Below are 57,671 nucleotides of genomic sequence, written 5' to 3'. Positions count from 1 at the left end.
ATGAAAAAGATTTTGATTGCTGTTATGGTCCTTGCGGTTATGGCGGGATGTAGCAAGAGTGACGGTGAGTTAGGAGCGGGCAATGAGGGAGAGTGCGCATTAACTGTAGCCATTTTGCCTTCTTCAGGCTCTCCGGCGGGAATAGCCAGCGGCGGTGTTGGCGGTGGAACTAAAGCAACCGGAACGGGTTATGATTCACAAAGCGATGATAATAAAATTCAAACGCTGGAATTATTTGTGTTTAAGAATGATAGCGCTGCATCAGATGACGGCGTACTGGAAGCTTATAAAAAATTTTCAAGTTCAGAATTAACAACTCTAACGGGCTTGCAGATGTCCGCAAAGACCGGACCTAAAAATATTATTGCTATAGCTAATTCTCATAAAGCTGACTGGACCGGCATAGATACCTATGCAAAATTTAAGGCGGTTGTGTCATCACTTAAAACAGAGAATCTTACAACATTTACAATGACCGGCTCTGCAACAGCTACGCTTACCGCGGCTACATCTGTAAGTATCCCTGTTGCCAGACTTGTCGGGAGGGTAATACTTAAAAGCATTAAAACAAATTTTGCCGGAACTCCTTATGCGGGAAGCACCCTGTCCGCAGTGAAAATTTTCCTTACAAATGTAAGCGGCAGCAAAATATTCGCAACCGGCGAGGACCCGACGGCTCCTGTAATTTTAAATGCAAAGCAGTATTCTTCAGCAGATTGCAGCGGATGCGCTATGAGCGGAATGTTGTATGATGAGGTTGCCGGAACTATTGGAGAAACAGCCGTTACGACTCCACATTATTTTTATTGTTATGAGAACGTGTTAGCTGCCGAGACCGTAACAGCAAGATTTACAAGGCTTGTTATTCAGGCAACTCTTGGCGGTAAGGTCTATTATTATCCTGTTGACATAAACAGAAGCGGATATGGTTGGGTAAGTGCTAATAATCATGTTGGAGTGAAAAGGAATACTTCATACTCTATAAGCGTGGTGGTAAACGGTCCGGGTTCAACTTCCCCTGATGTCCCTATTACAAGAGGAACAATAACTGCGTCAATTACTGTTGCAAGCTGGGCAACCGTTCCGGATAGTTCCGTTAATTTTTAACAAACATAAAATGAGGTCTTTGCATTGCTTTTATCATATTGTTGAGGTTCTGTCCGCCGTGACTTTTTGCGCGGCGGCGCAGAGCTGCAATACAATTATGGAGAGCAGGGAGGAGTGTCCGTGCGTGCTCACGATAGATTATAGCAAGATAAGCGGCAATGTAAAAAGCGTTCAGGTGTGGGTATTTGATGCCGGAGGCAAATTGTTGCTTAAAGATACGGCAGATAGAAAATCTTTTGGAATTCCTTATGTTTCAAATATTAAGAAAGGGGAAATATTTTGCTATGCATGGTGCAATATTGGAAAAGCTACAATCTGCTCTGAACATTTTTCAACTTCCACCACCATAGAAAAGGCAGGCGCCTTATGCGCCGATTCCCTTTTCTTTTTTAAGTATGAAGGAGCTGCGAATGGCGAGGAGCATAGGCTATATGTCTCTCCAAATAAGGAATTTGCGACTATAAATATAAAATTTGAAGGATTGGAAAATGGGGCTTGGGCGGAAGCGGAACTTGTGTGTAATTCCGGAGGTTTTTTTGTTGGAGGTGCCTGTATAGATAAGGTTTCTCTTACAAATGTTAGTACGTTGTCAGGCTCTCCTGCAAAGGTCCCTTTGGGCGATAGTCGTTCTTTCCCAATCCCTTCTAAAACAGATGCATCCTATGACGGCACATCATTAAGAATGCTGAGGCAAAAATCGGCTGACGGAATCTATATGAACATATATATCCTGTCGGGAGAAAAAGAGATAAATAAAAAGGAGGCCGGCACATTTGAATTGGGTAAATATTTAAAGGCGCTCAATTATGACATGAATGCTGCAAATCTTAAAGATATTGATTTGCTGATAGATGTGGGGGTGATGACAGTTAATGTAAATGTTGAAGGTTGGAATATCACGGCACCGGTGACGGTAGAATTTTAAAATATATACTATGAAAAACAGTTTTTTTAATATCTCAATTGCAATCCTTTTGGCGGTCACAATTGCTATTGTTTTGGTTGTGTCCGCCATTACGGGTTGTACAAAAGATACTGTGCCTGGCGCTCTTAAGGAAAATGAAGGGAAAGCAAATATTAATATTTCATTTTTCCTTCCTCAAAAGGCTTGGACTAAATTGTTGACAGTTAGTCCAATACAAGTATCAAATGTTAATATTTATGTTTGCGCGGAGAGTGGAATTGTTGTAAAATGCCAGTATTTAAGCGGCACTTTTAGCATGAATGTTCCTATACAGAAAGGAGAAAAATACTATTTGTATGCGATAGCAAATGCCGGAAAGCAAATTATACTTAAAGATACCGCAGCAATTGAAAATTATTCCTGGGGAGTTTCCGCAGCCTCTGCACTTGCTGATGCTTCAGGAGGCGTTGTAATGTCCGGCAAGACAGGGTTAATAGCCTTATCTGACGGAGCTTCCGTTCCAATTACTCTTACAAGGTGTGTTGCAAAAATTACGCTGCGCGGAGATAAATCATCTTTGAACAATGGGGTTCAGATTACTATAAACAGCGCTGCAATAAAAAATATTCCAAAGTCGGTTCGACTTTTTAAAATCAATAAAGTTGCTGATGCAGTGAGTGTTATGGATGGGGATATTATATCAGGCTCTGACCTGAATAATTTTTTTACATCCGGCGTTACCTTCTATATGTTTGAAAATATGCAGGGTACGCTGATGCCTGCAAATACTGACCAGACAAAGAAGGTTTGGCCGGATAATAATTTGTATTCCAAAATTTGCAGCTACATAGAACTTAATGCGTCATATATGTCTCTCTTAAAGAAGGGTACGTTGTTGTATAGATTCTATCTTGGAAAAGATATGGTAGGAAATTTTGATGTAGAAAGAAATTCCCAACACACAATAACTGTTTTTTTTGCAGGTGACGGATCTTTAAATGAAAATACGTGGAGGGTTGATATAGAGTCAATTACTGATTTGGTTACTGACGTTGTGTTGCCATCGCGCATTGGAATTGCAGGTTTGGGAAATGTACGCCATGTGGGTTCTTTGATTGTTCCACCTACGGCCGCAGACAAAACTCTGCTTTGGAAATCTTCAGATGTATCTATCGCGACAGTTGACCAAAGCGGCAATGTGACTTCTGCTGGTTTTGGATATTGTAGTATTTCTGCAACTAGTTGTGATGGCGGCAATATTACAGGAGTTTGTATTGTAACAGTGGGGGCGGGTGAAGTGTCATTTCCTGCCGGTCCCCGCACTATGTTTGATGGCGAGAGCGCAGAGATTAAGTGGGCCAAGATTTCTCCTGCTGACAGCGAGCCTGAGGTGAAGTGCAGCGATGCTTCTGTTGTTAAAGTTAACTATGTAAATTCCAGTGTGTTGAACGTAACCGCGCTTAAGCCCGGGAGTGCTACGCTTACTGCAACTTTGGGCAGTTCTTCCTCTTCCTATGTTATAAATGTTGAGGCCCTCAAGGTTAATTTTACCAAAACGGCGCCGGTCTCTATTTTTGAAGGTTTTGATTCGCCAATAGAATATACAATAACACCTTCTCACGCAAGTAGTCTTAAGCTTAAATGGGAATACGTAAGCAAAGCTAATGATGAATCTTATTTCTCCTTTATCAATGGAAATTCTTCTAATGTTGTGAGGGGACTTAAGGCGTCAAATTTGTCATATCCTGCTCATTCCATTAAAGTGAGTTTTGTTGATTATCCTTCTAAAGTGTTTACCACCAGCGTTAAAGTGATGCCGGCTATTACGATTAATGACGGCGATATAAATTTGCTGGCAAATGCTTTTGTCACGGCGGCAACTGGCAAAACTTACTCTAATATTTCCAGAGAGCATTATTTGTCTTATACCGCTCACCCAGGCGCAAGCATATCATGGACTACAAGCCAATCTGATTATCTGAGAATTAACTCCTCAGGCAAGGTTTATACGGATGAGTCTACTACTGCGAATGGCGTGTATGTTATTTATGCTGAGACCCGTGGAAATGATGGAGTTCTGTATAGGAAAACTGTGAATTGTACAGTTTGGGAGGAGATAAATGTTTTGGGCATAACGGAGTATACGCAAGATGGTGAGGAGGATGGATATCCTTATTTTACAATTCAAGGTTATACGGGAGTTAAGTCTTTAAGAGAAGGAGGGTATGCTAAAACGCTTGGGGATGGGTTTACTTATTCATCACATTTTGATGAATTTACACGTACTCATGTTGAGGGGGCGGTAGGAGATCCTTCATATTTAGTTGAATATACGGTACTGGAGTTTAACAATCCTTTTGATTCAGTCAATTATGTGAATGGTTACAAATACCGGTACTATGTCAGCGATTCTTCTTGGATACATTAAAAATAGAGCCGGTGATTTGCCGGCTCTTATTTTATAGTAATCACGATAGCTCCTCCAACTCCATATTTATAGTAGGGGGCATCTTCATAAGTGCATGATGGATAATGAGTTCTAAGTTCTTTTATTATAGAATCTTTTAGGGTGTGACCGCTGGTTCCGTGGATGAAGGTGATTTTTAACCCCTTGTGACTTTTGTTTGTGGTGCAATCATTTTTAAACGGAATCTTTTTCTACTGTGCAAGTTACACTTTTTGAATCAATTGATATCTTATGGCTTATACGCAGACTGCTGTGCAGTCTGCTAGTTGCCTTGCCACAAAGCGGCAAGGCAATTTGTGGTTTACGTGGCTTCGCCACGGAGATGCACGCTCCCTGCGGTCGCGGACAAAAAAACAGCAAGCATTTAGCTTGCTGTTTTTTGTCTTGTGATTAACACAAGATTATCTATCGTGAGGATAATTAAGCCTTTTTAGGCATTACCCAGAAGATTATCAATACAATCCAACCGATGAACGGAACCAGGGCTATTAGCCACCACCAGCCGCTTTTGCCGCTATCGTGAAGTCTCCTTGCGCCTATGCCAAGGAATGGAAGAAGTATTGCAAGTTGGAAAATAAAACATAATATGCCTTCATTTAAAAAGTCCCAGCCAATACCCCAGTCTATTAGACCTAGCGCGATATTTAATAGAAATGAAAAGCCAAAAAACATCCAGAAGCTTTTTGCATCTGTGGTTCCTTCAAAATCAAAGTAATGATTTCTGATAACATCAATAAAATACTTTTTCATGATTTTATGTTTTTAATTGTTAAAATTTTAGTCTCCTCCCTGCATGCTTACTGATACCTTGTACATGTGCTTGCCTTTGTAGACGCGCATGGAGTCCGCAGGGGCGGTGGTGATGTTGTATCTGCTTGAGCTTATGTTCATTCTGGTCATATAATTGCTCAAATTCTCATTGCGTTTCTGAGCAAATTCCAGAATTCTCTGTTCGCAGTTTGCACCGTATAATTTAAGAGCTTTTTCCTCCGCGTCATACATCTTGCCCTCCTGTATGGAAGGGATAAGTCCTCTGGTTAGCATCAGAGAATCTGCAAATTGTCCAACCTCTTTGGATTCAATATCTATATCGGCAAATCTGTCTGTTGCAAATAATGTCTGAGGTGTAAGAGTATCTTTATGTGCTGAGTGGCGGGAATTGTAGAAATCTCTCTTTAACATAAATACCGTGTAAAGTCCTTTTTTACCTCGCTCATATTTACCTCCTGGTCAAACTTTACGCTCATTTGAGGTTTGTGCCCGGCAACTTCTACAATTTGTTTAAAGGTTGTATATTCCTTTGTGTTAAAATCACTTAGCCCGGCATCAAATTCTACGTGGTCAAAGTTCTCTTTGCCTGCGCCAAACAAACTTCCTATTGCTGAGAATGGAGCAACCGCAACTTTAACCAATACATTTCCTATAGCTTTGAAAATTATTTTTCTATAAGAGAACTTAGGATTGTCCAAATCTCCCGTTACAGGTAAATCCATGGCCATAAGCCCTTTGCGGTCTGTCAAAACATAAACTCCAAGACGAACCGGCAATTTGTAAACGGGGTTTTGGTTAATTCTCTTGCTGACTTTTGGCTTAAAAATTTCCAATTTGTTGTCACCGACAAGTTTGTTATTCTTAATGACGTTGCGGCTGATAAACTGCAGCACGCCGCCTTCCAGCTTGTTGCCTACAAAGTGCATAGAGTATGGAGTGAAGTCAGTAAAGTCTATGTTCTTAAGTGTCAGGCGCAAATCCATGTTGCGCATGTTATCAAAGTTACCTGCCCAGTCAAAATTAACTTTTCCTGCTTTGCCTAAAACTGCATTACCCTTTATATGGTTGTCCGTATCTGGATTAAGATTATCTGCCATTACATTAATCTCGCTTAGCGCGTAATCAAATCCTCCGGGAAGCGCTTCATCTTTATATGTGACATTGCCGTCATAAAGACGCATCTCTTTTATGCTGATTCTCATTGGCTTGGAAGAGGATGCGCTCTTAGAGGAAGAACTCTTGGATGATTTCTTCATCAGGTATGTGAAGTTATTGGTGCTGTCCCTGTGCATAACGTACTGGGTCTTTGGATTGTATAGGCGGATGTAGTCAAAGCTGCCTACGTTCTTTCTTAAATCCAAGTCCGCAATATTTGTGGATGCGCTATCCAAAGATATTATAAGTCCTTCTTTTTCAGATGATAAAGAGAAATTGTGTATAGATGCGCGCCCTTTTACGTCCGCCTCCAGAATGTGTTCCTGATTTCCTTTCACGTGCATGTTTAGTGAAAGCAAACCTCCCATTTTGTCTGCATTCAAAGATTGCTGTACATAAGGCAGAACACCTTCCAGGGTAAATTTGCGGATTATTACGCTGAGGTCATACATGCTGCTCTCCATATTGTAGGCAAGTTTTGCCGAGAGCGAACCGCCTTCTGCAAAGTTCAGATTTATACCTGCATCAGTATTCTTTCCGGCAAAGTAAACACGCGGAATTTTGATGTTGATTTTATTGAATCCCCACTTGCTGCCCACCTGCAAATCTTTATAATTTAAGTGGCTTTTTAAAATAGCGATGTTATTAATATCTATTATCCAAGGCTTTGCAGCGGTATCCTTTTTTGATGGATCTGACTTGAATTTTGCAAGAATATCATCAAAGTTGAACTTCTTTCCGTTCTGAAGAATATTTATGTCCAGGGAATCAAATTCTATCCTGTTGATATTAAACTTCTTAGATATCAATTTTACAACGCTCATTTTTGCATTCAAGTTTCTAAATGCAAGAAAATGAGCCTTGTCATCTTTTTCAAACACGTTAAGGTTGCGCGCCTTTACCGTACCGAAAACGGGGTTAATAACTAATTTTTCTATGCGCACCTTCCTGCCAACCAGCTCTTTATCATGGTGCTCAATGTAGTACTTTGCAATGGGGCCGCTGAATATGCCTAGCAGTATAACTATAGCAAGAACAATTGCTACTACTAAAATTATAACCTTTGGAATTTTTCCAAGTTTGCTCCAAACTGACATATTTATATTGTATTATTTTATTTTAAATTTTTCCTTGTTTTTATCTAGCTCTTTATAGATGCCGCTTTTAAAAGTAGTGATTTTATTCTCTTTGCACAAACGTGTTTCTCCTCTTTCATCACAATTTATTGCGTTTATTATTGCTTTGGCTCCCCTGGCCGGACTCTTGATGAATGGGCGAAAAAGCTTGTCAGCCAGCGCATCATACCATTTATGCATGGTAATCATTTTAGTGTTTACTACACCCGGATCAGCTGCAATTGCTCTAATTTTTGAGTGTTGTTTGAGCATTTTGCGGTTCAATGCAATGGTAAACAGCGCAAGGCAAAGCTTTGAACGGCCGTAATTCTTTAATCTGTAGAATCTTCTGTCATCGTCATCCAGCGGCCACCAATTCATTGTTACTGAAACCGTATTTATTATTTTGCCGTCTTCCTGATTCATGTATGGCAGGAGTGACGTGGTTATTCTTCTGGGCGCCAGATAGTTAACTTGAAGCATTGTCTCATGCAAATCCTTTGTTATCTTCATTGCCGGTGCAATGACGCCTGCATTATTTATCAGCAAATCTATTGAGGTCTCTTCCCACTCTTTTTTCTCCAGGACTGTAACAATGTGTTTCACAGCATTATCAACGCTTTCAAAATCCTCCATGTCTGCCGGTATTATGTGGAAGTTAGGAGCAGGATTAATATTTTTCTCCCGGCAGATTTTGGCGCACTCTTCTTTTAGCGCTTCTGCTTTTTGCATATTGCGGCAAAGTGCATAAACTTTATATCTATTGGTCATCAGGTATTTGCATACTTCTGTTCCAATTCCTCCTGTTGCTCCTGTTATTACTGCTATACGTTCCATATTATACTTTCTTAAACTCTCCCAGATGCAATTTGCGTCTCATATAAAATTTAAAACTATCGGGAACCAAGGCATAAAAGGGGCGATATGCGTAGTCCAGCATTGTTGGAATGCATTCCTTGCGCCCTTTATAAGATGCTGCAAGCGCCCGTCTTACAATCTTTTGCGGACGCGCAATTATTCCAAGATGTACGCCAAGATTCATAAGATTGCTCTTCAAATTGTAAAGCGGAGTTGCTACCGCACCGGGGCAAATTACCGTAACATGTATTCCCGCCTTCTTCATCTCCAGATAAAATGCGCGGCTGAAAGTCCTTATGTATGACTTTGTTGCAGTATACAGAGTTATGCCGCAATAGGGGGTGAAAGTTGAGATGGAGGACATGTTGATAATGTAACCATTGGGCTGTTCTACACCCGCCGTACCTCCTCCGTTTGTTTTCCTTTGCTTCATCTTCTCTCCAAAAAGTCTGCAGAGCATTGTAAGCGTGTGAATATGAAGATTTAATATTGTATCAATTTTTGCCGGAGATACATCTGTAACTTCTTCAAAGAAGAACATTCCGGCGTTATTTACCAGCACTTCTATATCAAAATTGTGCAGCTGGCAATAATCAAACAGCTCCTGCGCGGCATCCGGCAATGCAAGATTTCTGTATAGCGCTATAACACATTGTCCTGTGCCTGTATATTTAACTTCTGTCTCTTTGTACAAAGACTCCGTGCAGTTTGCACAATGCTGCCGCTCAGATATTTGTGCAGCCATATCTATCCCCGCTTTTTCTTGATTGCTGACAAGCAGAATGTTGTATCCAAGGGCTGCAAGCTGTTTGGAATACTCCGCACCCATGCCGCTGCTTCCGCCCGTTACAAGTGCGAAAGGACGCAGAGGTATTTCTGAAAATCTCCTTTGATTATTTATTTTCCAATCTTGCAATTTCATTTTCCAAACTCTTTGGAAGTTTCTCCGTAAGGTGTTTGTGGCAAGCCATTTCCAGAGAATACATCCTTGCTATGCAATAGTTGGAGTGGCCGCAATCGCAGCTCTCCTCTCCCTCTTTCATTTTATTTACAAAGTCAGGCTGTGTCACAAAAGCGCGGGCCATCTGAACAAATTCAAATCCGTCGCCGAGCACCTCTTCTATTTTTTTGCGGCACACAAGACCTCCTACATATATCAGCGGAACATTAGAAATTTCTTTTCTAAAGCGCAGCGCATCCTCCAGAAAATAAGCCTCTTGGAAAGGTACGGGCGGAACAATCATTGGCCCGAAAATCTTTGCAAAAAACTTTATCCACAGCGGATGCATGTAGTAAGTCATGCTCTTCATTGGGAGAGTGCCGCGCATAACATACATTGGTGCTTTACTTACAAATCCTCCCGACAGGACCATTCCTTGTATTCCGATTCTTTTTAATTCTTTTGCAATTTCCAGTCCATCTTCTATGTCATTGCCTCCCTTGAAACCATCTCTCATATTTGTTTTTGCAATGACGGCGCACTTCCCTTCAGATGCTTCAAGCGCCTCATTTATACACATATCCATGAATTTCATTCTGTTGGAAAGGGGACCTCCGTATTGGTCCTTGCGTCGGTTTGTATATTTTGAAAGGAACTGACTTATCAAGTATCCGTGGCCTGCATGGACTTCTACGCAATCAAATCCCGCCTCTCTGGCAAGTTTTACGGCGGTGCCGTAACTCTTTGCCATCTCTATCATCTCATGCTCTTTAAGGCCTCTGTAAAGCGTATAGGCGTACATGTTAAAACCGCTTGATGCTGAGAGAGGAGTACACTTTGTCAAATTTCTGTGGCTCATGTTTCCGCAATGTCCAATCTGTATGGAAGCAGCGGCGCCGGCGGCATGAATGGCATCAGTCATTTTGCGCAGACCCGGAATAATTTCCGGCCTCAGCCAGAGCTGATTTTTGAATGACAGACCGCTTTGAGTAACAGATGCATACGCAACAGTTGTCATCCCGGCTCCACCTTCCGCTACGCTTTTGTGATAATTGAAAAGCATCTCTGAAGGCGAATTGTTTGTTGCCATATTCTCAAAGGCTGCAGAACGTATTGCTCTGTTTCTTAATGTAATAGGCCCCAATTTACCCGGCGTGAAAAGACGTCCGCCATTTGTTTTTGACTCATCAATATCTGCCATATCAAATAACCATATTATATAACCATCTAGTTTGCAGCAGCTTGCGCTGTTACCAAATAAACGGGAAAATCCTTTTTAATTTTTTCTCCTCTACCTGTCCCGGAAAATCAGTGCAGTATTTTTTATAAATCTCTGCGGAGCGGGGGACAAGATTGGCAAATGTCCACCATGCAAATACCGCACCCGCTGCGCTCCATGTCAAAATTGCAAAGCCGGTCCACTCCAATATTTCTCCAAAATAATTTGCGCTGGTTACGTAATTGTAAATGCCTCCGTGAGGAAGATAATGGGCTGTATCACCAGGCTTGCGCAAATTACGTATTATTTTGTCTGACTGCATGTTAATGAACATTCCAAATATAAATATAATTGTTCCTGCAATGAACTGCGGGGAGCAAAGCCATGAGGAAGGATATCTGTCGGGAGCTGAAAAATAGAAGAGCCAGCCACCTTGCATTATTGCATTTAAAAGATTGAAAGTTACCCCCATTGATATGATTGAGACCGGCATTCTGCTCTTGCCCTTTAGAAGCGCTGGAAATATGAAAGAGCGGTGAAAGTAGTGAGTCTCAAATAAAAGGAACATTATCAGAGGTGCAATCATAAAGCGGCGCGGAGAGCAAACCCACAGAATCAGCATTGTAAAAAAAACGGGAGATTCCATTAACACCCAACCTGCTTTGTTGTTGAGAGTTGCGCCCCATTTTTCAGTTGTAAATTTCCCGTATCCGGCCGTAACAAAAAACAGCGCTATAAAGACTATAAGCGCTGTTATGCTCATGGCTATGAGAAATATTTTGTATGCTTCATAGATATTCTGCATTGCCATTTATTTTTTTATAAGCTGCTGTACGGTGTCTTTGTAACTCTCTCCTATATGGATAGTTATACCATCTCCAACATCTGTCTTCTTAAGAACTATCCTCCCTTTTTCAAAGGATTGAATATAATTAAGCCCCACTATAAATGAGCGGTGAACTCGCATGAACTTAAGGTTAGGCAGCTTCTCGTCAACCTCCTTCATTCCCATCAGAGTCAGGATAGGGTACTTCTCCTGTTTTGTATAAATCTTGATATAATCTTTTAACCCCTCTATGTAAACAATGTCTGCAAGGTTGATTTTGATTACTTTGTATTCGCTCTTAACAAACAGAAACTCAGCCTGTTCTTGCGCCGCTGCAGCAGGGGCCAAAAGCGTATTGATAATTTTGTGCGCCTTTTCAGCCGCATCCAGAAATTCTTTGTATGAGATAGGTTTTAGCAAATAGCCAACGGCATTTACTTTATATCCCCTTACCGCATATTGCTCAAAGGCAGTAGTAAAAATAATCAGGGGCAAGGTCAGCTTTTGCGGATCATTGTTTTGCTCTCTAATTATTTTGCTGAGTTCCAGGCCGTTAAGCTCAGGCATTTGAACATCCAGAAAAATCAGGTCAATGTTGCCTTTTTTTATCTCTGCCAGCGCATCAATAGCATTTGTAAAAGCTCCCGACAGTTTTAAGAAATCTGTCTTTTTAATGTAGCTCTTAAGCAGTTCGACTGCAAGAGGCTCATCATCTACAACTGCACACTTTATCTGCGTCATATTTCTGTTAATGAATGATTTGAATTGACTGCACAAATGTAACTAAAAAAGAGGCATTTTGCCATGTCAGCCACATTTAAAATGGCCGGCTAAAATTTGTCCAGCTCAAGAACGGAACGGTACATCTTACCCTTTCCCTCAACGTCAACAACTCCTCTGTCCCATGTATAATGCCCTTTGTAAAGCAAGTCCAGTCTTGTCTGCACTTGTTTTAAACCTACTCCGGAACCGCTCTTATCATTCTCATCTTTAGGATAGTATGAATTTTCTATAAGACATGACAATTTGTGTTTCTTTTCAGAAACTATCTCTGTAATATTGATGAATATGTAACTATCTTCTGTTGGGGAAACTCCATGTTTAAAAGAATTCTCTACAAGAGAAATTAGCAGAAGCGGCGCAATTTTCAAATTGCTGTTAGATTGAATGTCCGCATTGAAAACAACTTTGCAATTGCTTGACAATCTTATCTTCATCAATTCTATGTAATTCTTTAAAAATTCAATTTCACTCTGTATGGGTACAAATTGCTCTTGATTCTCATACAGGACATGGCGCAGCAATTTGCTAAGCTGATGAACCGCTTCCTGTGCCTTATCCTGGTCTATGGAAATAAGTGCATAAATGTTGTTCAGCGTGTTTAGAAGGAAATGCGGATTGAGCTGATTTTTAAGATTATCCAGCTCCGCCTTTGCTTTCTCTTCTTCTGCTTCCTGCAAAGATTTTTCAGTTTTGTCATATCTCTCCGTAAGTTTAATTGTACATGCAAGTCCAATGATAAAAAGCAGGGACATTACGTCTCTAATCCAGAACATTTTTTCCGGCCTTCTTTGATGCCTTCTGCCCGGCTGTCCCTGAGTGCCCCGCATGACTCGCTGACCTTGTTGGTAATCCATAGGGGGCTGCGGACTGAATTCAGGCCTTCCATCGGGAGCTTGTACTCCTTGATTTGCAACTATCTCTGTATTAGGGTTTTTCTGCTGCGGACCTCTTAGGTATTTTTTGTTCCACTTTGCAATTCCAAAACTTATAATGGCAACCAGTACAACGTTCAGCAGAATAAAAGAAATTGTTTTTTTTCTGAACAGAACTTTTGGAATGAGCCAAAGAGTGTTAACATAAAATGCTATAACAAAGGATACCGGTATGCTTGAGTGCTTAAGATATTCTTTCCAGCTAAAAGCTATAGTTGAATTCCTCTCCACAAAGAGCAATGGAAAGGCAAATACTATAAGCCATGCAAGTACCTGGATAAGAATAGATATCCATTTTCTTTTTTTATGTTCCGGAGTTATTGCCGGTTTGTCAGAATTTATCATTACGCAAATATATTTCAAATTTATTCATATCTGATGGCCTCTATAGGGTCAAGATTTGCAGCCTTCTTTGCGGGGTACCAGCCAAAGAAGATACCGGTAATGGTACATACTGCAAAACTAAGGATAACGCTGAGAGGTTGTATAGCTATTGGCCAGTTTGCAAACATCTTGACGGCGAATGAAGAACATACGCCAAGCAGCACTCCAATTACTCCGCCCGTGATGCTTATCATGATAGCTTCAATCAAAAATTGAGTTAGAATGTCAACACCTCTTGCGCCAACGCTCATTCTAAGTCCTATCTCTTTTGTGCGCTCGGTTACGCTTACAAACATAATATTCATAATTCCTATACCGCCTACTACAAGAGAAATACCTGCTACACAGGCCAATAGAATGGTCATTAAATTGGTTGTAGATGTCATCATGGAGCTTAGCTCCTCCTGGCTTCTGACGGTAAAATCATCATCATCATTGCTTTGCAGCTTGTGGTCATCTCTCAAAATATTTTTTACTTCAGAGATAGCTGGGTCCGTAAGGTCCTCTGATACGGCAGATGCAAATATCATCTGAAGGTATGTCACGGAGAGCATCCTCTTCATTACAGTAGTGTAAGGTGACAGAACCACATCATCCTGGTCTTGTCCCATTGAGTTATAACCCTTTGATTTTAAGACTCCAATTACGGTCATTGGAATGTTGCCGAATCTTATAACTTTCCCAATTGGGTCTTCTCCGTTTGTGAACAGATTATCTATGACTGTTTTTCCTATTACGCAAACTTTTGCGCTTGTCTTGATATCGGTATCATCAAACATCTCTCCGTCCTGTACTTCCAATTGCCTGATTGTAAGGTAATCCTGTGCTACTCCGCTCACGGTTGTATGGTAGTTGTTGCCTCCAAAAATTGCCTGGCAGCTGGAGGAGACATTAGGACTAATTGCGGAAAGGTATTCGCTCTCATCCTTAAGATTTTCATAATCAGCAAGTTTAAGAGTCTGCATAGAGGAGGCTTCCTGTCTTACGCCGCCTCTTACGTCTGTGCCGGGCATAATCATAATCATGTTGCTGCCCATCTTAGAGATTTGACTCTGAATGCTCTTTTTGGAACCTTGTCCTATCGCGAGCATCGTAATTACAGAACCAACGCCAATCACAATTCCAAGCATTGTAAGAAACGTACGCAACTTGTTGCTGGCTATGGATTTAAGCGCTATTTTAAATAAATTTCCCCAGTTCATAATTTATCCTCCCCGTTTTATTCATCTTCATTTTTTGGAAGAGCCTCCAGCGCAGCCTTGGCCGACTGAATGTTATTGTTCTCTGTCTCTTCTTTAATCTTTCCGTCCCTGAGCGTAATATTGCGTCCGCTGTACATTGCAATATCGGGATTGTGTGTTACAAATATTATTGTTTTCCCCTCTGCATGAAGCTTTTGGAACAGTACCAAAATTTCATAAGAGGTTCTTGTATCCAAATTTCCAGTTGCCTCGTCGGCCAAAATAACGGCCGGATTATTTACAAGGGCGCGCGCAATTGCAACTCTTTGCATTTGTCCGCCGGACATCTGATTGCTTTTGTGGTACATCCTGTCCGCCAGCCCCACAGCTGTAAGTGCATCAATGGCAGCCTGTTTGCGCTGTGCAGATGAATATGCAGAGTTGTACATCAGCGGCAGTTCCACATTCTCCAGGGCAGTAGTTTTTGCAAGCAGATTGTATGATTGAAATACAAATCCAATCTTCCTGTTTCTCAGCATCGCTCTCTCCGGCTTGCTCATTGTTCTTACGGAGACACCATCCAGATAATACTCTCCGCTGGAAGGTGTGTCCAGGCATCCGAGCGTGTTCAAAAGAGTGGATTTCCCGCTGCCTGACTTTCCCATAATTGTCACAAACTCACCCTCATACACCTTAAAGCTAACTCCTCTTAAAGCATGCACAATCTCATCTCCCACCAGGAAATTTCTCTTGATGTCCTGCAGGTCAATTACAACCTTCTTCTCTCCGGTACTTGCTATATTGTTGCTATCCATGATATTATCTAATTATTATTTTTTTATCCCGACAGTTTTTACCTAGGGCCTGCGCCACTGCCGCCGCCGTTGCTGCCGCTCTTTTTATTGTTCTCTCCCGGATGCTTAGGCATGAAAGGAGAACTTTGGTCACTAGAACTGCCTGAATCTGAATCGCTTAATGAGGCATCTCCGGTAGATGACATGCTCATTTCCAAAACAACTTTTGTCCCTTCCTGTACTCCTCCGGTAATTTCTACGGCCGTCTTGCTCTTTGTTCCAATCTCTACAGGAATAGCTGTAAAGGTCTTATTATTAAGCGTCCAAAGGATTCCTTTTCCCTCTTCGCCTGCAGTAGGATTGCCAAGATATTGTTGAGATTCTTTGCTGATGGAGTATCCTCCCTTCTTTGCATATAGCTGAGGGTCAAACTTTAACGCTTTAGGTTTTATTGTAAGCACATTGTTCTTCTCAGCAGTGTAGATTGTTATGTTTGCAGTCAGACCAGGTTTCAATTTTAAATCCGGATTTGGCGCAGAAACTACAACTTCATAAGTTACTACGTTGTTGGTAGTTGTAGCATTCTGTCTTACTTGCGTAACAGTTCCGCTGAAAGTCTCTCCTACATAAGCATCTACGGTAAATTCAACTCTCTGTCCCTCTTTTACATTGCCTATGTCGGCCTCATCTACGTCTGCAATTACTCTCATCTGAGTAAGGTCTTTTGCAATGTAGAAAAGTGTTGGCGTACTGAAGCTTGCAGCAACAGTCTGGCCCTCCTCAACACTCTTGCTCAATACAACTCCGTCAATAGGGGAGGTAATTGTTGCGTAGGAAAGATTTGTCTTTGCCTTCTCCATGCTTTGCCTGGACATTGCCAAAGTATTCTTTGAACTTTGATAGCTGTCCAAAGCAGATTCATATTCGCTATCTGCTACAAGACCTTTGTCATGCAGCATTTTCTCTCTGTTGTAATTTTTAAGCTGATAAGAATAATCGCTCTGCGCTTTTGCATAACTGCTCTTTTGACTCTCATAATCAGCCATTAGCGTGGTCTTATCCAGCTCCGCAATTACCTGCCCCTTTTTAACAACGCTGTTGTAATCCACATAAAGTTTCTTTACAATACCTGAAACCTGAGTACCAACTTCTACTTTTACAACTGGTTCTATTGTGCCGGTTGCGGTAACGGTATTATTTACATTCCCGCGTTTAACCGTCTCCATTTTAAAAGACATAACGCTTTTAGAACTCTTCTTTCCAAAAATAAGCACGCATGCAACTATCACTGCAACAGCCGCTACGCTCCACCAAATTATTTTTTTCTTGTTGTTCATATTATTATTTTTTTATTCTCTTATCCCGACAGATATTGTGAATTTTAGAATGTTTGCGCAATATCTTGTTTCAATTATTATATGTCAATCTCTTCACCTGTATAAAATTTAAGCACCTGCAGATTATAAAGCGCCATGTATTTTGTCTGTGCAACTTCTTGCTCTGCAGCAAGATAAGTGCTCTTCTCCTGCTCCAGCTCCACAATATTTTTCATTCCAAGATTGAACTGCTCGCACACAAGGTCATAACTTTCTTTTGCGCTCCTGTATGATTCTTTAGCGCTAATATATTGCTGCTGAGTATTTTTAGCGTTTAAGTATAAATTATCTATTGTTTTGTACATATCATTCTCTGTCTGCTCGGCGGCCAGCTTGTAGTAGCTTATATCATTTTTTGCCTTCTCAGTTGCGCTTTTGTAAGTGCGATTGCTGTAGATTGGAATAGAAAGAGTTACGCCAACGGTATTGGTCCAATTTGTCTTAAGCTGCTTGCCGTAATTAGTGCCGGTACCGCTGATATTGTTTGTTCCGCTGCTTGCGTTAAGTGAGATAGTAGGGGTATATTTTGCCTTTGCCAGTTCAAGCTCGCTGTTCTTAATATACAGCTGGCTGATTTCAATTTCAGGCCTCAGGTTCATTGCCTTTGCAAAAACGCCGTTGCGGTCGGGAATGGTTTCAAGTACCTTGCTCTCAGATATTTCCGGAGTTATAATGCTCATCTCCTCTCTCTCCAGCTTAAGTGCGTTCTTAAGATTTACCATATCGCTGTCATAAGTGCTCTGTGCCGTAACCAGCTGATAATTATCTGCATTGTACTGTGCCTCCAGTTTTGCGCAGTCAGCTTTTGACATGTTGCCCGCCTTTAGAAATTCTTTGCCTCTGTCCCACTGGACCTTAGAAGATGCGGCCGCCTCCTGTCTGATTTTTATGTTTTCAATATCATAAAGGACTTGCACATAATATTGAGCAACAGTGACTTTAAGGTCCAGCCTGTTCTTTGTGTATGTTAAATCCTGTATTTGCTGAGTTACAGTTGTTTGCTTTACGTTATCATTAAGATACCCTCCTTTGTACAACGTCCAGTTGGCTGATACTCCGTAACTTCCTGAGTAAGTATTCTTTTCAGAAGCGCCGTTGTTAAAGTAATTTCCGCTGTAATTCTGTCCAACGGAGGCTGATAAGGATGGATATTTTGCAGCCTTTGCCGTCTTAACATCAATGGCCGCATTATCCGCGTCCAGCTTGCTTTGCTGCAGCGCAACATTGTTTTCCAGCGCATAGTCCGTACACTGCTTAAGCGTCCAGACTTTTTGTGGAGATAGCGTATCGGTATTTTTCCTTGCGGAATTTTCCGCGGCCTCAGCATTAGACGCGGCACCTGCCGTGATGCATATTGAGGCAATTACTAAAAATGCCCTAAAAATTTTTCTCATGATATTTTGACTAACCCTCATAAACGGTTTATTTTTCTTCCCGTTGCAGAGGCAAATTTGGTGCAAAATTCAGTGAAATCCCTTGAATATAGACTAATAGGGGGAGAGCATCCACCAATGCGGGATATTTATCTATGAATCTACATACGGGCAAATTTTGTACATTTGATGTGCGTTTTGAGAGGCATTTTTTGCCTCAAAAATGCAACCAAATTATGTTAATTTTTTATCTCTGAAATCCTATGAAAACAACAGCTGTCGGGAGTCAAAAAACAATGCGGGACGTCTATGATTTCTTTAAACATTTGTACCGCAATAACAACAAAGAGTGGTTTACCGCCCACAAGCAAGAGTACCTTGACTGCCAGGCAAAATTTAATGAATTTGCGCAGCAGCTGATTATAGAGATTGGCAAGTTTGACCCTTATATAGATCCCGACAGATTAACTGTCAAAGAGTGTACTTACCGCATTTACAGGGATATGCGCTTTAGCAAGGACAAGACTCCTTACAAGAATCATATTGGACTTTACATCACCAAGGGGGGGAAGAAAGGACCTTATGCGGGATATTATTTTCACATGCAACCTCCGGAGGTGAAAGATTATTTTGAGGGAAGCATGCTTTATATAGGGCTCTATATGCCTGAACCTGAAGTAATAGCAAGCATCAGAGATGAAATATCGGTTAACGGAGGGGAGCTTGTAAAGGCAATAAAGGAGGCAAAACATTTTACCCTTTTTGACGGAGATTCTTATAAAAAGCTACCGCGCGGATTTGAAGATGTTAAGAATCCTGAGTGGCAGAAATTGCTGAAACTCAAAGAGATATCCCTGGGTTATCAAATGAGCGAGAATTTTCTGTTTAAGGATGATAAGCTTGCAAAAAGAGTGGCTGCCCTTTTGAAGGAGACTGCACGCTTTACTGCGTTCATCAACAAGTGCGTAGACTACGCTTTGGAAAAATAAAATGAATAATTGATTGCTTTTTTTTCATATAATCCGTAATTTTGAGAAATTATAAAAGAGCTCTTTCTGAATTATAATGGACGAGGATAAAGAATCTCAAAAATTTATGCGGTCAAATTTGGACCGTTATCTGGAAGTATCTCAAGATTCACAAATTGGATGGTGGGAGGCCGACATGGCCCGCCAGAGATATCTGTTTTCTGATAATATCTCCAAACTTCTTGATTTAAAAGAGAATGCGATAGCGTTTGATAAAGTTGACTACTATATTCCTGAGGATTACCAGGATATAGTGAAGCGGGATTTTTATGAGTACTCGTCAATTAAGCGGAATTTTAATGACCATGTAATTCCTTTTAAATTGGCGCATGGAATTATGTGGGTTAAGACCCATTTTATCTCTTATGTACAGGGCCCCGGGGGAGAGGGAACTTTTGGTTCCATGCAGATAGTGCCTCCGCCGGCAGAGGCAAAATTGAATGATTCCGGAGAGATAAAATCCTCAAAGGCGGCAAGCCGCGGATTGGATATGCTTACTGAGCTTGGTACTATAGGTGTCTCTTTATCAGACTTTATGAGAGGAGGCAAAGAGGAAACCATCGTGACCAATATACTTAAAAGCGTAAGGGACATCTTTAATGCCAGCAATGCTTATATGTTTGAGTTCAGCCCTGATGGTTTGTCTCAGGAATGTGTTTATGAGGTTGTTTCCAAGGATGCGCAATCATCTATTATTAAGCGCAATAAGCGTATTAGTAATGCTCTGGTGCCTTATGTGAGCAGGAAAATTTTGTCCGGGCAGCCTGTGATTGTAAGCTCTCTTTCTACGTTGCCGGAAGAGGCCAAAATTGATATAGATCTAATGCACAGCTATGGGTTAAAATCTTTTATGTCCATTCCATTAATTAACGTCGGTAAAATCTGGGGCTATATGGGTGTGGCCACGGATAAAAATGTGATATGGAGCAAGGAAGACTATAGCTGGCTTGCAACACTCAGCAACACAATTGGATTATGCATAGAACTTCACAGATCCAGGGAGGAGCATCGTAGGGTATTGCAGCAAAAAGAGAGAGAGGAGGAGAGGTTTACTTACATTTATAAGAACATTCCCATTGGAGAGGGACTGTATGATCTTAGCGGTAAGATAGTAGATGCTAATCAGGCATTTATGAAAATATTTGGATTCTCTGGTTTAGGAGATATCTCAAAATATTCCCTTCTGGATGATGCAAATGTATCTGAAGATTTTAAGAAAAAGCTCTTTGGCAAGGGGGATATTTTTGATTTCTCTGCGGAGTACAAATTTGGAACTAATCCCAAGGTTTATTGTTCTACCAGAAAGGGAAAAGCTCTTATCAACTTTAGACTGATGAAGTTGTATGAAGATGGGAAGATGAGCGGCTATTTGCTGATTGCAATTGAGGAGACGGACCATCTTATGGCAATGAACAAACTTAAGGATTTTGAAGATTTGTTCTCCATGATTGCAGACTATGCAAAGGTGGGTTATGCAAAGATGGATTTGCTTAATTATGAGGGGTATGCAATAAAGCAGTGGTATAAGAACATGGGAGAGGATGAGAACACTCCTCTTAAATCTATAATTGGCGTTTACCGGAATATGCATCCGGATGACAGAAGCCGGCTGCTTGCCTTTTTTGATGATGTGAAGAAGGGCAAGGCAAAATCATTTACTGGCGAAATAAGAATAAGACGTGCAGGCACGGATAAGTGGAACTGGATTTATAAGAATCTGATGGTCAACCGTTATGACCCCAAGCACGGCCATATAGATGTTGTTGGCGTCAATTATGATATAACCCGTTTTAAAGAGGCTCAGGCGGAATTGATTGAAGCTCGCGACAGGGCAGAAGCGATGGATAAATTAAAGAGCGCCTTTCTTGCAAACATGAGCCATGAAATCAGAACCCCGCTAAATGCAATTGTGGGTTTTTCAGATTTGATAATGGAGACAGATGATGCAGATGAGAAGGGCCAGTATATGGCTCTGGTTAAGGAGAATAACGAGCTTCTGCTGCAGCTTATAAGTGACATCCTGGATTTATCCAAGATGGAGGCGGGGATGGTTGAACTCTCTTATTCCAACGTTGATATAAACAGTTTGTGCCGCGATATAGAGAGCACGATGAGGCTGAAAATTAAGAATAACGTACTGCTTGTCTTTGAGTCAGAAGGCTCCAAGTGTGTCATAAGTACTGACAAGATAAGGCTTACGCAAGTCATTACAAATTTCATAGGGAACGCTATAAAATTCACTCCTGTCGGGAGTATTAAATTTGGCTATGAGTGGGTTGATAATAAGCACATTAGATTCTATGTTGCTGATACCGGAAGGGGAATAGAGGAGGAGAATCTGTCTAAAGTTTTTGACAGATTTGTAAAGCTTAACAGGTTTGTTCAGGGGACCGGGCTTGGACTTCCAATCTGCCGCACAATTGTTGAGCAGATGGGAGGAAAAATAGGATTGAATTCCAAGTTTGGCGAGGGGTCAACTTTTTGGTTTATTATTCCGGCAACAAATCTCGCACAGTAAAACGGCCGTTTAGCAGACTATCTTATCAAGATGCAAACCGGCTCTAAATTATTTAATTTTAGGGTCTTATCCGTGTTGGTCAGAAATCCGGTCTTCTTGTTTATTCTAAAGATTTGAATCTCTTGGTCTTGCTGGCAGGCAACAAGCATAAAATCTCCGTCAGGAGTTATTGCAAAATTTCTGGGTCCTGAGCCTGTCATCTGGTATCCTATTTTTGAGAGAGTTCCATCTGAATGAATTTGGAAAATTGAGATGCCGTCTCTTACTTTTCTGCAAGATGCATATAGGAATTTTCCGTTAGGGTGAATGTGTATGTCTGCGCTTGCGGCGGCATGCATGCGGTCGGAGAGCGTGTCTTGTATTTGATTAAGTATTAGATTGTTACCCTTCTCGTTAATATTGAATACCAGTATCCTTCCGCTAAGTTCGCACAAAAGATACATATACTGTCCGTCCTTGCTGAACTCAACGTGTCTTGGGCCGTAACCCTTTGGTACGGAGTATGATGCAGTATCACACCAAAGCAATTTCAGACTCTCTTTTTTTAAAGAATCATTCCCGAATCTGAAGAAATAGAGTTTGTCGCATCCAAGGTCCGTAGCCATAACATAGTCATTTCCAGTATCTTTTCCTTTTATAATTCTTACGGTATGAATATGGGATGTTGCCTGTCTGGCTTTGTTTGGGCCGCTGCCTATAAATTTTATTATCTGAGAACACTGTCTGATTCTTCCGTCAGTATCTGTCGGGAATAAAGAAATGCTTCCTCCGCCATAATTTGCGGTAAGAACATAATTCTTGTAAAACGTTATATAGCAAGGGTCTATGCCAATATCTCTTCTGCGGTTTATCTTTGCAGGGGTGAATGAGTTGCTAAAGGCGCTTATCCCGGATTTTGCCGCATTCTCGCTGACCGCATAAAGGAATTTTCCGTCGGGAGTAAGAGTTATGAAAGATGGGTTAGCCTCCTCATAATCTGCAAGTTTAGACATCTCAAGCGTCCTGCAGTTAAAACTGTATTTAACAGCCTTGTCTCCGTAAGCTCCTATGTAGACGGAATATACATGGTTGTTCTCTCTTTTTTTTGCAATGAAGATGATGATTGTTGCTGCTATAAGAGCAAGGATGCATATTGCCGCAAGGGCAATCATTCCTTTTGTTTTCTTTGTCATGATTTTATTCTTTGAGCAGTTATTGGCTTATTTTTAAGTAGTTACAAACTTATTCCTTAAATTTAATTATGGCAGCTTTTAAAGCTTCCCAATATCCCGGAGTTTTAATTGCGCTTCCAAGGTCATAAATACTGATGCCATCAGAACCTGCTCCGCGGACGTAATCAAAGATGGTGCTCAGGTATGGAGCTGACTCTTCATCTGCATAAATGCCGCTGCAAAGATATGCATTTGAGCCGCTCTTTTTCAGCCCTTTAACGCCCTCCTTTGTCTCAGTTATAATCCATTCCGCCTGTTCATTGTAGAATTGGTAATAAATCATTGGAAATACGATATCCAAATGAGTAAATTTTGTCCAGTCCTGTCTTACGAGTTTGCGCGCAACATCAGGAGAGGGAAATACATCTGCGCTTGCAATTTTGTCGTGCTTGTGGATTACATCGGCAAGTGCATTTGCAATTTTTACAACGGCTTTATAACGGAATTCCATCCAATGCTTATCCTCCGTAGGATTCTGAATATCAATAGGGTCTATGCCTCTCTCTTTCTTGTATTGTTCTCTGCAGTATGGACAGTAGCAATGGTCCCACCGGGGATAAACTTTGTCCTGATGCACTTTCCTAAGTTCCCACAGACCGGCCGGAAGAATTGCATCCGGGTATCTGATAAAATCCAAATTTATGCCTGCAACTCCGTCAATCTCTGCAATTTCACTTACTCTAGCTTTAAGGTATTCAAGCACTTGCGGCTGGGATGGGCAAAGCCATCTGTAATGGTCAACTCCATACATATTGTAGTCCAGACAGGACTTTCCTTCAGCGTTTACTTGGTACCAATCTCTGTGGGCAGCCTGCAAATTTTTCTCGCAGCGGTTCATAATCCACATCCAAATGTGCAGTTCTATGCCGTATTTTTTAGCTAGCGCGGCAGCTTTCTTTGTGGCTGCAATTGCCGCATAATCAGTAAAATCCGTAGTGTCAGCCATTCCAACCGGATTGCCTCCGTGTACCTCCATTATCAGTGCGTCAATACCTGCCTCTTTTGCCTTTGCAAACACAGAATCGGCGGCGGCATCACTCATTGGACCAACGGAACCCATCCATGCCCAAACTTTCTTATCTCTGTTAATCTTTATATCTCTGTTAATCTTATTATCAGTTGATTTCATGATTTTATCATTTTTTATTACCTGTCCGGCGCTCAATATATTTACTGAAGCAAGAGCGCAAATAACAATTGCTATTGTATTCCTGATTACTTTTTTCATCTCTTTAAGTTTATTTCTGTCGCGAGTATTCTGCCATTGCATAAGCCTCTTTCTCCCACTTGTCAAACATCCTCTTTGCTACAGCATATTCATTACCGTATTTCATTGGAGAATAGTGTTTTGGAGTACTTATCCACTTATACTCCATCTTTGTCATTGAGCTGTAAAAATCATCCGCATTTATAGCCTCCCTGCCGGAAGTGCGCGGTAAATTCTCTTCATACTCCCGATAGTTTTTCCAGCTGCCGTCCGTTAATTTTCCGCGCAACATCTTGTAAAACATTTGCCAGCGAGGAAGGTAATACTCCCTTATTAAACCGCTCCATTCCCGCCAAGAGTAATCAAACAAAACGTCTCTTCCGTACCAGCTTTGCGGTATGTCCTGTCCGTCAAATTGTGCCTTGCCGCTGCAATTGTTGCCGTTGTTGGTGGCGCTAATATTTGTTTGTTGAACTTGTACCGGTCCCCACTGGGTAACTTGCATGGATTGATTAAAATCATATAAATCAGACTCTTGCTGCGTTGTAGCCCATGAATGTGCTTTCTGAATTTTATCCTCAAAACTGTACTCTCTGCGAGTGCCGACAAGTGAATCTAAATCTGTAAGCAGTTCATAAAATTCTGCAGTGCGCTTGTCAAACTCAGTAATGTTACCGCTCTCAAACGCCTCTGCAATTTTTTTATTCAGCCCTTGTCCAAGATTGCTCATGATTTGTCTCTGAATATCCACTATATCAAACATATATCCGTCGGTTATAGGATCACAGCCAAGCAGAAAATCTTCTGCAATTATCAGAGTGTCCTGGCTGTATGGAATTCCGAAATTTGAATTTGGACCGGACTTTTTTGGATGCAGCGCCGGGCGCGCGGCAATGATTGAACTCTTTTCAGTGCCGTTGGTTCCTCTGCGGTAAGGGTTGTGCCACAGGCGGATAAGTGCATCAAGTGTGTTGTCTGAAACATATCCGTAGCGTCTTACGGAGTATCCGTGCAGCCAGTCAATCATATCTGCTTTATTTTGATGTACGGGCATCTCAAATGCCAAATCATAATAGAGCGGATTCTGGCAAATTCCCTCCATAAAAATTCCGCTGCCTACAACCGGAGAACCATCATCTGCCGCCATAGTGTACTGATTATCAGCTAGTGCCTCTATGTCTCCGTGCATGTTGATTCTCCCTCCAAAATTGTGAAGATTGCCTGCCAGGTATGGATAACCCCAGAATTTTTTCTCTCCAGGTTTTGACGGAGTATACTGAGGATCAGCCAAATCCAAAATAATAAGAGAGTCTTTTGGAATAGCCTCAACTATCTCTTTAGTAGGGGTCCAGCCCTGCATAATCCAGTATTTAAAATTTTTATCTGCCTCCCGATAGAGTTTTAATACTGCCTTTGCAACTCCGTGTAAATAAGAGCTATCCGTAGAGATAGGGGTACTCTCGTGAAATGGGTCAGTTGCATAAAATCCGTGAAGCCCGTAGAGTTTTTTCTCCTCTTCAAAAAATATTTTTCCAAATTTCATGAACAGCGGATCTGTCGGATCTAGCTGAGCTACAGGTGCAAAGCCGCACCAATCCTCTTTCATCTGAATGTTTGCCTGCGGATAAATCTCTTTAAATCTTGCGGGAACCCCTCCGGAAAATCCTTGCTGAATAGGGTGCATGCCTAGCTCTAATTCCCTGTCGGTGATCTGCTTGCCAAGCTTTATATGGCTCTCAATCCAGCTCTTTGGAAGCGGTCCTGCAAAGCTCTCTATGTTTGTCATCCATTGCCATGCAAAGTATGCGGGGCCGCAAAGATATTGGCGCGCCTGCTGGTCCGTGTATCCTATGCGCAGCAGCGCATTGTACCAAACTCCCTCCAAACCAACAACTTGCAGCGGCATATTTATGCCATTCATGGCCATGAAGTCTATAACTCTTTGCCAGTCAGTCCAATTCCACCACGCTCCGGTGTAGCTGAAGGAACAGTAATTGAAAAATGAGCGATACTTCCCGTTGATACGGCCGTTGATTTTTTCAGATGGCAGCGGTAGTTTTTCAGGCAATTTGAGGTTGTCTCCGCAGAAGGAGAGGGAAACCTCACAGTACTCTCTAAGATATTGATAATAAGCCACGCATAAACCAATCTTCTCTGTGCTGCGCAGCAGAATTTTCCCGTCGGGAGCTTTATAAATTGAATAAGGTGTCCCTTCATATTTGCTTGCAGGGAATTCTTTTGCCGGTGCTATCTGCAGCTCAAAATTGCCTGAATGTCCCGGCGTTATCCTCTCAATGAGCTGTTGCACAGGGTGTACTGAGATACGCTGCGCAGGGCGTACTGTAGCCAGTTGTTTGTTTGCAGTCTGCTGCAAAGCAGGTTGCAGATTAATGTTTGTTGCATGCTGGCAGACAGGTATCAAAAATACTATTGTAAACAGGAGTAGTTTCTTCATGATTTTTTGTTAAACCTCGCAAATTTAACAAAAAGAAAGCGGGGGACTCGCGTCCCCCACTAACATATAATCTCTATAAGTTATTTAAGATACTCTCTTATAGCTCATCTCCCGGCTGGAATGTTCTTCTGAAACCGGTAATTTTATAGGTATGACCTGTTACAGATGAAGTATAAGTCATCTCCATATAATCAGCCTTTCCGCCGCTAGGAGGAGTTGCACCGTCAACAACAACTTTACCGTCTGTAATTGTGCTGGTTCCGCCTTCCAATGTGTTAGGACCGCTGCCGGAGAAAGTTAGAGATTTGACATCGCATTGAATTTTGCATTTTGTGCCATTCTCATCACCCGTGTTAATAACAACCCACATATCTGTTGTAGTTTTAGCTGCAACATCGGAGGTAACAACGTAAGTGGTGAAGCTTGTACCTGCAGTTTGATCTGTTACTGTGGATGCCCACTCACCGCAAAGCGGATAGATAGGAGACATGTCCTTACTATAATTCCCGTATGTCTCGCATGAAGATAGGCCGGCCACAGCCAGGAATGCAACTGCAATATATGTAATAAATCTTTTCATTTCTTTATACATTTAAGTGTTATTATTTCTGCCACCACTGTTTAGCTTCAATCTTAACGGTTGGTGTGTTAGTATTATAGTCAGAGGATGATTTAGGATAAAGCATTCTGTGAGGGAATTGATCTGCAGGTAGAGATGAATCTACTACAGGAACTAATTCTCCGCTTACATAACCAGCCTCAGAAGTTAACTTAGTTCCAAGTGCAGGAATGCCTGTTCTTGTGATATCAAAGAAACTATCCCATGCTTGGCAACGTGTAGCAGCAACCCATTTCTGAGTAAGGATGCACTTTAACATTGTAGCCTGAGAAGTAGCGTCAAATGCGTAAACTCCGCCTGTTGCAATGAAAGTTGAACAATCATAACCCCATCTGTCAAATGCAGCTTTAACTCCAGCCTCATAGAAAGACTGAGCCTTTGATGCTTTGTCAAGACGAGCCCAAGCCTCTGCCTGCAAGAAGTAACTTTCTGCTTCTGACATAAAATATACAGGGTCAGTTGCAGCTAGTGTTGCGCGTGAATATCTAATGCCTGTAGCAAGACGATAACCTGCCTCATTGCTTGGATATGCACCAGATGTTTTATCATAGAAAACTTTAATACGAGGGTCTGCATTGGCTCTTAAATAATTTGCCAAAGTGTTGCAGGCTACCATGTTTCTTGTAGTATTAAGTTTTCTTCTATCATTCTCAAAAAGAGGATTTGAATGGTTCTCTTCATTTACAAATGTAGCTATCTTAGCATCTGTAGTTAAGAATCCGCCGGCATCTAATGCTGTGGCAATAGTTGAAGAATACTTGCTCCAGTTGCGCATCATAAGTTTTAGTCTCAAAGTCTTTGCAAATGCAATCCAATTTTTAACGCTACCGCCAAAAACTATATCCTGGCCTGACATATCTACAGCAGCGTTTGCTGCTGAAGTTGCTTTTGAAATAACGTTCTCCAACCTCTTGATAAGATCATCATTAATTGCAGATCCCTCATCAAATTTTGGAGTAAGGTTTGCATTTCCAAGTGCTGCCTCAGTGTAAGGAATATCACCATACCAGCTTCCTAGTATGTGATACATGAAGCATAACATGGTCTCTGATGCTACAAATAGGTTGTCTGCGTTTCCGGCAGCAGCAGAATATTTAACTGCATTTGTCAAATCAGGTATTGCGCCTGCATAAGGAATAGACCAAAAACGTTGATAAGAAGTATTTGTAATAGAATAATCTACAGTAGTGTTGTACTGGTTAGATGCATTATTCTGAGTGTAGTGCTGGCTCCATAGTGAACCAACTAGCTCCATGTCTCCTCCAACTATCGCTGCAACCTGAATCTGCCCAGAAGGAAGTAACATCAATGGATCCGTTACGGTCTCAGGATAATTAGGGTTCTTGTTTATATCCATAAATCCGCCTTTGCAGGAGCACATCAAAACTGCTACAACTATGACGGAAATGTATTTTATCATATTTTTCATATTCTTTCTGTGTTAAGATTTAGAAGGTAATTTTTATGCTGCCTCCGAATGTTCTATTCGTAGGTGCTGCAGCAAATTCACCAAATTCAGACTGAAGGTCATTGCCATAGTTTGATCCCTCTGGATCTACATAGTTGTTCTCCTTAGGAGTCCACATAAACAAGTTCCTTCCAATAGCGCTGACTGTGATACCTTTAATGAAACCAGTCTTTTCGCAAATACTCTTAGGTAAATTGTATGAAAGTACAAGTTCGCGAAGTTTTACATAATCCTTCTTAAGAACCCAATTTCTGTAATAAGCTGTGTTCTTTGCATTATTGTAGTACTCGTAAGTGTTGTAAGATGTAATAGGGATATCATTCTCAACATATCCTGTACCTGCATCATTTAATCTAACAGAGTTAGGGTAGATGAACGGAGCACGGTTGTTGTAAACGGTTGGAGTAGCATTTCCTGCAAAGTGATACAATTGAGCTGTATAGCAGTAGAAATATCCGCCGTTTCTCCAATCAACAACTGCAGAAAGAGATAAGTCTTTCCAAGTGATCTTGGTTGTAAATCCCATCTGGAATCTTGGAGCTGATGTTCCAACAGTTTCTTTCTTGCTGGCATCAATTTGAGGGAATCCCTTAGAACCAACTATAACTCTTCCCTGATCATCTCTTGCAATTGCAGGTACCTGGAATTCTCCTAGAGGTTTTCCAACAACTGCTACGTAAGATACACTGTATGCACTTGTCAAAGTGTAAGATGTTACATCATCCCACAACTCTTTAACCTTTGACCAGTTCTTTGTAAATGTCATACCAATATCCCATTTCCAATCTCCGGATTTAATAGGTGTACCGCCTAACATAATTTCAACACCCTTGTTGCCAATTTTACCAACGTTACGTGTTTGAGTAGTATATCCGGTTTCTGGTGCAACTGATGCTGCAATAATCTGATTCTTAGTATTTTTATCATAATATGCACCATCAAAAGTCAATCTGTTGTTAAACAAATTAATATTTAGACCAACCTCAAACTCAGATGTAATCTCCGGCTTCAAGTTCTTTGTAGGAAGAGAGTTGCTTTCTGTTAAACCAAGAACTCCACCTAGAGGAAGGTATAGAGAGCCAAAACCTAATCCAATCTGAGTAGCTGAATAGATACCTGATGTTCTGTAAAGAGGAGCGTCATTACCAGTCTTTCCATAAGCTAGTCTTAACTTTAAGAAAGAGATAGGAGTGTCTTTAAGATCAAATGCATCTGTAAATACTACGGCTCCGTTTACTCCCCAGTAGAAGAAATGGTTGTCATTGATAGGAAGTGTAGAAGACCAGTCATTACGTGCTGTTGCAGTTAAGAATGCCCAATTTTTGTAACTTAAGTCTGCCTGTGCAAAAGCGCCCATAAGTCTTCTTCTCTGATAATAAGAAGTTGTTGTAGGGCTTGATGTTGTATTTGCAAGACTGAACCATCCCGGTGTACTAAGACCATATAGATAAGAGTCCAAGTAAGAGAATGTACGTTGATTAATGTCATAACCAACAACGGCATTTAGATTTAAATCTTCTGTCAATTTATAATCTGCTTTTAACATACCGGTAGCATCCAACTCTTCCTGTTTGTCGTAATCTTCTGAATAAGTACCTGCAAGATCTGATTTGCTGCCGTATGCCCATGCATCGCTTGGAATAACGTGTTTCTCATTCCATCTCTTTGTTCTGGAGCTTGTGAAATCGCCGCCAATACGTGCTTCTGCGGTTAGACCTTTGATAATCTGGTAGCTAATATCAATTTTACCATAGATTCTATCATCCTGATATACGTTCTTGTTGTGATCTACAACCCAGTAAGGGTTTTCTGCATAGAATGTATAGAAGTTATCTGGGTTGAAGTGGACATCATTATAGTCCTTCATAGCTTTGAAAGAAATATCTGCGCCGTACTGTAGAATCTCCTGGAACATAGATGCTCCATCATTTCCTTGTCCAGCAGAAGGTTTCTTTGCATCCTTTCTTACGTAGTTGATGTTTGCGTCAATAGAGAAGTTCTTATACTTGGCATTGCCGCGGAATGAGAATGTATTTCTATTATAGGTGTCTGCCTTGTTTGGCATTACTCCCTTAGCATTTGTGTTGCCATAAGAGAATACCATACCCAAATCTTGATTGCCGGCAGCAACTGAAATGTTGTTTGTAATCTCATTGCCAAATGTATAGAATTTGCGGATATTATCCTTTGCAAATGAGAAAGGCTTTGAAAGAACTTGGAACCCATTAGGTTTTGAAGTTGCATTCTCAACTGAATAAGCCCAAGGACCCCATTCCTGAATTCTGCCGTCCATTCTAGGACCCCAAGATCCGTTCTCTGCTGCGTCAAATACAGGCCAGCCTTGTCCAAACATATCCTGTCCCTGAGGAACTCTCAATACGTTGGAACCCATTAATGAGAAATCATAGTTAACAACAAGGCGGTTTTCTTTAGCGCGCTTTGTTGTAATCATGATAACTCCGTTTGCTGCACGTGAACCGTAAAGAGCTGTTGCTGAGGCACCTTTTAGAATAGTCATGCTCTCAACATCGTCTGGGTTAACGTCATTGGCTCCGTTACCAAAATCGACAGAATCATTAAAACTGCTGGAACCGGCAAAACCGTTGCTCATTGGAATACCATCAATAACATAAAGTGGATTATTGCTGGAGAATGAAGAATAGCCGCGGACCACAACTTTCTGTGAAGAACCTGTGCCTCCTTGTGAAGATACCTGAACACCGGCAACCTTTCCCTGAATACCCGTCATAAGGGCAGATGATTTGGCGTTGGTCAGGTCATCAGACTTCACTGTGGAAGTAGCATAACCCACAGATTTCTGTGAGCGGGTCATACCCATTGCCGTAACAACAACCTCATCAAGTACGTTGGCTGATTGCATCGTTACGTCAATAGCACTTCTTCCGTTTACAGAAATTTCAGTTTTGTTGTATCCTATATAGGAAAACACCAAAACTGCATTTTGAGGACAGCTGATGGAATACTTTCCATCAACATCGGTCATCGCGTTAACGTTGGTTCCTTTAACCTGAACGTAAGCTCCGACTAGCGGCTCACCGTTGGCCGCGTCCTTTACAGTACCTTTAACTGTCAACTTCTGTGCGAACAACGCGCTCGTCAGAGTCAGTAAAAGGACCGTCATCAAAAGTTTAATTTTCATAAGATTTAATTTAGTTTGGTTTGTTTTGTTTTGTTACATATATATAGTTTAGTTATATTTTTAACCACCAGTTCGCTTTAGGTTTAGCGATGACTGCGTAAAAGCCTAATCAAAGATAAGAAAAAAAATCTAAAATCAAATTTTTTGTTACGTTTTTTTTACACTTTGTTACTTTTTAAACCCCATTCCCTTTCCATCAAGTATCCTTTGAAAGTACCAAATGTGCTGTGAGAGTGCATAATTCCAAAATCTCCAAGAGTGATATCCGGGACTTAAAGTCTCAATCCAGCGCACTTTTGCTTTTCCTGCCGCTGTGCAAAATTCTCCCGCTTCCTTTGACATATAGTCATTGTAACCGCAAGAAACAACGATGAATTTATTGTTGCGTTTAATCTTGTTAACTCTAGATATTGCGCTCTCTTCTGAAAATCTGGACAGGTCATCGCCAACTATTTTTTTCATGTCTTGAGACAGACCTGTGGAAAGTTTGTTGGGTTCCGCATAGTGATTGTAGCAGTCATTCAAATCCAGTACTCCGCTCATGCTGCCTGCCGCACGGAAAAGCTTTTGATTATCAATGAATAACGTAATAGCGCCGTGTCCTCCCATGCTCAATCCGTCAATGAAAGTGGTTTGCGGGTCAAGGTTATATTTTGCAAAAATTTGTGGAAAGAATTCTTTGTTAAAGAAATCTTTTGACTGCATTTTATTTTTATCTGAATTATTCATGTACCAGCCGTTGTAAAATCCGTCTGGACAAATAATTCTAAAACCTGTTTCATTGCAAACAGACTGAATATCAACTTTGTCGCTCCATGCTTTATAATCTCCCTGCCACCCGTGCAGCAGAATTATTGTTGCGTGAGGCTGTGCGTTTTCCGGTGTGAATATATATATGGAGTCATTGCATTTCAGATAGTTAGGAGATTGCATCACTAATAGTTCCGGAGAGCCGTTTTGTTTTGGAACTGCAGGTTTTACTTTATCAATTTTTCTTCCGTTATCATACCCCATCTCTTTGCCGTCCATTATTCTTTTAAAGTACATAATATGTTGGTCTAGAGCATATTTCCAGAATGACCATGAGTGAACTCCGGGGCTCAGCGTTTCAATTACAGGTACATTATTTGCCCTGCATGCTTGTGCGAAAGATATTGTACAAGGGGCAAAAAAGTCTGAGTATCCGCAAGATACAACAATCATTTTTGGCTTGCCCGCAATAAGTTTTATTCTCCTGTCTGCGCTCTCATTGTTGAATCTTGCAGTGTCCTGACCCATAACCTTTTCCCGTTCTGCTGCAACATCCTGCTTCCAAGATTTGAATAAGAGTTTTTTAATGAATGTGTCATAAGCAAGCTGCAAATCAAGCACTCCGCTCAAACTGCCGGCAGCCTTAAATTTATCGTAATTATCTATGAATACGTTAATTGCGCCGTGTCCTCCCATGCTCAATCCGTCAATAAATGTAGTCTCCGGATTAAGGTTGTACCTCTTATACATCTCCGGAATAAATTCTTTATTCAGAAAGTCACGCATCTGCATCTTGCTGGTATCAGCCCAGTTAACGTACCAGCTGTCCTTCAATCCGTCGGGACAAATAAATCTAAAACCGGTGCTGTCGCTGAGACTCTGCAGGTCATTGCTCTTTGTCCAATTGGTATAACTTCCGCCCCATCCGTGCAGCAAAATCACAGTTGCTTGAGGTTTTTTACCGGAAGGTGTGAAAACAAATATTGAATCATTTGCTTTAAGGTATTTTGGCGATTCCATCACAACCAATTCCTGCGACCATGCGGGAAGGGTGCACAAACATGTTAGTAAGCAAAGAGTTACATTTTTTATAGCTCTTGACAGTTTTTCTTTCATCATATCTTTTCTTGTTTTTACTGCGTTCTGAACGCGATTTTTAGTTGGCCTAATATACAAAAAAAACTGTTACAAAATTGTTAAACCCCCTTTTTTCTTGTATTTTTGCGGCGTTCTAAAATCAAACCTGATAACTATTTTAAATGATTTAAAACAATACCTATGGAATTCAACACAAAAGTATTCCAGATTAAGACCTTGACCAGGTCTTTAATCACAATGGTTTGCATCTGCTTTTTTGCAGCTCCCGTATTTGCTCAGTATGATTTGAGCGGCGCGGTATCTGTCAGAAATTAGAAGCAAACGGCTTCCACTATGTTGTATAGAGGCACTAACAATGCTTCTATGCAGACGGCTCCTTCTAAGACTGAGCCTAGGACTCTAGAGGCAATTCCTCAAAACAAGTCTATTAAAGGTACTGTTGTAAATGCAGCTGACGGCACTCCGGTTCCCGGAGCAGTTGTTCAAGTTGTTGGTACCAACAAGTACGCAACAACTGATGCCGACGGTAACTTTACAATTAATGCCGGAGGTAAGGCTATCTCTGTTCAATGTCTTGGTTTTAAGACAGTAACAGTTAGCAACCTTTCAGATGGAATGACAATCAAAATGACAGCTGAATTGGTAAAACTTGATGATGTAGTTGTAGTCGGATATGGCAGCCAGAAAAAAGTCACTTTGACCGGTTCCGTCACTTCAACAAAAGGAGAAACTGTGGAGAAGAACTCTTCCGTTAACCTTTCACAAGGTTTGGCAGGACGTCTTCCCGGCGTTATCATCAACAACCGTTCAGGTGAGCCAGGAGCTGATGGTACAACAATATTCATCAGAGGACGCAGTACTCTGGGAGATAACAGCCCTCTTATCATCATCGATGGTATAGCAGGCCGTGAGAACTTGGACCGTATTAATCCTGAGGACATTGCAAGTATTACTGTTTTGAAGGATGCATCCGCTGCAATCTACGGTTCACGTTCTGCAAACGGTGTTATCTTGGTTACGACAAAGAGAGGCAACTTGGATCAGAAACCAGTTATTACTTTCAGTTATGATCTTGGTATTCAGCATGCTACAAGGCTTCTTGATTTGTGCGATGCTAATCAGTATGCAGCTGCATACAACCAGGCAAATGAACTTGATGGTGTTTCTGATGCGTATTCTGCCGATGAAATCAAAGCAATTAGGGATGGTTCCAACAGGGTTGAATATCCAAACACAAATTGGTTCCATGAGATTATTAAGCCTGCTTCTTTCCAGCACAAATTTGGTATTACTATTTCCGGCGGTTCAAAGAGCATGAATTACTTTGTATCTGCAAACGGACAAATGCAGGACGGTATCTACAGAAAGAGTGCAACTAAGTATGACTTAGCGGGTTTCCGCGCAAACGTTGATACAAGAGTGGCAAAGAATTTAAAGATTGGCGTTGATATCTCAGGCAGACAGCAGCACAAAGATTATTCAGCATTCTCTTCTGACAATTACGGTATTTTCTACATGGCTGCAAGACGTTCTCCTCTATCTACCGCATACTATCCTAACGGATTGGTACAGAGCGGTACAAACCCTGTTGTTTTGGTTACAGACCAGACCGGTTATGACAAGACAACTCTAGACCGTTTGAACACGACTGCAACATTGAGACTGGACATGCCTTTTGTTACTGAAGGTTTGTGGGTTGAGGCCCACGCGGCTTATGACTGGACATCTACTTTCAGAAAACTTTGGGAGACTCCATGGTGGGGCTACAACTATAATAAGGAGACTGGAAATTATGACCATCTTCTTGCTACCGGTTATTTCTCTACGCCAGCTCTTTATGAGTATTATACTACCAATCATCAGATGACTTTGAATGCTACTGTAAACTATGACAGAACATTCTTTGAGAAACATCACGTTAGCGCAATGGTTGGTGTTGAGCAGAACAAGTACCATCAGGATTATTTTATGTCTGCAAACATTTCTTATGATTCAGACGCAATAGATCAGTTATTTGCAGGAAGCGCGGATAATGCAAACTTTAAGGTAAATGGTAATGCGGTTGAGACTGCAAGAAGAAGTTACTTTGGCCGTTTGAATTATGACTATGAAGGCAAATATATGGTTTCTGCAATCTTCCGTTATGACGGTTCAGAGAACTTCCCTTCCGGACACCGCTGGGGCTTCTTCCCTGGAGTTAGCGCAGGATGGAGAATTTCTGAGGAGCCTTTCATAAAGGATAATTTTACTTGGATTAACAACTTGAAACTTAGAGCTTCATACGGAGAAGTTGGTAATGATAATATCTCTTCTTTCCAGTATTTGACAACTTTCTTATCTAGCAACAAGCCTGTATTTGGCAACACTACATCATCTAGTATTATTCCCGGCACAATCCCTAACTTGAACGTAACTTGGGAAAGAGCAAAGACTTGGAACTTTGGCTTGGACGGTACTCTTTGGAATGGAATGTTAGGTTTTGAAGTAGAGGTATTTAAGACAAAGAGAAGTGATATTCTTTGCACAAGAAACTCAACTATACCTAATTACACAGGAATGTCATCTTCTAACCTTCCTGATGAGAACATCGGAAAAGTTGAGAACAGAGGTATTGAAATTCAGTTGAGTCATTCAAATAATGTTGGAAGTGATTTCTATTACAGAATTTCTGCAAACTTTACATACGCAAGAAACAAAGTTATTTACATGGATGAAACTCCTTGGAGCACTTATGATGCTGCAGGAAATCTTGTAACTGACAGAAGTTATATGAATCAGACTGGCAGACCTATCGGTTCCGGACTTTACTATCATGTAATTGGCATGTTCAGAACTCAGGAAGATTTGGATAAATATCCTCATACTAAATCACAGAACCTTGGAGACTTTATTTTGCAAGATAAAGATGGTGATGGACAGATTACTTCCAATGACCGTTACAGAAGTCCTTATAACACAATCCCTCAGATTGTTTATGGTATTACATTTGAAGGCAAATGGAAAGATTTTGACTTTATGGTATTGCTTCAGGGACAAGGACGCGCCAGACTGGATTTGGGCGTCAACAATGACCCTGCTGTTGGTAACATCCTTAAGTCTGTTTATGAGGACTCTTACTCCTTGACAAACACTACGGCTTCCAAGCCAAAACTTCGCGCATCATACAGCGGAGATTATTATTTGAGAAAAGCTAATTTCATAAGATTAAAGAATGTTGAAGTTGGATATAATTTCCACGGAGATTTCTTTAGCAAGATTGGAATCAGCAATCTTAGATTCTACATAGGCGGTTATAACCTGCTTACTATTTCACCTCTTAAGGAGATTGACCCTGAGACTAACAGCACAGATTTGCAGGCTTATCCTCAGGTTAGGGTATTTAATACAGGTGTAAAGGTAACCTTCTAATATTGATATGATTATGAAAAAAATATTTATTATACTTACACTGTTTGCATTTACGTTGTCAATGACATCTTGCAACAAAGATTTCTTGGACAAGAAACCCTTGAATGCTTATTCAGAGACAGACGTATTTAGCAATGACGCAATGTGCGAGAACTTTGTGAACACAATGTACTTTGTAATCCGCATTCCTTACAATGAGGGTACTCTTGCAGCATGTACAGATGAGGCATATTTCAGATATGGAGGTTCATCTACCAACTATATTTCCAGAGGCGAGATGGATCCCTCCAAAATTATGTACTTGAATGAAGGAGGTTCTACTCACAATACTCGTAATACATTCATAAATATCTGGAACAGAGTTTATACTTATGTCAGATATATGAATATGTTTTTGGAGAAGATTGATAACGCTTCAGCAATTTCTACAGAGACCAAGAACAGGCTAAAAGGTGAGGTTTACTTTTTAAGAGGATGGGCTTACGGCAATTTGCTTCAGAGAATTGGCGGCTTCCCAATAGTTGATAAAACATACAACATTGGAGATGACTATTCAATTGAAAGAGGCAATTTTGACGAGTGCGTTAAATTCATTTATGCGGATTTGGACAAAGCTATTGAGTTGTTGCCGGACAAGGCTGCGACAAAAGGAAGAGCTTGCGCAGATGCTGCCCGCGCTATGAAGGCAAGAGTAGCAATGTTTGCCGCATCTCCTCTGTTTAATGACCCAACTGATCCTACCGATACCCCTTGGCATGGCGCATACAGCAAAGATAAATGGACTACTGCTAAAAATGCTGTATATGAGGTTATTAAGAGAGCGGAGGCAGGCGCTTATTCATTGGATGACACTTATGACGGATATTGGACAGATGTTAATTCTCCTGAGGTAATATGGGCATCATACATTTTGCCAACTTCTCAGAATTATATTTACTCAACAGCTGCTGAACAGTGCTATTCATTTGCTCAATTGCTTTGGGCTCCTGCTGCTACTTTTGGTGGTTGGACATGTGTTGCTCCTACAGAAAATATGGTAGAAGAGTATGAAATGAAGGCTACAGGCAAGAGACCGTTTGAAGATGGTTCTGGTTTTGACCCTAAGAACCCTTATGTTGGAAGAGATCCAAGATTCTATCTTTCAATTCTTTATCATGGTTCTCAGTTTAAGTTCAACAATGGAACAAAGGATAGCCTTGTTACTATTAAAATTGCAAAGGGTGCTACCAGTGCTATAAAGAATGATAACTTCTTCAGTAATTCCAATGGTACTCAGGGTACAGGATATTGGATTAGAAAGTTCTTGATATGGGGCGGAAAAGTTAGTGAAGGTCAGGGAGATAACCCTAATGTTATGTATCCTTGGTTCCGTCTTGCAGAATTCTATCTGGATTACGCAGAGTGCGCATATAATCTGGGAGATGATGCTACCTGCCGTGATTATATCAATAAGGTAAGAGACAGAAAAGATGTAATGATGCCTCACGTAACTGAATCAGGTACAGCGCTTCAGACTAGATTATATCATGAGCGTCAGATTGAGCTTGCATTTGAAAACTTCAGATATTTTGATGTCAGAAGATGGAAGATTGCAGGAGTGACTGAGAGAAAGATGACCTATGGTATCAGAATTATTAAGAACAACGCGGAAGGCACTGATTTGACTTACATCATGGCAACAAAGGGTGCAAACGGAGAACCTGATTTCACTGCATGTCAGAATGCAAGTTTGGCTAAGCTGGCTACTACATCACACAAAGATTACAGAGATTTCCAGCCTCAGCATTATCTGGTTCCAATACCTCAGAATGAGATTACAAAATCAGGTGGAAAACTAGTCCAGAATCCTGGTTATTAGCAGTATAATCTGTCGGGATTAATATTATTATTCACGATAGAATTTTAAAGGCGGAGTTTTAAAAGCTCCGCCTTTTTTATTTGACTTTCATGTTATCTGACAAGTTGCTTGGTCAGATAATGCCGTTGATTAAATCCTTTTTTCTGATGGCATGAATGATTCCAAGAAGTATGAAAAGCAATGCTGCCCAAATTGAGATTTCACCCGTTAAATCTCCATATTTTACAAACGGAGTAATATCATTGTTAACATTAATTTCTCCATTGAGAAATTCTTTTTTCCACCAGTTTGTCTGAGCAACAATATCTCCTCTTTGGTTTATTATGGCGGAGATACCCGTATTTGCGCAACGAGCTATATCTCTGCGAGTTTCAATTGCCCTTAATCTGGCATAGCTTAAGTGCTGGCGATATCCGAAGGTGTTTCCCCACCATCCGTCATTTGTTATAACGGACATTAGCTGGGCACCTTTGTTAATATAATCTCTGTAGAAATTCCCGTATATAGATTCATAGCAAATCGCCGTCCCTATCTTTGTTCCGTCAGATGTTGTAAATACCGTTCTTTCAGCCTGTTTCCCAAAGCTGCCATAGCTGCCGCCCATATCAATGCCAAACTTTTGAAGTATAACCTTGTTGCGGAAAATAGGATATGATTCTGCCATAATCACAAGCTTTGATTTATGATAAAAGTCATAATTTCCATTTGGATTGTTGAATACTGCCGTGTTGTAGTTGTCATACCACAAAGCTCCCGCAACATTTGTGGCGGTAGGGGACGGCGCATCGTTTCCAAGTTCTCCGTTCATTTCAAACATTCCGCTCTGATTATTAGGCGCATAGAAAAATTGTGTAACGGCTCCCCAAATAAAATTAACATTGTGTGAGAGTGAAAAATTTTTGAAAGCCTTATACGTTTTATTGCTGTCGGGAGTATTTTCTAAAAGAATATTCTCTTTTGAGTCTGGTGAAAAAAAAGTTTCAGGTGCAAAAACTAAATAAGTATTTGGAGTTACGGCTTCCTTTGCAATACGGAAAAGAATTGTGTCTTGCTGATTGTTTGAAAGTCCGCCGAATTTATCATTATATGGGTCTATATTCGGCTGAAGAATAGCAACTTCCTTTGTTACTCCGTATCCGCTGTTTTCCTTATATGTGTAGTAACGGAATTGAGAGTAGATAAGCGGAACAAATAAGAATATGGCGGCAACAATAGAAGATTGAAGTATTTCCTCTTTCCAAACAATGAATTTGATAATTCTAAAGAATATCAGGTTCATCAATAGTATCCAAAGAGAGCCGCCAAGGGCACCTGTCATTGAGTACCACTGAACTGATTTAACGGATGTGGCAAAGGCATTTCCCAGCGTCAGCCAAGGCCAGCTGATTTGAACATTTTGGTATACGCGTTCCCATCCAACCCACATTAACATAAAAATTATATATGGAAAAATTCCCGTCGCTATTTTCCGGAACCAACGGAACAGCCTGAAAATGATAGCCATCTGAAGGGCGTTCAAAATAATGGCAGCAGCGGCTCCACCAGGCGTAGCTTTGAAAATCCAGTAAGTTGTTATAAGATTCCAGATAAAAAACACACAGTAATATATTATCCAGAAATTTTTCTTTTTATGCGATGTGGCTATGTATTCAGCTGTAAATAAGGGAATAAATGCAACCAGCATTATTAGTCCGGTATGCGGAACTATGAATGGAATTGATAATAAAAGTGCGGATGTTATTCCAAGCATCCATAATTTTAAATTCAGATTTTTCATCTGATTAAGTTTGTTTATAATAAATTGATTGTTAATTGTTTGTTGTCTTCAATAATTACCGTCATCTCTTTCCATGTTCTCTCCTTATCATCCATGATTGTCTTTGCTAAATCAAAAATCTCCCAGCAGTCAAGCAACTTTTCAGAACCGTCTGTAAAAACAATTTTCTCCTCAAACAGAGGGGAGTCCTCCGCAACGGTAATTTTAAATTCTATTTTTGCTACACTATTTGTGCCATCATCTGCATTTTTGTTGCAATTGTTTACAGCATAATTGATTATATCGTTTAGGTATGATGGCGCGCATAACGTTTTTTTACTCTCTCTTTTTTTCATTTCAGTTCTCATTAAATTGTAAATAATTATCGCGATGGTTGATTCTTTATTCTAATGCATTATCAAAAATGCCCGATACGTTCTGAATCATTTTCCCGTTTTCATCATAGGCTTTGAAATTATTCTCAAATCCATAAGGACGTTTTTCAACTCCGTGGTAAAGTATGTGTATCTCATAGGAGACTTTGTATCCTGCCCTTTTTGCTTTTGCCGCTTTTGTCTCTAATGTCTTGATTTTGCCCTCATTAAGAGCTTTTTTCTGCGGTACGTAGTTTATCTGTTCCGTCGGCCCGTACAGTTGCTGAGGTATTAAGTGGCCGGCATCGTCCAAACCCGGACGCCCATTTTTAAATGTGACGGAATAATGCTGGGAGCCCCTGTTCCTGCCTCTGCCCTTTAGTATTACGCTTGCGCAGAAAACTTTTTTAATACGTCCCAAACTGTCTGTATAGTAATCTATTCCATCAACTATATAGTGCGCATCCGGGAGATGAAGCGTATTAAGAAACATATTCATTATAACTTGATTCTTTTCAGTCTTCTCTTTCCCTGCGTCTGCAACTATCATATTTTCAGAAAGTATGCCGCAGAATTGTTTGCGGTTGTCAAAAACTGCAACCCACGGTCCCTTCCTGCTATTTACGTCGGAGACTTTTTGAATAAGCGTGTTTATGCTGTCGGCGAGATACTTATATCCTCCAGAAGGATTGCGGCGGAACTCATCTGCATCTACAAAATAAAAAGTGCTGAAATCTACGCGGTAATATTTTTTCTGCTCCACATTGCTCCACCAATTTTTGACCTTTGCGGATTTTGAAAGCTGCGTATGCCTGAAAGGATTATTGAAATTAAATGATGTGCACGCTATTAATGTAATGCATGCAGCCGCCAGCAATCTCAACATCTTTGCGGCGCTGAGAATGTTGCCCGGCTTGTTCTTATTTTTTAAATTGTTCATACATAGGCAAAAATAGTGTAAATTTGCTACAATTAATACGCATTTCTATGGAGGGCATAAACATACAGAAAACCAAGGCTATATTGCGCAGCGGCGGTGTCTATTTAACTTTTGGCGTTGCCTTTATCATCATGCTTCTTTTTTATCCTGTTGAGGGCAAATTTAAATATCAGTACCGCAAAGGCGCCCCGTGGATGTATGAGACACTTACCACTCCAATAGATTTTCCAATTCTTAAGACACAGCAGGAACTGGCTGCGGAAAAGAATGAGGCCGCGGCAAATATTGTTCCGTATTATACTCTCTCACAGTCTGTTGTAAATGACAAGATAGCGGAACTTGCAAAAGAAAATTACAAATACAGACTGCGTTCTTCTTTGCTTGAGGTGATTGAAGGCGCCATGAGAAAAGTGTATGCGGCTGGTATTCTTCCCGACAGAGCATTAGCCGACAAGACGATTTTTGTGCAGAGCGGCAGGACCACCAGCCAGGAGATGGAGTCTGATTTATACACTGTTACCAAGGCTACAAAGTTTTTAAAGTCTGAAGTATTTGCAAACTTTCCCTCTATAAATTCAGATTCACTTATGAGGGCAATAAAGGCTCAGGAACTTATTGTCCCAAATCTGAATTATGATAAGAAGACGACGGAAATCCTTCATAAACAAGCTATTGATTACATATCTCCTACAAAAGGAATGATGTATTCCGGTCAGCTGATTGTGACAAAAGGTGAGACTGTAACGGCCGATATAGAGCAGCTCCTTGATTCCTATAAAGCTGAGTATAAGAAGAGTTTGGGATATTCCGGAAATATTTATGTTTTGGAATTATCTCATGTAATCATCATCATCGCCCTTCTTCTGCTAATTTATTTTGCTTTGTATTTCTCTGATATTGAGATATTCAGACATCAGAACCAGTTGAACTTCATAATGTTTATATGCTGTCTGAATTTTGTGGTGCCGATGCTTGTGAGACTCATTAACCCGGCTCTTTTATATCTTGTGCCGTTTGCCGTTACTACTTTGTTTATGGCGGCATTTGTCAAGAACAGGGTTGTAATTCCAATATACCTTGTCTCCATGCTTCCGCTCATTTTAATTGCAGAGAACGGAGTGGAGCTTTTTGTTATTAACTCTCTGTCGGGAATAATTGCATTAATCTCATTTTCAGTGTTCGGCACTGGCTGGATGCAGTTTGTAAACTCGCTGTTTATTTTTACCGGGCTGACTATTGTGCATATAGGTTTTTCTCTCCTTTCAAATGGAACGCTTGTGGAAGAGGATACGGTTACAATTTTTTATCTGTTTTTAAATGCTCTGCTGACGGTTGCCGTCTATCCGTTTGTATTCCTGTTTGAAAAATTATTCTACATGGTATCCGTATCAACTCTAAGGGATTTGTCAGATACAAACAGCACTTTGATGAGAGAACTTCAGCGTAAAGCGCCAGGGACATTTCAGCACTCTTTGCAGGTTGCAAATTTGTCCGAGAGAGCAGTAGCAGCTATCGGAGGAAATTCCAGGCTGGTCCGCGTAGGTGCTATGTATCACGATATTGGAAAGATGTTAAATCCTCAGGCTTTTATAGAGAATCAGGCTCCGGGAATAAATTATCACACCGGACTTACCCCGCAGGAGAGCGCCGCAGAAATTATAAAACATGTTACAAACGGTGTTGTACTTGGAAAGAAATATCATCTGCCTCAGGAAGTAATAGATTATATTGCTTCACATCACGGGCATTCAATGACAGGATATTTTTACAATGTATATTGCAATAATGGCGGTGACCCGGCCAATGTAGAACCTTTTACTTATAATGGCTCTTTGCCTGTTACAAAGGAGGAAGTTGTTGTTATGATGGCAGATGCGGTTGAGGCCGCTTCCAGAACATTGAAGAGTTTCTCCGCCCAGAGTATTTCAGACTTGGTGGATGAGGTGCTCAGTCACAGGCTTTCGCCGTCCCAGCTGGCAAAGGCAAATATCTCATACAGAGAGATTAATATAACCACTATGGTATTCAAGAGGCAGTTGCAGGAGATGTATCACGCAAGAATTGTCTATCCAAAGAGGAATCAAAATTAGTGTTAATGGCAATTAGTTTTTAAGATAAATATTAATGGAAAGTAGTTTAAAGGAATTTGCTCAGCTTATTGGAATAGATGATTTTAGCGAATCGTCAAAAAGACTGCAAGAGTTTTTGGATGAGGTATTCATGCCGCGTGCGAATGCTATTGAGAGGATGAAAATTCTTCCGGTGGTAAAACAGTTTTCAGAGTGGTTCCCTGTAGTGTCTAAGGGGTATCCGCGCTGTCAGGAAGTCATCCAGGCAAAGCTGGATGTTTCTGCATTTAAGGGGATTACAAGCGCCATCGTGACTGCGAAGACACCACTTAAAACAAACAGGGGCAGTGAGCAGGAGGAACAAAATGACCTGGTAGAGATGCTGCCGCTGAATTTTGTGGGAACAGATACGGTGGAAATACATTGGCCAGCATATTCCCGCATAAGAGATGCATTTTATGAATCAATTGACAGCCAGTTTAATATGGCTGTTTCTATTGGAGATACGCTATGCGATCTTGTGGGAAGCATTAATTTTCCTATTGGAATTTCTCCGTGGTTTGTAGCGGGATTTTTAAAAAATAAGGGAATTGAAATGGCCAATTGTCTTACGGAGGATCTTTCTGTCCCGGCAGAAAGTGACTTTGTATTAGGAGGTTATATTGACAGAAATGAATTCAAAAAGAGCGGTGCCCTGTATCCGTTAATGCATATTACCGGAATTACAAATAAGAAAGAAGCAGAGGTTCCAAAGATTTTTGACAAAACTTCTCCTGATGCCGACAGCGAGCTAAAAGAGCTTGAAATAAATAAAAACAGATGTATTGAACAGATAATTCTTAGTATCTTGAGAATTATGGTATATCCTGAAATTGAGGATATCGCATTCGCCGATGGGGGACTGTGCAAAGATGTTGTAATAGTGAAACTGTCGGGAGCTAATTATCAAGGAAAAGCATTAAGAATTGCACACGCCCTGTGGGGGTCTTCTATGTTTAAGCTTAATAAGGTTTTTGTGATTGTGAGGGAATATCCGGAGACTTTTGGAAAGAAATTAAACATTCGCAACGCAGAGGAAGTTAAGAAGCAAATACTGGAAAATTACATTCCAAAAGCAAACACTTATTTTACCAGAGGGCTTATAGATGAGAGAGATACGTCTGCCCCTCAGAAAGGATTTGGAGGCAAGATGTGCATAGATGCAATGGGTGCCGTAAATGCATTGCCGTTTGATAATGCAGAGACTGACTTGTCAAAAGTTTCTTGCAAGAGCAATCTAATTTCTTACGTAAGCCGCGGAGAAAATATTCCAAAAAACAGTGCGATTGTTATTGTCGTTGATGATAAAGAGAAGGACTCTTCACTTTTGCGTGCTACTGCAAAGACGGATGTAATAAAAGATACGGAGTTTGTGGGTGAAGGTGTTACTTCTACGCTGGTTATCAACACAGAGAAAATCTAGAATTTCTTTAGTACGATTAACTGGAAGACACCCTCGCAAAAAGAGATGGCGCCAATCGCCGCAATGATAACGCCTGAAATTTTGTTGAGCATAATAAGCTGCCTTAAGCGGAATTTTTTTCTGAAGGTGCTTACAGTTGTGCTTAATGTGAACCACCAAAGTGCTGAGCCTGTGAAGATTCCCCAAAGAACGGTCAATATTACCATTCTTGGCTCAACTGCGGAATCTGCAATGTTGAATCTTACGGCTGTGAACATTGCAAGAATCAAAAATATAGAGCCCGGATTTGTAATGGTCATTGCCAAAGCCTCTATGAAATCCTCTACGTGTTTGCTCTTCTTATTTTTTTGCCTAATCTGCTTTACCGGATTTGTTACGTAAATTTTAAGACCGATAAGCAATATTACAACTCCTCCAACCATTAAAACTGCTGCCTTGTGGCTATCTATTAAATCCTCTATAAATACAAGACCAAGTAAAGAAATAGTGGAGTAGAAAGTATCTGATACAGAGGCTCCCAGACCTGTGAAAAATCCTGATGCGCGCCCTCTGCTTAAAGTCTTTTGTATGCACAAAACCCCAAGCGGTCCCAGCGGAATAGAGGCTCCCAGCCCTACAATAAGCCCCTTTATGAAAATCATCAGCATATTCCCCAGTTTTGTATATTTGCAGTCGCGCAAATATAATACAATAAACTCAAAGAATGCAAGAGAGCAAAAATCATAAAATCGAAAAGGATTTAAAAAACGAGTCTGTAAGACCGCCGCATTTTAATCTCAAATTGTGGATGCTGGGATTTGCATCAGCGCTGCTGCTCTCAATACCCTATATCATCCCGCACGTAGGAATGGTTGCCTTGGTGGCTTTTCTTCCTTTGTTTGCCGCAGAGTATTTGGCGACGGAAAACGGCAAGAAAAATTTTTGGATTATCTATTACTGCACTTTCCTTATTTGGAATATCATAACAACATACTGGATATATCTTGCAACGTTGCCCGGCGCAATTGCTGCCGTAACTTTGAACGCACTGCAGATGGCTATCATTTTCAGGCTGTTCCGCTGGTTTAGAAAATTAACATCCGGCGTGCTTCCGTATCTGTTTTTTATGTTTTTGTGGGTTGGATGGGAGCATGCATATTACACTTGGCAAATCAGCTGGCCGTGGCTAACTCTAGGCAATGCCTTTGCAACCTCCGTAAAATCAATCCAGTGGTATTCGCTTCTGGGAACCGTCGGCGGCTCCTTCTGGATATTGCTTGTGAATATTTTGCTATTTAGAGTGCTGCTGCTTATCTCTGCAAAACAGAAGATTACGGCCTCCGCAATATCTGTCGCGATAATTATTTTGGTCCCGATAGTTTATTCCCAAATCCGCTATTCTTCCTACAAAGAGAAGAGGGGTGAAAACATTACAAAAGAGGTTGCCATATTGCAGCCTAACATTGACCCTTATAATGACAAGTTCAGCGGAATGAGTCAAAGCCAGCAAAATGATATTTTATTTGGACTTGCAGATAAAGCGGTGTCAGACAAGACGTTCCTGATGCTGGCTCCTGAAACTTTTTATACTCCGAGCGGACCTTTTGATTGCCTGAGAGAGGCTTCTCCGGAAGATTGTATCACTTATAATACATTCAGAATTTTTGCAATGTCTCACAATGTCAATTTTATTTTTGGCGCTGTGACACAGCACTTTTACATGCCCTCCGTTAAAAACGCGATACCTGGAGATTTATATTCGGGCTCGTTTGATTTAAGTACGCCTCCTACTCCAACCGCAAGACCTATTGCAGGCGGCGCAACATGGTATGACAACTTTAATACTGCTGTTTTTGTTGGTCCGCGCGGTGACCAGAAAGATTTTTATCATAAATCTAAGCTTGTGATACTGGCTGAGTCTGTGCCTGTTATAAAAGGCAAGAGCGTATTCAAATCTCTTGGAATAGATTTGGGCGGTTCAATAGGGAGCTTTGGTTCAGATAAGGAGAGAAATATATTTTGCACAAATGATGATGTGATGCTTGGCACGGCAATATGCTATGAGTCAGTTTTTGGAGATTACTTTAGAGAGTACATCAACAAAGGGGCTCAGATGATGACTATTATTACAAATGACGGGTGGTGGGGGAACACTTTCGGATATAGACAGCATTTGAGTTACGCACGCTTGCGCGCAATAGAAACACGCAGAGATATAGCACGTTGCGCTAATACGGGAGTTTCAGCATTTATCAATCAAAGAGGAGATATTGTATCCAGCACCGGCTGGTGGAAGAGGTGCTATTTGGTAGGCAATGTAAATCTTAACAATGATATTACGATATTTGTAAAGTACGGGGATATTATTGGAAGAGTTTCATTGTTTGCATTCTTCCTCCTTTTGCTCTCAGGCATTGTTAGGCAGATCACAAAAAAGACCATAATAAAGGGAGTCCTTTAAAATTGCGGACAAAAATATTAGGCCGGCTGATCTGCTAGAAATCAGCCGGTTATTTTTTTATACACTAACTCAAAATCTATTATAAAACTAATTAACATGGAAGAAATTTATTTTAATTTTTTTGGACAGCTGGACAACGTAGAATCTTTTGACCTCTTAAGAAAGGACTCTTTGCCTGCCGATTTCTTCCTCCCAAGATATCAGTTTGCGCACAAAGGAGATTTTGGACATGCCCTGATTATTGCCGGCAGCTATGGTAAGGCGGGAGCTTGCATACTTTCTGCAAGAGCCTGCATGAAAACAGGTTGCGGCCTTTTAACCGTTCACGTTCCCGGTAAAATATATAGTATTGTGCAGAGCTCTTTTCCGGAGGCAATGGCGGAAGTTGATGATGATGAAAATTATTTTTCATCTAATATTAATAATCTCGACAGATATTCCTGTGTTGCCATAGGTCCCGGCATAGGTACAGAAAGCGCAACAAAAAAAGCTTTGGTTAATTTATTGAAAGCCAATGCATCTCTTAAAGAACCGCGGCCAATGGTGCTGGATGCAGATGCTTTAAATATCCTTGCAGGAATTCCTGGTTTTGAGAAGCTGCTCTCTCCAAACAGCATATTAACTCCTCATCCTAAGGAGTTTGAGAGAATGTTTGGCGTGTTTGAAAATTATAGTGCCAAGGTGAAATTTATGCAGAAGTTCTCTGCGCGCACCGGTGTTGTTGTTGTCCTAAAGGGCGGTGTTACAGCTATTTCTACACCATCGGGAGAATTATTTTTTAATATAAAGGGAAACCCCGGAATGGCTACGGCTGGTGCCGGTGATGTTTTGACCGGAATTATTTGCGGCGTAATGGCGCAAAAATGCAATATGGATTGGTATGGTAAAACCGGATATGCGGAGGCGGCAAAAATGGGAGTTTTCATACATGCCAATGCGGGAGATTTTGCAAGGGATTCCGTAGGGCAAAGCTCATTAATTGCCTCTGATATAGTGGATAATATACACAAAGCCATTGAAAAGATGGCGGCCTGCTGATTGAGATGTTTTTTTGTGTAATTTTGAGCCGGCCATAATTATGGCCGGCTAAACTATAGACTATGTTACGCAAAACAGGAATTTTGAATTCCAAAATCATGGCAGTGCTTGCGGCTTCTGCTGCAATCTTCTTATTTGCCGGATGTTCCAAAGGGGAAGTTACTCCGGAACCAACAAAACCAACAACCCCTACGACCCCAACCACTACTGTCTCAGTTGACACCTTAGTTACTCAAATGCAGTCAAAAGTTGCAGGGAGAGAGGTAGGAACCTATTGTACTTATTATGGCAGCGGACTCCCTAATCCTAACTATGTAACCTATATAAACTACGCGTTTGCAGAGGTTTATGTCTCTTCTAATGTTTACAACGGCTTTAAGCTGCAAGGTGGTGAGTCCAGATTCCAAAGTGTTGTAGATTTAAAGAAACAGAATCCTGCGATTAAGATATTTATCTCATTTACTAACGGAGTTGCAAATTCTGATAATAAAAAAGACGGCGGATTTTCCGCTATCTCCGCAAATGCAGCATATCGCAAACAATTTGCAGAGGACTGCCTTGCATTTATAAAGAAATGGGGGATTGACGGAATTGATATTGACTGGGAATTTCCAGGACTTGCATGGGGAGCATCTGCCGACAAGGCCGTTGATACGGACAATTTTACCCTGTTAATGAAGCAATTAAGAGAAACGCTCGGGACTAATTATCTTTTGTCTTATGCTGGTTATGTAAAGGATAAAGTTAAAGTTACCGGCGGATATGAGTTTATGGATATAGCTGCTGTTATGCCGTATGTGGATTTTGTAAACGTCATGACCTATGATTTTGATTCTGCACCAAGCTACCATAATGCATTGCAGGATGCCGGCTCTTATTGGGATTGCGTTAGAACGGTAAATGCATATAAAAATGCCGGGGCTACAATGAGCAAGCTGCATCTTGGAATTCCTTTCTACGCAAGAAAGGCCTTTTCCGGAACAAGCGCTGCTGTGTCATATAAAAACTTAAGTAAATCTTCAGCAGTATGGAGCAGCATTGCCAGCGTGCCATATATTCCGGATGCAACAACTAAATCTGTTACATATAGTTACGACAATACCAAAAGTATTTTCAGAAAGGGTTCATGGATGCTTGGTCTTGGGCTGAGCGGAATGTTTTGCTGGGAGATTAGCCAGGATGATGCAAGTAATACTTTGCAGAAGGCAATGTGGAATGCTACAATGAGATAGAAATTTTAAAAAGGTCGTATGAAAAAGATATTTATTTCCTCGCTCATAAAAGTAAATCTGATATTACTTCTCTTGGTATGCGGTGTTACTGCTTATGCAAAGCCAAGGATTACAATTATTGCTACGGGAGGTACCATTGCGGGTGCGGCCAGCAGTTCTGTAAATGATGCGTATCAGCCAGCACAGTTGTCTGTTAAGCAAATAGTTGCAAGCGTTCCCGGAATAGAGAATCTTGCAGAAATAAATACCATTCAGCTTACAAATATTGCAAGCCAAAACATGACGGAAGATGTTTGGCTTACCATAAGGCAGACCATAGATTATCTCTTTTCCAAGAATCTTGCAGATGGAGTTGTGATAACGCATGGAACAGATACAATGGAGGAAACTGCTTATTTTCTGTATCTTACCTTAAATCATTCATACCCCATAGTGATAACGGGTTCTATGCGTCCTTCCACCTCTTTGAGCGCTGACGGACCAATGAATCTTTATAATGCCGTTGCAACGGCAGCAAGTCCCGATTCAAAAGGGAAGGGTGCCATGATTTTAATGAATGCAACAATATTCTCCGCTGCAGATGTTTATAAAGGCAATACGGTTGCAGTTGATGCTTTTGAATCTGTTTACGGACCTATTGGCTATGTGAGGAACGGAGCTCCAAAATATGTTAGGAATGTCGTTTCCGGCTTTGCCGCTGATAAGTTTAATTACCAACCTGTGTTTGATATTAAGGAGCTTAAAACTTTGCCAAAGGTGGAAATAATTACCTCTTACGCATTTGCTTCCGCTGAACCCATTAGGGCTGTAATTGCCTCAAAAGCAGCGGGTATTGTAATTGCCGGGGTTGGGCACGGAAATTATGACAGAGCTATTGCTGCAGAGATAGACAATGCTGTTTCCAAAGGGATAGTTGTTGTAAGAAGTTCCAGAATATCCAAGGGAGGGGTTGATGAAAATGCGGAGGAGTATTCAGAGAAAGTTCCTGTTTGCTATAATCATTCTCCTCAGGCGGCAAGAATTCTGCTTATGCTTGCACTTACGCAAACCTCTAAGCCAAAGGATGTTCAGAAGCTATTTGCTCAGTAGCAAAATAGATATTCTCTTCTTTAATTACTATTGATCCGGTTAAATATTTTAGTTATGAAAAAATCGTTTTTACTTGCTTGCGCAATTTTATTTGTCTCTTTTTCATTTGCTCAATCTGCGTATAAATCTGAGCCCCGGAAAAATAGCGGTGAGAAAGATTATTTGAAATTTTTGTATGATTATATGCCATTGAGCGATAGGGCGGACTATGATACATCTTTTTTCAAAATGCAGGTAAAGACAGCCGTGGAGGCGCGCAATACTTTTAGATGGGGAGCTCAAATTCCGGAGGAAATATTTAAACATTTTGTCCTTGTATATAGAGTGAACAATGAAAATCTTGATAGTGCAAGAGTGGTGATGTTCAAGGCATTGCGTGAGCGTTTTGCAAAAATAGAAAAAGAAGAGGGCAGACCTTTGTCCATGTACGAGGCTGCTCTGGAGGTTAATCACTGGTGTCATGAACATATGAACTATAGAGCATCCGATGGCAGAACATCATCTCCTCTTGCCTCCATGAAAACTTCCTGGGGACGTTGCGGGGAGGAGAGTACTTTTGCAGTAACAGCGCTAAGGGCGGCATGTATTCCCGCAAGACAGTGTTATACTCCGCGATGGGCTCATACTGATGACAATCATGCGTGGGTAGAAGTTTGGATTGACGGAAAGTGGTACTACTTAGGAGCTTGCGAGCCGGAGCCAAAGTTGAATATGGCATGGTTTACTGCTCCTGCCAAAAGAGCTATGATGGTTCATACTACCGTTTTTGGAAATATGATGGAAAAGAAGAGACTAATTTTACTCATCCTTTATACTCTAAGATAAATCTGCTTTCTAATTATGCTCCGGTTAAAAAATTGAGAATTAAGGTTGTAGAGCAATCGCGCATTCATCTGGATAGTCGCACATGGAGTGAAATGAGACCGGTAAAAAATGCTGAAGTAAGTTTTGGGCTTTATAATTATGCGGAGTATTACCCTCTTGCAAAAATAAAGACAGATGGCAACGGATATGCTTCACTTACTACAGGCTATGGAGATTTGGTAATATGGGCAGCTAAAGGTGATAAATATGCTCAAAAACAGGCCTTTGCAGCTGACACGCTGGTAACTGTCGAGATTAAAAAAATTAATAAAAAGGAGAATTCCTCATCTATGCTGCTTACCCCTCCAAAAGAGCTGCCGATAGATATAATTGATTCTGAGCTGGAAAAAGAGAATAATAAGCGGCTTGCTTATGAGGATTCTTTGAGAAATGCGTACGTTAAAACTTTTCCTGATTCAGCTTTTATACAAAAGACCATAAAGAATTTTAACCAAGGTCTAAGAAGCAACGAGCATGATCCAAGGCATTCTGCCGGACATCCGGAAGTTGTTGAATATGACGGTTATATATGGGATATCTTAAAGAAATCATGTGGAAATTATAAAGAAATTCAGAGAGTTATTTATCTGGGAGGCACCGCAGGTGTGGATGTTTTGAGAATGGTTTATGAGAAGGATTTGCGGGATGTGCCGGCTGATGTTTTTCTGGATCATCTGAGGGCGGCAAATGCTGACGAATCTAAAGAGAAAATATCGGAATATATTTTAAATCCGCGTATTCAATTGGAAAAAATTACCTCATGGAGAAGTTATTTGCAGAATTATTTTGCGGGGCAAAAAACTCTGTTTTCATCCAATCCCCGGAACATTGCTGCATGGATTAATAAAAATATAAAGCTCAATGATTCAGATAATTATTACGGTGTGCCAATCTCGCCGGAGGGAGTTCTCAAAATCAAAGAGGGGGATATGAAATCATTGGAGATATTGTTTGTGGCTACATGCAGAAGTTTTGGAATTGAGGCAAGATATGAGTGGGCTACCGGAAAAGCGCAATACAGAAATAATCCTGGAGCGTCATGGCAATATGCTGATATAACGGGTATTGCATCTTTAAACAAGATGGCTGGGAGGAATAGAAAGAGCTCAGAAAAAGGAGATATAACACATGCATCAGAGCAAAATAATTGTACCCTCGTAGTTGAAAATGACAAAAATAATTCAATTAAGCCGGAATATTATTCTCAGTTTACAATTCAAAAGCTTGTGGATGGAGCGTTTAAAACTCTTGATTATGAATATGATCCGCATTTTCAAAATTTCCCTGATACATTGATGCTTTCCGCCGGATATTACAGGATTGTTGCCGGGAGCAGAAACAGCAACGGCGCGGTGCAAGTGAGCGAGAAGTATTTTACCCTTAATCCTGCTGTTCTAAAAAAAGGTGCCAAAAAATCGGCAAAGAATTCCATTAGGACTGCTTCTAAAACTTCTGTAACAACTGTGATTGTTACAATGCCAAAAGTCAAAGAGGAGGTAAAATCTTTGGGCGTTGTAGATATGCAAACTATTGGTATTAAGGACTCTATAAGCAATAATAAACCTGTTGCAGTTGCCGTTATAGATGGCAAAGAACCAAGCCGACATTTGATTGTTGACTATGCAAAATCCAAGGAGGAATTTGCAAGGGCGGGGATAAAAATGATTTTTATTAATGCGGATAATGAGAGTACCCAAGCAGAAAAAACAATTAAAGGAAAGTCTGTCGGGAGTACACTAATTGGCGCTGCAAATGCCAAATTCCTAGGCAATTATCCAATACTGGTTTTGCTTAAGCCGGACGGTACAATTGTTTATCTAAGCCAGGGTTACAAGATTTCTTCACAAGAGGAAATCCTTAAGGTTGCAGCTCAGCTAGCCTCTGAATAGCTGCTGAAGTTGCTTTGCTGACTACTCTTTTATGTCTTTGAATCCCTCTCCCAGAATCTCGGAAGATTCTATCACATTGATAAATGCGCGCGGGTCTATCTCTGCAATTTTATAGCGGAGCGTTACCATCTCACGCCTTGTCATGGTTGTGTAGATGATATGTCTTTGCTCTCCCTTATACATTCCGATGGCGGGTATCAGAGTCGCTCCTCTTCCCAAGTCATTGATAATAACTTCTTTAATGGGGTCTAGCTTTTCTGATACAATCATCATTGTCTTGACGGATGAACCTTCAATTATAAGGTCAATGATTTTGCTCTCTATGAAAATGATTATCCATGAGTACATTGGGAGCTTCCAGTCTCCAAATGCAATTACTGTGGATAGAGTAATAATACCGTCAACAATAACCACAGCAGTTCCCATAGAGATATGAAAATACTTGTTTACAATCATTGAGATAATGTCTGAACCACCGGAGGTTGCGCGGGATTTGAATACCATGCCCAGACCAATGCCGTAAATTATACCGCCGAATATGGCTGCAAGCAGCTGGTTTTTAAAGAGATTCATGTCAGATATCCCCGGCTCAATAAGGGAATCGTAACCGTGAGTGTTGTGCAATATCCACATAAACAGCGGGATAAGAAAAGTGCAGAGCATAGTCTTTATGCCAAACTTTTTGCCTATGACTAAAATGCCAATTATCAATAGGGGAATGTCCATGCATAATGCGGTTGTCTCTGTTCTCCATCCCCAAAGGTGGTGGAATACCATTGCAAGTCCGTATGTTCCTCCCGGTGCAAAACCGTATGGCTCAACAAGAAGCACGGCTCCAAGAGCAAATACAAAACATCCTCCTACAAGCAGTCCGTAGGTAATAAAAAAGTCTTTGGAAAATAACTTTTCCTTTGTAACAAATGACATATCTATGTGGTTTTTGAGTGCCGCAAAGATATAAAATTAAAACATCAGGCACAGACCTGTGGCTATGAGTAAAGAATTTTACTTTACGGTTTGAATTAATTGCATGGCGCGGTCAAGAATTGCATCCGCCTCATTGCCTATGAAATTATCAAATGTCAGAGGTACCTCATAATCAGGTAAAACTCCTCTGCCATAAGGAAATCTGTCAGAAATCTCCGTGTCAAATACTGTCTTGACCAATGGCAGGTTTATCCCTATTTTTGAGTTTGGAAGAAGAATTTGAGAAAATTTCATTGCAGTCATGTAGTGATATGCCGATGCTGTTTCCCGACCAATTACAACTCCTCTTTTGCTTTTTGCAGTTAGGGCTGCAAATAATGTTGCAGCAGATACAGAGTGTTCATTTGCAAGTACATATAGTCTTCCTGAATAGTGTATTAAACTGTCGGGAGTAACAAGTCCGTCTTTATCTGTGTCGCTGGATGTGGAATATACGCCGCTCTTGCCAGGACGGGGTTTAAAGTCGGCAAACTCGCTGCTGATATTCCTCGTACTGTCGGAGGCGCGATTCATAGAGTACTTAAATGTCTCAAAATTTATTTTGTTCATCATATCATAACCATCTAATTTCAAAGGCATTGATATAAAACATCCAAATATTTTCATGAGTACATCCGCATTTCCTCCGCCGTTGTTTCTAACGTCAAAAATCAGATTCCTTATTTTTTTATCCTCGCATTTCTTTATAAAACTGCAAACTTCACCTGTTTCTGTTTCAGATAGTTCAAAGCTGTTTAAACCAATATATACAGTAGAGTCATTCATCTCTTTTAATGTGTAGTTTGCCTTAGGATAGTAATTTATTTGCATGAATTTCATCCATTTTCCCATCTGCATAAAAGGTGAGCCTTTTATCTTTCTGATATCAATCCCCGGAGCACTTATTTTCTCCCCGTCTGCAAAAGTTACATCCATCTTATAATCTTTAGGATCAATTAGCTGGCCAAATCCGGTTGTGGCCATTGAAAAGTTTGGAACACTCTGAACTTTAGCATCATACAAATCCAGACTTCTTGTAATTATGGAGCGGATTGTATCTAAATTTGAGTATCCGTTAACGGATCTAATTTTCTTTCCAAAATATTTTTCATATGCTTTTGTCGTCATAGTGCAATACATGCCGTCATTAAATATACCAACCCAAATTTGAGGTTGTAGTGTTACATTTTTCCGGCTGTCATTGCTCAAGCGCCAAATATGGGAATCATGTACAAGCCTAATAGTATTGTTGACTATAGAACTGACTGCTGCGAACGGAACATCTTTTTTAAATGTATCAAGCTGGTAATTAGTTTTTTGTATGAATTTGTCAAATTCCTCGGGAGTAATAACGTCATACAGACTTGGGTACTCCTCTTTGATACAATCAATTAAAATATTAAAATCCTCTTTTGCCTGAACTTTTGTCAAAGAAGTAATTGGCTTCTGCTCTTTTGGATACACAAAAGTTGTCTTAAGGCCAAATGGAGTCATAGGGTCTGATGAAACACCGTTAACGCTGATGGTTAGGCAAATAGCCGGCTGATCAATTTTGTTGTAACAATAAGCCATCTTTCCAATCTCTTCTCCCTTAGCTATTTTCTGACCCGTTTTAAATTTGTAGTCTCCGGACAGGCCATGAATATATACTTTTGCTTTTGCAGTCTTTATCCCAATGCAAACGCTCAAATATTTAGTTTTTATTTTATTAGATTTATCTGATTCGCACTCCTTTTTTGCAGCACTGATGTTTTCATCAAAGGATTTTGATGAATCATAATGGTAGCTCGTCGAATACTGCAGGCTGCTAAGATAATCTATTGATATGTTGGATATTGTTCCGTCTGTGGGGGATACTAGCGTGCTTCCTTCAGGAGCGGTAATAAATAAATTGTCAAAGTTGAATTCCTTCTCAATATATCCCTGCGGCTTGCATACAATTCCTTCACCTGCCGTTTTTCCTTTTACAGGCCACATGTATCCCGTTTCAATGACATGAGTAGTGCCTTTTGTCGCGACAGATTTTGTAGCTGCAGGCTTTTTATTTGTTTGTGAAAAAGCGGCGGAACCAGTTGGCGCAATAAGGGTAATTGTGAAAAGCAGATAAATAATCTTTTTCATGTTGTTTATTGTTTTATACAAAGTACGATATTTTATTCCACAAAAAAAGCCCAGCATTAGCTGAGCTTTTTTTGTGGAGGTGAGCGGAGTCGAACCGCTGTCCAACCAAACCATCAGGCGGTTTTCTCCGTGCGCAGTCCGGATTTGATTTTCGTATGCAAACTGCTTCCAGACAGGCCATCTGCATCTTATCCTTTAAGTCTTAGGGAGTTTTAAAGGAGTCCGCTCCGGCATCTCTCTTTAATGATACCCCATATGCGGCGGCATAGAGAAAAAAAAGCGCCGCGGGATACTTGTCGCTTCCGTCCTAGACGGATGCGATTAAGGTAATTAAGCTTGGCCTAATTACGCAGCAAGTCTTAAATTGTTTTCGCCAGTTAATGGCTGAAAGTTGGATATTTACGAGCTACGCTCCCAACGCTCGGCACGCTTGCTGTCCAATTAATCTGATGTCAAAACCAGAACA

Annotated in this window: 41 protein-coding genes and 1 other RNA gene (1 of these 42 only partly in view); 15 read left to right on the top strand and 27 right to left on the bottom strand. The window is 40.7% G+C overall.

The features are described from left to right. The 3 genes from LKM37_09205 (at position 1) to LKM37_09195 (ending at position 4,439) form a co-directional block, all read left to right on the top strand. A complete protein-coding gene (locus tag LKM37_09205; protein MCI1721160.1) occupies positions 1–1,107 on the top strand; it encodes a fimbrial protein in 1,107 nt (368 codons plus the stop codon). 97 nt (positions 1,108–1,204) lie between these two features. Then, positions 1,205–2,032 (top strand): FimB/Mfa2 family fimbrial subunit, encoded by an 828-nt coding sequence (locus tag LKM37_09200; protein ID MCI1721159.1) that lies wholly within the window; start codon positions 1,205–1,207, stop codon positions 2,030–2,032. A gap of 10 nt (positions 2,033–2,042) precedes the next feature. Then, the gene (locus LKM37_09195) at positions 2,043–4,439 is read left to right on the top strand and encodes a DUF4906 domain-containing protein (GenBank protein ID MCI1721158.1); all 2,397 of its coding nucleotides are present in this window, start codon (positions 2,043–2,045) and stop codon (positions 4,437–4,439) included. A gap of 459 nt (positions 4,440–4,898) precedes the next feature. On the opposite strand, the gene LKM37_09190 is transcribed toward LKM37_09195, so the two are convergent. From LKM37_09190 to LKM37_09130, 13 genes are all read right to left on the bottom strand, one after another. Continuing rightward, positions 4,899–5,228 carry a DUF805 domain-containing protein gene (locus LKM37_09190; protein ID MCI1721157.1) on the bottom strand — a complete coding sequence of 110 codons (330 nt, stop codon included), beginning with the start codon at positions 5,226–5,228 and terminating at the stop codon, positions 4,899–4,901. A gap of 27 nt (positions 5,229–5,255) precedes the next feature. Continuing rightward, positions 5,256–5,660: a hypothetical protein gene (locus LKM37_09185; protein ID MCI1721156.1), complete on the bottom strand. Its 405-nt coding sequence runs from the start codon at positions 5,658–5,660 to the stop codon at positions 5,256–5,258. Continuing rightward, a complete protein-coding gene (locus LKM37_09180) occupies positions 5,654–7,501 on the bottom strand; it encodes a DUF748 domain-containing protein (GenBank protein ID MCI1721155.1) in 1,848 nt (615 codons plus the stop codon). Before LKM37_09180 ends, LKM37_09185 begins: the two co-directional genes overlap by 7 nt. A gap of 12 nt (positions 7,502–7,513) precedes the next feature. Further along, on the bottom strand, positions 7,514–8,356 hold the full coding sequence (locus tag LKM37_09175; GenBank protein MCI1721154.1) for an SDR family NAD(P)-dependent oxidoreductase: 843 nt from the start codon (positions 8,354–8,356) through the stop codon (positions 7,514–7,516). Between the two features lies 1 nt (position 8,357). Continuing rightward, positions 8,358–9,299, bottom strand: a complete 942-nt coding sequence (locus LKM37_09170) for an SDR family NAD(P)-dependent oxidoreductase (GenBank protein ID MCI1721153.1) — start codon at positions 9,297–9,299, stop codon at positions 8,358–8,360. Then, the gene (locus LKM37_09165; protein MCI1721152.1) at positions 9,271–10,518 is read right to left on the bottom strand and encodes an NADH:flavin oxidoreductase; all 1,248 of its coding nucleotides are present in this window, start codon (positions 10,516–10,518) and stop codon (positions 9,271–9,273) included. Before LKM37_09165 ends, LKM37_09170 begins: the two co-directional genes overlap by 29 nt. A gap of 49 nt (positions 10,519–10,567) precedes the next feature. After that, a complete protein-coding gene (locus tag LKM37_09160; protein ID MCI1721151.1) occupies positions 10,568–11,299 on the bottom strand; it encodes a DUF1295 domain-containing protein in 732 nt (243 codons plus the stop codon). A 48-nt stretch (positions 11,300–11,347) separates the two neighbouring features. After that, positions 11,348–12,103, bottom strand: coding sequence for a LytTR family DNA-binding domain-containing protein (locus LKM37_09155; GenBank protein MCI1721150.1), 756 nt, complete (start codon positions 12,101–12,103; stop codon positions 11,348–11,350). An 89-nt stretch (positions 12,104–12,192) separates the two neighbouring features. Further along, a complete protein-coding gene (locus tag LKM37_09150; GenBank protein ID MCI1721149.1) occupies positions 12,193–13,422 on the bottom strand; it encodes a sensor histidine kinase in 1,230 nt (409 codons plus the stop codon). 20 nt (positions 13,423–13,442) lie between these two features. Then, complete coding sequence (locus tag LKM37_09145; protein ID MCI1721148.1) at positions 13,443–14,663, bottom strand: ABC transporter permease; 1,221 nt, start codon at positions 14,661–14,663, stop codon at positions 13,443–13,445. Positions 14,664–14,680: 17 nt separating this feature from the next. Further along, complete coding sequence (locus LKM37_09140; protein MCI1721147.1) at positions 14,681–15,457, bottom strand: ABC transporter ATP-binding protein; 777 nt, start codon at positions 15,455–15,457, stop codon at positions 14,681–14,683. A gap of 38 nt (positions 15,458–15,495) precedes the next feature. Beyond that, positions 15,496–16,773 carry an efflux RND transporter periplasmic adaptor subunit gene (locus tag LKM37_09135; protein MCI1721146.1) on the bottom strand — a complete coding sequence of 426 codons (1,278 nt, stop codon included), beginning with the start codon at positions 16,771–16,773 and terminating at the stop codon, positions 15,496–15,498. Positions 16,774–16,850: 77 nt separating this feature from the next. Next, positions 16,851–18,227: a TolC family protein gene (locus LKM37_09130; protein MCI1721145.1), complete on the bottom strand. Its 1,377-nt coding sequence runs from the start codon at positions 18,225–18,227 to the stop codon at positions 16,851–16,853. Between the two features lie 221 nt (positions 18,228–18,448). Here LKM37_09130 and LKM37_09125 point away from each other — a divergent pair, with 221 nt between their 5' ends. Together LKM37_09125 and LKM37_09120 are read left to right on the top strand one after the other, a co-directional pair. Next, positions 18,449–19,174: a DUF2461 domain-containing protein gene (locus LKM37_09125; GenBank protein ID MCI1721144.1), complete on the top strand. Its 726-nt coding sequence runs from the start codon at positions 18,449–18,451 to the stop codon at positions 19,172–19,174. Positions 19,175–19,280: 106 nt separating this feature from the next. Next, complete coding sequence (locus tag LKM37_09120; GenBank protein ID MCI1721143.1) at positions 19,281–21,731, top strand: ATP-binding protein; 2,451 nt, start codon at positions 19,281–19,283, stop codon at positions 21,729–21,731. Positions 21,732–21,748: 17 nt separating this feature from the next. Here LKM37_09120 and LKM37_09115 read toward each other — a convergent pair whose 3' ends face one another. The 7 genes from LKM37_09115 to LKM37_09085 all read right to left on the bottom strand — a co-directional run bounded on the left by LKM37_09115 (position 21,749) and on the right by LKM37_09085 (position 33,720). Next, positions 21,749–22,903, bottom strand: a complete 1,155-nt coding sequence (locus LKM37_09115; protein ID MCI1721142.1) for a lactonase family protein — start codon at positions 22,901–22,903, stop codon at positions 21,749–21,751. Positions 22,904–22,952: 49 nt separating this feature from the next. Continuing rightward, the gene (locus tag LKM37_09110) at positions 22,953–24,170 is read right to left on the bottom strand and encodes a hypothetical protein (protein MCI1721141.1); all 1,218 of its coding nucleotides are present in this window, start codon (positions 24,168–24,170) and stop codon (positions 22,953–22,955) included. A gap of 10 nt (positions 24,171–24,180) precedes the next feature. Then, on the bottom strand, positions 24,181–26,604 hold the full coding sequence (locus tag LKM37_09105) for an alpha-N-acetylglucosaminidase (GenBank protein MCI1721140.1): 2,424 nt from the start codon (positions 26,602–26,604) through the stop codon (positions 24,181–24,183). Positions 26,605–26,701: 97 nt separating this feature from the next. Continuing rightward, on the bottom strand, positions 26,702–27,184 hold the full coding sequence (locus tag LKM37_09100; protein MCI1721139.1) for a hypothetical protein: 483 nt from the start codon (positions 27,182–27,184) through the stop codon (positions 26,702–26,704). A 22-nt stretch (positions 27,185–27,206) separates the two neighbouring features. Then, on the bottom strand, positions 27,207–28,643 hold the full coding sequence (locus tag LKM37_09095; protein MCI1721138.1) for a SusD/RagB family nutrient-binding outer membrane lipoprotein: 1,437 nt from the start codon (positions 28,641–28,643) through the stop codon (positions 27,207–27,209). Between the two features lie 28 nt (positions 28,644–28,671). Further along, positions 28,672–31,851 carry a SusC/RagA family TonB-linked outer membrane protein gene (locus LKM37_09090; protein ID MCI1721137.1) on the bottom strand — a complete coding sequence of 1,060 codons (3,180 nt, stop codon included), beginning with the start codon at positions 31,849–31,851 and terminating at the stop codon, positions 28,672–28,674. Between the two features lie 168 nt (positions 31,852–32,019). Beyond that, complete coding sequence (locus LKM37_09085; GenBank protein MCI1721136.1) at positions 32,020–33,720, bottom strand: alpha/beta hydrolase-fold protein; 1,701 nt, start codon at positions 33,718–33,720, stop codon at positions 32,020–32,022. A 312-nt stretch (positions 33,721–34,032) separates the two neighbouring features. Here LKM37_09085 and LKM37_09080 point away from each other — a divergent pair, with 312 nt between their 5' ends. Both LKM37_09080 and LKM37_09075 read left to right on the top strand, forming a co-directional pair. Then, a complete protein-coding gene (locus LKM37_09080) occupies positions 34,033–37,107 on the top strand; it encodes a TonB-dependent receptor (protein ID MCI1721135.1) in 3,075 nt (1,024 codons plus the stop codon). A gap of 13 nt (positions 37,108–37,120) precedes the next feature. Continuing rightward, the gene (locus LKM37_09075) at positions 37,121–38,965 is read left to right on the top strand and encodes a RagB/SusD family nutrient uptake outer membrane protein (GenBank protein ID MCI1721134.1); all 1,845 of its coding nucleotides are present in this window, start codon (positions 37,121–37,123) and stop codon (positions 38,963–38,965) included. Positions 38,966–39,077: 112 nt separating this feature from the next. Here the strand turns inward: LKM37_09075 and lnt (LKM37_09070) are convergent, their stop codons facing one another. From lnt (LKM37_09070) to LKM37_09060, 3 genes are read right to left on the bottom strand one after another with little or no spacing between them, the layout of a single operon-like run. Next, complete coding sequence (lnt, locus tag LKM37_09070; protein ID MCI1721133.1) at positions 39,078–40,742, bottom strand: apolipoprotein N-acyltransferase; 1,665 nt, start codon at positions 40,740–40,742, stop codon at positions 39,078–39,080. A gap of 14 nt (positions 40,743–40,756) precedes the next feature. Continuing rightward, positions 40,757–41,077, bottom strand: coding sequence for a hypothetical protein (locus tag LKM37_09065; GenBank protein MCI1721132.1), 321 nt, complete (start codon positions 41,075–41,077; stop codon positions 40,757–40,759). A 46-nt stretch (positions 41,078–41,123) separates the two neighbouring features. Then, positions 41,124–42,035, bottom strand: coding sequence for a DNA/RNA non-specific endonuclease (locus LKM37_09060; GenBank protein ID MCI1721131.1), 912 nt, complete (start codon positions 42,033–42,035; stop codon positions 41,124–41,126). Positions 42,036–42,082: 47 nt separating this feature from the next. Here LKM37_09060 and LKM37_09055 point away from each other — a divergent pair, with 47 nt between their 5' ends. Both LKM37_09055 and LKM37_09050 read left to right on the top strand, forming a co-directional pair. Continuing rightward, a complete protein-coding gene (locus LKM37_09055) occupies positions 42,083–44,125 on the top strand; it encodes an HDIG domain-containing protein (GenBank protein ID MCI1721130.1) in 2,043 nt (680 codons plus the stop codon). A gap of 34 nt (positions 44,126–44,159) precedes the next feature. Further along, positions 44,160–45,566 (top strand): UbiD family decarboxylase, encoded by a 1,407-nt coding sequence (locus LKM37_09050; GenBank protein ID MCI1721129.1) that lies wholly within the window; start codon positions 44,160–44,162, stop codon positions 45,564–45,566. Here LKM37_09050 and LKM37_09045 read toward each other — a convergent pair. Continuing rightward, entirely contained in the window at positions 45,563–46,207 is a 645-nt protein-coding gene (locus LKM37_09045) for a LysE family transporter (GenBank protein ID MCI1721128.1), read from the bottom strand. The genes LKM37_09050 and LKM37_09045 overlap by 4 nt on opposite strands. 146 nt (positions 46,208–46,353) lie before the next feature. On the opposite strand from LKM37_09045, the gene lnt (LKM37_09040) reads away from it, so the two are divergent. The 6 genes from lnt (LKM37_09040) to LKM37_09015 all read left to right on the top strand — a co-directional run bounded on the left by lnt (LKM37_09040) (position 46,354) and on the right by LKM37_09015 (position 54,118). Continuing rightward, positions 46,354–48,006, top strand: a complete 1,653-nt coding sequence (gene lnt, locus LKM37_09040) for an apolipoprotein N-acyltransferase (protein ID MCI1721127.1) — start codon at positions 46,354–46,356, stop codon at positions 48,004–48,006. Between the two features lie 96 nt (positions 48,007–48,102). Next, complete coding sequence (locus tag LKM37_09035) at positions 48,103–49,044, top strand: NAD(P)H-hydrate dehydratase (protein ID MCI1721126.1); 942 nt, start codon at positions 48,103–48,105, stop codon at positions 49,042–49,044. 62 nt (positions 49,045–49,106) lie between these two features. Beyond that, positions 49,107–50,276: a glycosyl hydrolase family 18 protein gene (locus LKM37_09030; GenBank protein MCI1721125.1), complete on the top strand. Its 1,170-nt coding sequence runs from the start codon at positions 49,107–49,109 to the stop codon at positions 50,274–50,276. A gap of 18 nt (positions 50,277–50,294) precedes the next feature. Continuing rightward, positions 50,295–51,365 carry a type II asparaginase gene (locus tag LKM37_09025; GenBank protein ID MCI1721124.1) on the top strand — a complete coding sequence of 357 codons (1,071 nt, stop codon included), beginning with the start codon at positions 50,295–50,297 and terminating at the stop codon, positions 51,363–51,365. Positions 51,366–51,419: 54 nt separating this feature from the next. Continuing rightward, the gene (locus tag LKM37_09020) at positions 51,420–52,190 is read left to right on the top strand and encodes a transglutaminase-like domain-containing protein (GenBank protein ID MCI1721123.1); all 771 of its coding nucleotides are present in this window, start codon (positions 51,420–51,422) and stop codon (positions 52,188–52,190) included. After that, complete coding sequence (locus LKM37_09015; protein ID MCI1721122.1) at positions 52,082–54,118, top strand: transglutaminase family protein; 2,037 nt, start codon at positions 52,082–52,084, stop codon at positions 54,116–54,118. Before LKM37_09020 ends, LKM37_09015 begins: the two co-directional genes overlap by 109 nt. 21 nt (positions 54,119–54,139) lie before the next feature. Here LKM37_09015 and LKM37_09010 read toward each other — a convergent pair whose 3' ends face one another. From LKM37_09010 to ssrA, 3 genes are all read right to left on the bottom strand, one after another. Next, positions 54,140–55,045: a YitT family protein gene (locus tag LKM37_09010; GenBank protein ID MCI1721121.1), complete on the bottom strand. Its 906-nt coding sequence runs from the start codon at positions 55,043–55,045 to the stop codon at positions 54,140–54,142. A gap of 78 nt (positions 55,046–55,123) precedes the next feature. Beyond that, positions 55,124–57,205, bottom strand: coding sequence for a S41 family peptidase (locus LKM37_09005; GenBank protein ID MCI1721120.1), 2,082 nt, complete (start codon positions 57,203–57,205; stop codon positions 55,124–55,126). Between the two features lie 71 nt (positions 57,206–57,276). Next, positions 57,277–57,671: a transfer-messenger RNA gene (gene ssrA, locus LKM37_09000) on the bottom strand; it runs 5 nt beyond the window's last position.

The sequence above is a fragment of the Bacteroidales bacterium genome, assembly GCA_022647615.1.
Classification (GTDB): domain Bacteria; phylum Bacteroidota; class Bacteroidia; order Bacteroidales; family UBA932; genus Egerieousia.
This window is presented reverse-complemented; position numbering and strand designations above follow the sequence as displayed.

Bases quoted from the DNA above. Each gene is read 5' to 3' on its own strand.
- LKM37_09205 (MCI1721160.1), top strand. From the start codon at position 1: ATGAAAAAGATTTTGATTGCTGTTATGGTCCTTGCGGTTATGGCGGGA.
- LKM37_09200 (MCI1721159.1), top strand. From the start codon at position 1,205: ATGGAGAGCAGGGAGGAGTGTCCGTGCGTGCTCACGATAGATTATAGC.
- LKM37_09195 (MCI1721158.1), top strand. From the start codon at position 2,043: ATGAAAAACAGTTTTTTTAATATCTCAATTGCAATCCTTTTGGCGGTC.
- LKM37_09190 (MCI1721157.1), bottom strand. From the start codon at position 5,228: ATGAAAAAGTATTTTATTGATGTTATCAGAAATCATTACTTTGATTTT.
- LKM37_09185 (MCI1721156.1), bottom strand. From the start codon at position 5,660: ATGTTAAAGAGAGATTTCTACAATTCCCGCCACTCAGCACATAAAGAT.
- LKM37_09180 (MCI1721155.1), bottom strand. From the start codon at position 7,501: ATGTCAGTTTGGAGCAAACTTGGAAAAATTCCAAAGGTTATAATTTTA.
- LKM37_09175 (MCI1721154.1), bottom strand. From the start codon at position 8,356: ATGGAACGTATAGCAGTAATAACAGGAGCAACAGGAGGAATTGGAACA.
- LKM37_09170 (MCI1721153.1), bottom strand. From the start codon at position 9,299: ATGAAATTGCAAGATTGGAAAATAAATAATCAAAGGAGATTTTCAGAA.
- LKM37_09165 (MCI1721152.1), bottom strand. From the start codon at position 10,518: ATGGCAGATATTGATGAGTCAAAAACAAATGGCGGACGTCTTTTCACG.
- LKM37_09160 (MCI1721151.1), bottom strand. From the start codon at position 11,299: ATGAGCATAACAGCGCTTATAGTCTTTATAGCGCTGTTTTTTGTTACG.
- LKM37_09155 (MCI1721150.1), bottom strand. From the start codon at position 12,103: ATGACGCAGATAAAGTGTGCAGTTGTAGATGATGAGCCTCTTGCAGTC.
- LKM37_09150 (MCI1721149.1), bottom strand. From the start codon at position 13,422: ATGATAAATTCTGACAAACCGGCAATAACTCCGGAACATAAAAAAAGA.
- LKM37_09145 (MCI1721148.1), bottom strand. From the start codon at position 14,663: ATGAACTGGGGAAATTTATTTAAAATAGCGCTTAAATCCATAGCCAGC.
- LKM37_09140 (MCI1721147.1), bottom strand. From the start codon at position 15,457: ATGGATAGCAACAATATAGCAAGTACCGGAGAGAAGAAGGTTGTAATT.
- LKM37_09135 (MCI1721146.1), bottom strand. From the start codon at position 16,773: ATGAACAACAAGAAAAAAATAATTTGGTGGAGCGTAGCGGCTGTTGCA.
- LKM37_09130 (MCI1721145.1), bottom strand. From the start codon at position 18,227: ATGAGGGTTAGTCAAAATATCATGAGAAAAATTTTTAGGGCATTTTTA.
- LKM37_09125 (MCI1721144.1), top strand. From the start codon at position 18,449: ATGAAAACAACAGCTGTCGGGAGTCAAAAAACAATGCGGGACGTCTAT.
- LKM37_09120 (MCI1721143.1), top strand. From the start codon at position 19,281: ATGCGGTCAAATTTGGACCGTTATCTGGAAGTATCTCAAGATTCACAA.
- LKM37_09115 (MCI1721142.1), bottom strand. From the start codon at position 22,903: ATGACAAAGAAAACAAAAGGAATGATTGCCCTTGCGGCAATATGCATC.
- LKM37_09110 (MCI1721141.1), bottom strand. From the start codon at position 24,170: ATGAAAAAAGTAATCAGGAATACAATAGCAATTGTTATTTGCGCTCTT.
- LKM37_09105 (MCI1721140.1), bottom strand. From the start codon at position 26,604: ATGAAGAAACTACTCCTGTTTACAATAGTATTTTTGATACCTGTCTGC.
- LKM37_09100 (MCI1721139.1), bottom strand. From the start codon at position 27,184: ATGAAAAGATTTATTACATATATTGCAGTTGCATTCCTGGCTGTGGCC.
- LKM37_09095 (MCI1721138.1), bottom strand. From the start codon at position 28,643: ATGATAAAATACATTTCCGTCATAGTTGTAGCAGTTTTGATGTGCTCC.
- LKM37_09090 (MCI1721137.1), bottom strand. From the start codon at position 31,851: ATGAAAATTAAACTTTTGATGACGGTCCTTTTACTGACTCTGACGAGC.
- LKM37_09085 (MCI1721136.1), bottom strand. From the start codon at position 33,720: ATGATGAAAGAAAAACTGTCAAGAGCTATAAAAAATGTAACTCTTTGC.
- LKM37_09080 (MCI1721135.1), top strand. From the start codon at position 34,033: ATGTTGTATAGAGGCACTAACAATGCTTCTATGCAGACGGCTCCTTCT.
- LKM37_09075 (MCI1721134.1), top strand. From the start codon at position 37,121: ATGAAAAAAATATTTATTATACTTACACTGTTTGCATTTACGTTGTCA.
- lnt (MCI1721133.1), bottom strand. From the start codon at position 40,742: ATGAAAAATCTGAATTTAAAATTATGGATGCTTGGAATAACATCCGCA.
- LKM37_09065 (MCI1721132.1), bottom strand. From the start codon at position 41,077: ATGAAAAAAAGAGAGAGTAAAAAAACGTTATGCGCGCCATCATACCTA.
- LKM37_09060 (MCI1721131.1), bottom strand. From the start codon at position 42,035: ATGAACAATTTAAAAAATAAGAACAAGCCGGGCAACATTCTCAGCGCC.
- LKM37_09055 (MCI1721130.1), top strand. From the start codon at position 42,083: ATGGAGGGCATAAACATACAGAAAACCAAGGCTATATTGCGCAGCGGC.
- LKM37_09050 (MCI1721129.1), top strand. From the start codon at position 44,160: ATGGAAAGTAGTTTAAAGGAATTTGCTCAGCTTATTGGAATAGATGAT.
- LKM37_09045 (MCI1721128.1), bottom strand. From the start codon at position 46,207: ATGATTTTCATAAAGGGGCTTATTGTAGGGCTGGGAGCCTCTATTCCG.
- lnt (MCI1721127.1), top strand. From the start codon at position 46,354: ATGCTGGGATTTGCATCAGCGCTGCTGCTCTCAATACCCTATATCATC.
- LKM37_09035 (MCI1721126.1), top strand. From the start codon at position 48,103: ATGGAAGAAATTTATTTTAATTTTTTTGGACAGCTGGACAACGTAGAA.
- LKM37_09030 (MCI1721125.1), top strand. From the start codon at position 49,107: ATGTTACGCAAAACAGGAATTTTGAATTCCAAAATCATGGCAGTGCTT.
- LKM37_09025 (MCI1721124.1), top strand. From the start codon at position 50,295: ATGAAAAAGATATTTATTTCCTCGCTCATAAAAGTAAATCTGATATTA.
- LKM37_09020 (MCI1721123.1), top strand. From the start codon at position 51,420: ATGAAAAAATCGTTTTTACTTGCTTGCGCAATTTTATTTGTCTCTTTT.
- LKM37_09015 (MCI1721122.1), top strand. From the start codon at position 52,082: ATGGTTTACTGCTCCTGCCAAAAGAGCTATGATGGTTCATACTACCGT.
- LKM37_09010 (MCI1721121.1), bottom strand. From the start codon at position 55,045: ATGTCATTTGTTACAAAGGAAAAGTTATTTTCCAAAGACTTTTTTATT.
- LKM37_09005 (MCI1721120.1), bottom strand. From the start codon at position 57,205: ATGAAAAAGATTATTTATCTGCTTTTCACAATTACCCTTATTGCGCCA.